This window comes from uncultured Ellagibacter sp. (genome assembly GCF_934636505.1).
Taxonomy (GTDB): Bacteria; Actinomycetota; Coriobacteriia; order Coriobacteriales; family Eggerthellaceae; genus Ellagibacter.
This window is the reverse complement of record NZ_CAKUAL010000004.1, coordinates 1-57,671: the sequence shown is the minus strand read 5'-3', so window position 1 is coordinate 57,671 and position 57,671 is coordinate 1. Positions and strand designations below refer to the sequence as shown.

General features: G+C 61.2%; 48 protein-coding genes (1 of these 48 running past the window's edge). 9 read left to right on the top strand and 39 right to left on the bottom strand.

What is annotated here, in order from left to right; all coding sequences use genetic code 11:
- On the bottom strand, window positions 1-1,499 hold the 5' portion of the coding sequence (glmS, locus tag Q0G18_RS01065) for a glutamine--fructose-6-phosphate transaminase (isomerizing) (RefSeq protein ID WP_297148696.1). 328 nt of this gene lie to the left of the window's left edge; only the first 1,499 of its 1,827 coding nucleotides appear in the window; the start codon lies at window positions 1,497-1,499; its stop codon lies off the left edge, out of view.
- Between the two features lie 80 nt (window positions 1,500-1,579).
- On the opposite strand from glmS, the gene Q0G18_RS01060 reads away from it, so the two are divergent.
- The 3 genes from Q0G18_RS01060 (at window position 1,580) to Q0G18_RS01050 (ending at window position 2,924) form a co-directional block, all read left to right on the top strand.
- Window positions 1,580-1,729: a hypothetical protein gene (locus Q0G18_RS01060; protein ID WP_297148693.1), complete on the top strand. Its 150-nt coding sequence runs from the start codon at window positions 1,580-1,582 to the stop codon at window positions 1,727-1,729.
- A gap of 106 nt (window positions 1,730-1,835) precedes the next feature.
- Entirely contained in the window at window positions 1,836-2,267 is a 432-nt protein-coding gene (locus tag Q0G18_RS01055) for a helix-turn-helix transcriptional regulator (protein WP_297148690.1), read from the top strand.
- Window positions 2,268-2,354: 87 nt separating this feature from the next.
- Entirely contained in the window at window positions 2,355-2,924 is a 570-nt protein-coding gene (locus tag Q0G18_RS01050) for a flavin reductase family protein (RefSeq protein ID WP_297148688.1), read from the top strand.
- A 153-nt stretch (window positions 2,925-3,077) separates the two neighbouring features.
- Here the strand turns inward: Q0G18_RS01050 and Q0G18_RS01045 are convergent, their stop codons facing one another.
- From Q0G18_RS01045 to Q0G18_RS01005, 9 genes are all read right to left on the bottom strand, one after another.
- Entirely contained in the window at window positions 3,078-3,515 is a 438-nt protein-coding gene (locus Q0G18_RS01045; protein ID WP_297148687.1) for a GNAT family N-acetyltransferase, read from the bottom strand.
- Between the two features lie 14 nt (window positions 3,516-3,529).
- Window positions 3,530-4,555: a DUF169 domain-containing protein gene (locus Q0G18_RS01040; RefSeq protein WP_297148684.1), complete on the bottom strand. Its 1,026-nt coding sequence runs from the start codon at window positions 4,553-4,555 to the stop codon at window positions 3,530-3,532.
- A 5-nt stretch (window positions 4,556-4,560) separates the two neighbouring features.
- Window positions 4,561-5,877 (bottom strand): radical SAM protein, encoded by a 1,317-nt coding sequence (locus Q0G18_RS01035; RefSeq protein WP_297148682.1) that lies wholly within the window; start codon window positions 5,875-5,877, stop codon window positions 4,561-4,563.
- Between the two features lie 63 nt (window positions 5,878-5,940).
- Window positions 5,941-6,804 (bottom strand): DUF2064 domain-containing protein, encoded by an 864-nt coding sequence (locus Q0G18_RS01030; RefSeq protein WP_297148679.1) that lies wholly within the window; start codon window positions 6,802-6,804, stop codon window positions 5,941-5,943.
- Between the two features lie 82 nt (window positions 6,805-6,886).
- Window positions 6,887-9,166, bottom strand: coding sequence for a molybdopterin-dependent oxidoreductase (locus Q0G18_RS01025; RefSeq protein ID WP_297148677.1), 2,280 nt, complete (start codon window positions 9,164-9,166; stop codon window positions 6,887-6,889).
- Window positions 9,167-10,174: a heterodisulfide reductase-related iron-sulfur binding cluster gene (locus Q0G18_RS01020; protein ID WP_297148675.1), complete on the bottom strand. Its 1,008-nt coding sequence runs from the start codon at window positions 10,172-10,174 to the stop codon at window positions 9,167-9,169.
- A 190-nt stretch (window positions 10,175-10,364) separates the two neighbouring features.
- Window positions 10,365-11,351, bottom strand: coding sequence for an NrfD/PsrC family molybdoenzyme membrane anchor subunit (gene nrfD, locus Q0G18_RS01015; protein WP_296060432.1), 987 nt, complete (start codon window positions 11,349-11,351; stop codon window positions 10,365-10,367).
- Window positions 11,351-11,929 carry a 4Fe-4S dicluster domain-containing protein gene (locus Q0G18_RS01010; RefSeq protein ID WP_297148673.1) on the bottom strand — a complete coding sequence of 193 codons (579 nt, stop codon included), beginning with the start codon at window positions 11,927-11,929 and terminating at the stop codon, window positions 11,351-11,353. The genes nrfD and Q0G18_RS01010 overlap by 1 nt, the downstream gene beginning before the upstream one ends.
- A 29-nt stretch (window positions 11,930-11,958) precedes the next feature.
- Window positions 11,959-14,829, bottom strand: coding sequence for a molybdopterin-dependent oxidoreductase (locus Q0G18_RS01005; RefSeq protein ID WP_297148671.1), 2,871 nt, complete (start codon window positions 14,827-14,829; stop codon window positions 11,959-11,961).
- A gap of 425 nt (window positions 14,830-15,254) precedes the next feature.
- Between Q0G18_RS01005 and Q0G18_RS01000 the strand changes: the two genes are divergently transcribed.
- Window positions 15,255-16,046 carry an MBL fold metallo-hydrolase gene (locus Q0G18_RS01000; protein ID WP_297148669.1) on the top strand — a complete coding sequence of 264 codons (792 nt, stop codon included), beginning with the start codon at window positions 15,255-15,257 and terminating at the stop codon, window positions 16,044-16,046.
- A gap of 106 nt (window positions 16,047-16,152) precedes the next feature.
- Here Q0G18_RS01000 and pheT read toward each other — a convergent pair whose 3' ends face one another.
- On the bottom strand, window positions 16,153-18,615 hold the full coding sequence (pheT, locus tag Q0G18_RS00995; RefSeq protein WP_297148667.1) for a phenylalanine--tRNA ligase subunit beta: 2,463 nt from the start codon (window positions 18,613-18,615) through the stop codon (window positions 16,153-16,155).
- A 160-nt stretch (window positions 18,616-18,775) separates the two neighbouring features.
- Window positions 18,776-19,858 (bottom strand): phenylalanine--tRNA ligase subunit alpha, encoded by a 1,083-nt coding sequence (gene pheS / locus Q0G18_RS00990; protein WP_276996131.1) that lies wholly within the window; start codon window positions 19,856-19,858, stop codon window positions 18,776-18,778.
- 620 nt (window positions 19,859-20,478) lie between these two features.
- On the opposite strand from pheS, the gene Q0G18_RS00985 reads away from it, so the two are divergent.
- Complete coding sequence (locus Q0G18_RS00985) at window positions 20,479-21,270, top strand: GNAT family N-acetyltransferase (protein WP_297148663.1); 792 nt, start codon at window positions 20,479-20,481, stop codon at window positions 21,268-21,270.
- A gap of 145 nt (window positions 21,271-21,415) precedes the next feature.
- On the opposite strand, the gene Q0G18_RS00980 is transcribed toward Q0G18_RS00985, so the two are convergent.
- From Q0G18_RS00980 to Q0G18_RS00955, 6 genes are all read right to left on the bottom strand, one after another.
- Window positions 21,416-22,825, bottom strand: a complete 1,410-nt coding sequence (locus Q0G18_RS00980; RefSeq protein ID WP_297148661.1) for a cation:dicarboxylase symporter family transporter — start codon at window positions 22,823-22,825, stop codon at window positions 21,416-21,418.
- Between the two features lie 252 nt (window positions 22,826-23,077).
- Window positions 23,078-23,941 carry a histidine phosphatase family protein gene (locus Q0G18_RS00975; RefSeq protein WP_297148659.1) on the bottom strand — a complete coding sequence of 288 codons (864 nt, stop codon included), beginning with the start codon at window positions 23,939-23,941 and terminating at the stop codon, window positions 23,078-23,080.
- 8 nt (window positions 23,942-23,949) lie between these two features.
- Window positions 23,950-25,062 (bottom strand): hypothetical protein, encoded by a 1,113-nt coding sequence (locus tag Q0G18_RS00970; protein ID WP_297148657.1) that lies wholly within the window; start codon window positions 25,060-25,062, stop codon window positions 23,950-23,952.
- 195 nt (window positions 25,063-25,257) lie between these two features.
- Entirely contained in the window at window positions 25,258-27,303 is a 2,046-nt protein-coding gene (gene arsS / locus Q0G18_RS00965; protein WP_297148655.1) for an arsenosugar biosynthesis radical SAM (seleno)protein ArsS, read from the bottom strand.
- 232 nt (window positions 27,304-27,535) lie between these two features.
- Window positions 27,536-28,624, bottom strand: coding sequence for a GTP-binding protein (locus Q0G18_RS00960; RefSeq protein ID WP_297148653.1), 1,089 nt, complete (start codon window positions 28,622-28,624; stop codon window positions 27,536-27,538).
- A 75-nt stretch (window positions 28,625-28,699) separates the two neighbouring features.
- Window positions 28,700-29,803: a methyltransferase domain-containing protein gene (locus Q0G18_RS00955; RefSeq protein WP_297148650.1), complete on the bottom strand. Its 1,104-nt coding sequence runs from the start codon at window positions 29,801-29,803 to the stop codon at window positions 28,700-28,702.
- 189 nt (window positions 29,804-29,992) lie between these two features.
- On the opposite strand from Q0G18_RS00955, the gene Q0G18_RS00950 reads away from it, so the two are divergent.
- Window positions 29,993-30,796: a protein-ADP-ribose hydrolase gene (locus tag Q0G18_RS00950; protein ID WP_297148646.1), complete on the top strand. Its 804-nt coding sequence runs from the start codon at window positions 29,993-29,995 to the stop codon at window positions 30,794-30,796.
- Between the two features lie 342 nt (window positions 30,797-31,138).
- Here Q0G18_RS00950 and Q0G18_RS00945 read toward each other — a convergent pair whose 3' ends face one another.
- The 4 genes from Q0G18_RS00945 to Q0G18_RS00930 form a co-directional block, all read right to left on the bottom strand.
- Window positions 31,139-31,906 (bottom strand): energy-coupling factor transporter transmembrane protein EcfT, encoded by a 768-nt coding sequence (locus Q0G18_RS00945; RefSeq protein WP_297148643.1) that lies wholly within the window; start codon window positions 31,904-31,906, stop codon window positions 31,139-31,141.
- Complete coding sequence (locus Q0G18_RS00940) at window positions 31,903-32,751, bottom strand: ABC transporter ATP-binding protein (protein ID WP_297148640.1); 849 nt, start codon at window positions 32,749-32,751, stop codon at window positions 31,903-31,905. The genes Q0G18_RS00945 and Q0G18_RS00940 overlap by 4 nt, the downstream gene beginning before the upstream one ends.
- On the bottom strand, window positions 32,748-33,605 hold the full coding sequence (locus Q0G18_RS00935) for an ATP-binding cassette domain-containing protein (protein WP_297148637.1): 858 nt from the start codon (window positions 33,603-33,605) through the stop codon (window positions 32,748-32,750). The genes Q0G18_RS00940 and Q0G18_RS00935 overlap by 4 nt, the downstream gene beginning before the upstream one ends.
- An 85-nt stretch (window positions 33,606-33,690) precedes the next feature.
- Window positions 33,691-34,278: a tryptophan transporter gene (locus Q0G18_RS00930; protein ID WP_297148634.1), complete on the bottom strand. Its 588-nt coding sequence runs from the start codon at window positions 34,276-34,278 to the stop codon at window positions 33,691-33,693.
- A gap of 915 nt (window positions 34,279-35,193) precedes the next feature.
- On the opposite strand from Q0G18_RS00930, the gene Q0G18_RS00925 reads away from it, so the two are divergent.
- Window positions 35,194-36,462 carry a polysaccharide deacetylase family protein gene (locus tag Q0G18_RS00925; protein WP_297148631.1) on the top strand — a complete coding sequence of 423 codons (1,269 nt, stop codon included), beginning with the start codon at window positions 35,194-35,196 and terminating at the stop codon, window positions 36,460-36,462.
- 232 nt (window positions 36,463-36,694) lie between these two features.
- Here the strand turns inward: Q0G18_RS00925 and recN are convergent, their stop codons facing one another.
- Complete coding sequence (gene recN / locus Q0G18_RS00920) at window positions 36,695-38,356, bottom strand: DNA repair protein RecN (RefSeq protein ID WP_297148627.1); 1,662 nt, start codon at window positions 38,354-38,356, stop codon at window positions 36,695-36,697.
- Window positions 38,357-38,638: 282 nt separating this feature from the next.
- Here recN and dtd point away from each other — a divergent pair, with 282 nt between their 5' ends.
- Window positions 38,639-39,085 (top strand): D-aminoacyl-tRNA deacylase, encoded by a 447-nt coding sequence (dtd, locus tag Q0G18_RS00915; RefSeq protein WP_297148625.1) that lies wholly within the window; start codon window positions 38,639-38,641, stop codon window positions 39,083-39,085.
- Between the two features lie 32 nt (window positions 39,086-39,117).
- Here dtd and uvrB read toward each other — a convergent pair whose 3' ends face one another.
- The 7 genes from uvrB to Q0G18_RS00880 form a co-directional block, all read right to left on the bottom strand.
- Entirely contained in the window at window positions 39,118-41,268 is a 2,151-nt protein-coding gene (gene uvrB, locus Q0G18_RS00910) for an excinuclease ABC subunit UvrB (protein ID WP_297148623.1), read from the bottom strand.
- A 135-nt stretch (window positions 41,269-41,403) separates the two neighbouring features.
- The gene (coaE, locus tag Q0G18_RS00905) at window positions 41,404-42,003 is read right to left on the bottom strand and encodes a dephospho-CoA kinase (RefSeq protein ID WP_297148620.1); all 600 of its coding nucleotides are present in this window, start codon (window positions 42,001-42,003) and stop codon (window positions 41,404-41,406) included.
- Between the two features lie 183 nt (window positions 42,004-42,186).
- Window positions 42,187-43,392, bottom strand: coding sequence for a 30S ribosomal protein S1 (gene rpsA / locus Q0G18_RS00900; protein WP_296060491.1), 1,206 nt, complete (start codon window positions 43,390-43,392; stop codon window positions 42,187-42,189).
- A gap of 365 nt (window positions 43,393-43,757) precedes the next feature.
- Entirely contained in the window at window positions 43,758-45,065 is a 1,308-nt protein-coding gene (locus Q0G18_RS00895; RefSeq protein ID WP_297148618.1) for an MFS transporter, read from the bottom strand.
- 65 nt (window positions 45,066-45,130) lie between these two features.
- Window positions 45,131-45,598: a hypothetical protein gene (locus Q0G18_RS00890; RefSeq protein WP_297148616.1), complete on the bottom strand. Its 468-nt coding sequence runs from the start codon at window positions 45,596-45,598 to the stop codon at window positions 45,131-45,133.
- 130 nt (window positions 45,599-45,728) lie between these two features.
- Window positions 45,729-46,061, bottom strand: a complete 333-nt coding sequence (locus Q0G18_RS00885) for an oxidoreductase (RefSeq protein WP_297148702.1) — start codon at window positions 46,059-46,061, stop codon at window positions 45,729-45,731.
- 12 nt (window positions 46,062-46,073) lie between these two features.
- Window positions 46,074-48,374, bottom strand: a complete 2,301-nt coding sequence (locus Q0G18_RS00880) for a molybdopterin-dependent oxidoreductase (protein WP_297148614.1) — start codon at window positions 48,372-48,374, stop codon at window positions 46,074-46,076.
- 241 nt (window positions 48,375-48,615) lie between these two features.
- Here Q0G18_RS00880 and Q0G18_RS00875 point away from each other — a divergent pair, with 241 nt between their 5' ends.
- Window positions 48,616-48,789 carry a hypothetical protein gene (locus Q0G18_RS00875; protein WP_297148611.1) on the top strand — a complete coding sequence of 58 codons (174 nt, stop codon included), beginning with the start codon at window positions 48,616-48,618 and terminating at the stop codon, window positions 48,787-48,789.
- On the opposite strand, the gene Q0G18_RS00870 is transcribed toward Q0G18_RS00875, so the two are convergent.
- The 9 genes from Q0G18_RS00870 to Q0G18_RS00830 all read right to left on the bottom strand — a co-directional run.
- The gene (locus tag Q0G18_RS00870) at window positions 48,779-50,326 is read right to left on the bottom strand and encodes a response regulator transcription factor (RefSeq protein WP_297148609.1); all 1,548 of its coding nucleotides are present in this window, start codon (window positions 50,324-50,326) and stop codon (window positions 48,779-48,781) included. The two genes, Q0G18_RS00875 and Q0G18_RS00870, sit on opposite strands and share 11 nt — an antisense overlap.
- Window positions 50,327-50,497: 171 nt before the next feature.
- Window positions 50,498-51,424: an ATP-binding protein gene (locus Q0G18_RS00865; protein ID WP_297148607.1), complete on the bottom strand. Its 927-nt coding sequence runs from the start codon at window positions 51,422-51,424 to the stop codon at window positions 50,498-50,500.
- A 344-nt stretch (window positions 51,425-51,768) separates the two neighbouring features.
- Entirely contained in the window at window positions 51,769-52,215 is a 447-nt protein-coding gene (locus Q0G18_RS00860) for a type IIL restriction-modification enzyme MmeI (protein WP_366768844.1), read from the bottom strand.
- Window positions 52,216-52,379: 164 nt separating this feature from the next.
- Window positions 52,380-52,811 carry a transcriptional repressor gene (locus Q0G18_RS00855; RefSeq protein ID WP_297148603.1) on the bottom strand — a complete coding sequence of 144 codons (432 nt, stop codon included), beginning with the start codon at window positions 52,809-52,811 and terminating at the stop codon, window positions 52,380-52,382.
- Window positions 52,812-52,964: 153 nt separating this feature from the next.
- Window positions 52,965-53,303 carry a P-II family nitrogen regulator gene (locus Q0G18_RS00850; RefSeq protein WP_297148601.1) on the bottom strand — a complete coding sequence of 113 codons (339 nt, stop codon included), beginning with the start codon at window positions 53,301-53,303 and terminating at the stop codon, window positions 52,965-52,967.
- A 28-nt stretch (window positions 53,304-53,331) separates the two neighbouring features.
- Complete coding sequence (locus tag Q0G18_RS00845; RefSeq protein WP_297148599.1) at window positions 53,332-54,606, bottom strand: ammonium transporter; 1,275 nt, start codon at window positions 54,604-54,606, stop codon at window positions 53,332-53,334.
- 275 nt (window positions 54,607-54,881) lie between these two features.
- The gene (locus Q0G18_RS00840) at window positions 54,882-56,162 is read right to left on the bottom strand and encodes a HipA domain-containing protein (protein ID WP_297148596.1); all 1,281 of its coding nucleotides are present in this window, start codon (window positions 56,160-56,162) and stop codon (window positions 54,882-54,884) included.
- Window positions 56,159-56,395 (bottom strand): helix-turn-helix transcriptional regulator, encoded by a 237-nt coding sequence (locus tag Q0G18_RS00835; protein ID WP_296060512.1) that lies wholly within the window; start codon window positions 56,393-56,395, stop codon window positions 56,159-56,161. The genes Q0G18_RS00840 and Q0G18_RS00835 overlap by 4 nt, the downstream gene beginning before the upstream one ends.
- Before the next feature lie 228 nt (window positions 56,396-56,623).
- Window positions 56,624-57,671: transketolase C-terminal domain-containing protein (locus Q0G18_RS00830; protein ID WP_297148594.1), on the bottom strand; the 1,048-nt coding region annotated here is incomplete at its 5' end.

Genomic DNA, 57,671 nt, shown 5'->3' with positions numbered 1-57,671 from the left:
CCAGCGGGGTACGCCTCGGCGTGCAGGTAGCTGATTTCCTTCAGCTTGAGCGCGCCCTCGTAGCTGATGGCGGCGCCCATGCCGCGCCCGATGAAGAGCGCGTTGCGGGCATCCTTGCACGCGCGCGCCGCCTCCTCGATGGAGGGCTTGCACTCGGCGAGGATGCGCTCGACCTGCTCGGCCGTGTCGGCCAGCTCGCGGAACAACAGACGAATCTGGTTCATGCGAAGCTTGCCCTTCGCCTGGGCGAGCAGCATCGCGAGCAGCGTCAAGCTTACCACCTGGCCCAAGAACGACTTCGTCGACGCAACGGCGATTTCCTTGTTCGCCTTCGTGTAGATGACGCCGTCGGACTCGCGCGCCACGGGGCTGCCCACCACGTTGGTGATGCCGAACACGCGAGCGCCCTTCACGCGGGCGTCGCGGATAGCGGCGAGCGTGTCGGCCGTCTCGCCCGACTGGGACACCGCCACGACGAGGGTCGTCGGGGTGATGATGGGGTTGCGATAGCGAAACTCGCTTGCGACTTCGCATTCCGTGGGGATGCGCGCCCAGCCCTCGATCAGGTTCTTCGCGATGAGGCCCGCATGGTAGCTCGTGCCGCACGCGATGACGTACACGCGGTCGATGAGGTTGAGCTCCTCAGGCGTCAGGTCAAGCTCGTCAATGGAAAGCGCGCCGTTCACAAGCCGCCCAGCAAGCGTGTCGCGGATGACGCGCGGTTGCTCGTGGATCTCCTTCAGCATGAAATCGGGATAGCCGCCCTTTTCGGCCAGGTCAAGGTCCCAATCGACATGCGTGATGCGCGGCTCGATCGCACGTCCCGCCTCATCGGTGTACTCGATGCCCGACGCGGTCATGCGCGCGTACTCGCCGTCCCCCAAGATGACGACGTCGCGCGTGGCGTCGATCATGGCAATCATGTCGGAAGCGACGTATGCGCCATCTTCCCCTTGCCCAATGACAATCGGGGAATCCTTGCGCGTGACCGCGATGACGCCCGGCTCCATGTCGCAAACAGCGGCAAGACCGTACGCGCCCACGATACGAGAGCACGCCTCGCGCAGCGCTGCAACGAGATCGCCCTGATAGGCCTCTTCAAGAAGATGGGCGACGACCTCGGTATCGGTCTCGCTCGTGAAGACGTGCCCGCGGCCTTCAAGCTCTTCGCGCAGCTCAGCGAAGTTCTCGATGATACCGTTGTGCACGACGGCGATATGCCCGCCGCAAGAAGTGTGCGGATGCGCGTTCGCTTCGCTCGGTTTGCCATGCGTAGCCCAACGCGTGTGCCCGATGCCGCACGTGCCCTGGAAATCAAAATGCGACAGCGTGTGCTCCAGGCTCGCCACCTTGCCTTTGCGATGGATGACAGCAAGGGAGTCGCCCTCTTGCACCGCGATGCCAGCCGAATCGTAACCGCGGTACTCAAGCCGTGTTAAACCCTGAATGAGAATGCCCTGAGCTGGGCGTTTACCAGTATATCCCACGATTCCGCACATATGAGAGCTCCTTGTCGTCAGGCGCGGGCGGCGCTTTTTCCGCACCTATTTTAGGCGATTCGCGAAGGTTGGAAGTTCCCATGACCGTCAAAGCAGAAAATCAATCGGCAATGGCGCATCCTCGCGCGATGGCACCGGCCAAGCCCCGCGAAACCACATCGCCACGGGTCCTGTCGCACACCCTGCTCGCGCGATTCGCCTTTCGAAATCCGCCGCGCTCGCGCGACTAACCGAAAGCCACTGCATTCTTTCGGAAAATATTGGCAGGCTGATTAGCTTTGAGCGATAATAAGGAGTTGTTTCAGACGTATACGTGTACGAAAGAGGTCCTGCATTATGTGGAGCAGCTGCCATCCAAAGTCGGATGACGACTTGAAGGAATGCGCCGAGCTGGGCAAATCGCTCAATCGTCTTTCCCAACCCACCATTCTCACCCTGCTTGCCCAATCGGAAACCCCGCTTCATGGCTACATCATCGTCCAGCAAGCGGCCAGCTCCCCGATGTTTGGCGGAAAGAAACCCGACGCGACAGGCGTCTACCGCGCGCTCAAGCGCATGGAGGAATCGGGGCTTGTCACCTCTGAGTGGGAAACTCCCGCCGAAGGATCGGCGAAACGCCTGTTCAAGCTTACGGAAAAGGGCCGTCGCTGCCTGCGTCGCTGGATCGACGCGCTCGCCTGCTACGAGCTCACGCTCGAAGAGCTTCGCAAGGACGCCGCCGACGCGCTCAACATCGAGCTTCCCGACGCACCGACCTGCTCGCACTAGCTTTCGCACTCGATTCGCTCATGGCGGTGAGCCCCTCGACTGCGAGAGATCCGCTATCACCCTCTCTCACCTGGGAAAAGGAGCCCCATGAGCGAATCATCCGCGCGTCGTGCGCAAGATTTCCCCGAAGTGTTCGGCCGCGACATCGCCGCGCTGCAAGACCCGCGCCCCATGACCATCATCGGCGCATGCGGCCTCAGTGGCGAAACTTGCTTCGCCACCGTCATCTGGGTCACGCCGCTTTCCCACAATCCCCCGCTCATCGGCTTCGCCCTCCGCGCGAAATCGCGCACTATGCAGCTTATCCAGCAATCGAGAGCCTGTAGCATCACCACGCTTCCCGCGACCGAAAAGGCCGTCAAACTTGCGGAATACTGCGGCACTACCTCGGGGAACATCGTCAACAAGGCCTCGCAAGTCCCCCACTTCACCGCAACCGCAGAAAACGGCTCGCCCGTTCCTGTGCCCGAGCTCGCCTATGCATGGGAAGTTTGCGGAGTGAACGATATCCAGCAAGCTGGCGATCACCTGCTTGTCATCTGCAATGTGGAGAAAGCGCATATCGACTGCGAACGCGACGGAAAAGGCCAGCTCATTCCCCACGATATGCTCCTCTGCGTGCAACACGGCACCTACGCCGCTGACCGCGTGCTCTAGCAGGCCCGCAAGCTCCCAGCGACCAAAGCGACCCACCGCTGTGAGCACCTTGGGCTCGCGCATCACCGCTCACCCCAAAGAAAAACACGGGCTCTGCCACTTCGACGATGGCAGAACCCGTGTTTGTTTCTCAATTCGCTTTTCCCGGAGCCCTTACGCGCCCTCGCGCTTCCATCCCATGGGAAGCGGGCCGCACTCCTCGATGAGCGGGCATCCGTCGCATTCCTCCGTCACACCGGGGGCGATGTCGTCCCAGGGAATCTCGGTGAACCCCAAAACACGGTAGAACTCGATCGATTTCCCGCGTGCTACCAGGCGAATCTCGTCGTGATGCGCTCTGGCGTCGTCGATAAGCGCCCGCCCGACGCCATACCCGCGCCACTGCTCGTTGATTACCACGGGATTCACGTGCGCGATTCCCGCCTCACTGAACGCCAGACGGCAAAAGCCCACGCAATCGTCGTCACCGTTCGCCGCGACGGTGACGTTCTCAAGCGAGGGGATGGCATCCATCCCCTCGTTGTACGCATAGTAATTGATAAGCGCCCAGTCGCTCTCGCGTGCCGGGCGCAGCGTAAATAAATCGCTCATGACCTGGCCTTATACTACATAATAGGCGGCACATAGATCTTCATGCGCGAGTGCGGGATAGCCTTCAGCGAAAGCTCGATCAGCCCCTGCGCGACCGTCTCCAAGCGATCGGTCGGGATTCCCATGAACATCATGTCCTCGCCGATGTCGGTCGCCGCTCGGCAGCCGTAGCATCCAAACGTAATGTTCGGCTCCTCTTTCATCAGAGGATACAGCACTGCTTCCACGCACATCGAGTTGAAACCCGATGCATGGAAATCGAAGCGATGGCCGCTGTAGTAGCTCATCGACATGCACAGCCACATCATCTGCTCGGGTGTGCCAGTGAACACGACCACTTCGGGCTTGCGCACCGTCTTCGAAAGCGGTGCGACGTAAGTGGCGCGGCGGCTGTGCGGCGGAAGCGTCGGGCGCTCGCGCACCATGCGCGCAGCGGCTTCCGCGTTCACCACCTTGTGGAAGAGCACGTAAATCTCGCCCGTCGCCAGCTTCTCGGGAACGCCCGTCATACCGAAAATCGACGTGCCATCAGGGCATGAGTGGCGAAACGGCGGCATGAGGATGCTCGCACCGCGGCGCGCGGCCATCATCGCCTGGCAAAAACGCAGGTTCTCAGAGGGCATGGGGACGTCGGGAAGAAGCTCGTCCTTGTCGATGAGGCTCACCGCGACGGGGCGCCAGCGAAGGTCGAGCTTGTCCATGATGGTGCGCTCCAGCTCGGCATAGTGCCGGTGAAGCTCGGAGTCGATCGGCTCGGCGCGCGGCTCGTCCGCGAAGGGGTCATACGTTGCGTCCCCCTCGCATTCAACGGTGAGCGCACGCTGGGGACAGTTGCCCGCGCACGTAGTGCACCCCACGCAGTTGTCGATGTGCGCCGCGAAGGGATAGCCCTCCTCGTTCGCCTCGAGCACATTGCAGGGGCAAAACGCGATGCACAGGCCGCACTTCACGCAGCGCGACGCATCGTTTGCCACCGAATAAACGGTCTCGCTCGCGTCGTTGGAGGCGTCCCACAACGCGATCTGATCTTGAGTGTCCATGTTCGCTACCGCAATTCTTCCTTGCACCAGGGCGGATACACGCGTCGTCCCGAAGAGTCCGTCAGATGGTACGAGCAGAACGGAATGGCCCGCCCATCAGGCACGGTGACCATCATGGAGCACTCGCGCAGACGCTGCGTGTCCATGGAGATGGCATCCATGTAGTTCATGATGATGACCGACAGGCCGCTTTTCACCTCGACGCCCTTCTTGGAGAGGATGTCCAAGAACACCGAGCCCTGCGGGCTGTCGGGGCTGTAGCCTTCGCGATATTCCTCGGTCGTCATCGCGCGCGTCGCGGGATAGAATCCGGACGGATGCGCGGGCACGCCCTCGGGCGGGGTGCCGTGCACCAGGAACACGCCGGTATCGCACAGCGGGTTGGAGCACCCGAGCGGCCAGATGTCCTCCACACGCAGAAGGCCGTCGGACTGCTCGGCCAGATCGAAGATGACGTCGCCTGCGCTCATGGGCATGGCGCGCTCGGCGTCGAAACGACCAGAGGTGAAAGCAGGCTGCAGCGCCAAGCCAGCCACGACGTCGGCGTTCTCAAGCGAGAAGCGCAGAAGGTCGCCCAGCTGGTCGTCGTTGAGGCCGGAAACGACCGCGACGGAAAGCACCACCTGGATGCCGACCTCGCGGCAGCGCTCGATCACCTTGAGCTTGGTCGCCAGGATATCGCGCCCGCACGTGCCCTTGTACACGTCGCCCGTCAAGCCATCGAAAGAGAGGTACACGCCAGTGAGGCCCGCGGCGACAAGATCTTCGAGATAGCCTTCCTTGTTCGCGATGACAAGGCCGTTCGTGTTGACCTCGATCCCCCAGAAGCCCTTTTCGCGACCCATGTAAATGATGTCGACCAGATCCTTGCGGCAGGTGGGCTCGCCGCCGGTGATCTGCACCGCGCCGTCGGTTCCCACCGCGTTCGCGATCACGTCGTACATCGCCGAGATCTCATCGAGTGTCGGGTCGCCCTCGCCGGTCTCGGCGCTCATGAAGCACACGGGGCAATGCAGGTTGCAATTGCGCGTGACCTCGATCTCGAGCAGCGTGCCGCGGCGCTCGTGGCGCGCGCAGGTGCCGCACCCGAACGGGCACTTGTCCGTCACGGGAATGGTGTTTTGCGGCTTGGTCTTCTCGAACGCCTCGGAGAGCAGCCACTCGTAGTGCTCAGCGGAGGGCCACATGCGCGTGTCGAGCTTGCCGTGCTCGGGGCACGTGCGCGTCATCCACACGACCCCCTCGTCGTCGGCGTACACCTCCGCCGGCAACTCCTTCAGGCACGTTGGGCACAGTGCCCCCGTAGTATGCAAAGTACGCAAAATCTCGTCCTATCTGGTCTGAAACAACGGCCCGTTGTGACGGCTGATAAGCCGCCGCAACCCCTATTCGTCGATGTACTGACGAGGGTCGTGGTTGTCGTTCGGCGGCGTGGAGACGCGGATGTTCATGAAGTCGCACCAATCGAGCACGCGCTGCGGCACGTAGATCTCGGTCTGGTACTTCGCGGCCTCCTTGATCGCGCGGATGCAGGACACGGCGTGAGCGAGGTCGACCTTCTCGTCGATGTCGGCGACGGGCGTGAAGTACGCCGAGGGGATGTCCATCTCCTGGAGCTTCTCCACGTAGGCGTCGAGCGCGGGCTTGCCGGTGAGGTTGTAGTACACGCCCTGATGGTTGATCGGCGTGTTGTAGCTAAAGCCGACAAGCGACGTGCCGCATTCCTGGCAGGGAGCCTGCACGAAGCCCGGGGTCCCCAGGTCTTGGAAGTAGTCCAGCCACTGGAAAGCCTGCGAGATGTGGGTGATCGGCATGGTCGGAACGTCGCCTCCGACGGAGACGATGTGCTCATAGCCCATGTCGAAGATCTGCTTGAAGGCATCGTCGAAGTGGTCGTCGAACGTGGCTCCCTTGTCGGTGATGTAGTGGATCTCCATGGGCCACTTGCCAAGCGAGTCGTAGGTCTCGCGCATGAGCTCGACGTTGTCTGCCGGCGTGGTCGACACGAAGAAGTCGTAGGTGATCTTATCGACCGACGGATCCTCGGCAACGAGGGCGTCGTTGTCCGCCTGCATCGACAGAAGCGCCTGCATGCACATCTCGCTCACGTCGTACAGGCAACGGCGGAACAGCTCTGCCGCCTGCTCGGGGCTCAAAAAGCCACCGCGCTCAATCGTCAGGCGCGTCTTCACCAGACCCGGGACGGGCGGCTTGCAGAACAGGAGCAACGCTTGTTTTTTCTCTGCCACAATACTCTCCTTCGTATATCACTCGCTCGATTTCGAGCGCATTCACCATTAGTGCACCTTGCATATTATAGGACGCGAGCCGCTATCTGGCATCATCCTTGTCCGCATCGGTACGTTCTTTCATGTAGGGATCATCCTGCCACGAAAGGGTTGCATCGACCTTCCTGATCACGCAATCGATGGCGTTGTACCACCAGGTGCCGATCATGGGCTCGCCCGTCGCAACCGAGCAGGTCGTCAGACAGTTCACGTTCGACTCCCACATGCCGCCGAAGTCGGGCGCGCCCGGCGTCCACTCGGGGTGCCACCAGCCATAATCGACGCTCACCATATCGTCGCGCATCGTGCGCACCTCCAGCACGAAGCGCGCGCTCCCCTTGTCGGTGGCAACCTCGACGGTGTCTCCCGCGCGAAGTCCCAGCCGCTGAGCCGTCGCGGGCGAGATTTCCACCGCAGGATGCGGCAAGGATTTGCGGAACTTCGGGTTGTTGAAGTACATCGACGCGTTGTAGGGCTGCTTGCGCGCACCCGTGACCATCGCCAGATGAGCTCCCCCGCACGCCTCGGCGCGAGCGATGAGCTCGTCTGAGCAAAGCGAGAGGCAGGGCGCAGGCTCGGGCAGGCGCTGGCCGCCGAAATCGGGAAGGATCTCGCTTGCAAGCTCTATCTTCCCCGTGGTGGTGGCAAAGCCCCGCGGGTTGCCCGTCTCATCGGGATACAGGTACTTGAAGGGGACGGGCGGGCGGAAGTACATGCCACGCTCGCAGTACTCTTCCCAGGTCATGCCCGCGCGAGCGAGCACGTCCTCAAGCGCGTCCTTGAACGTCTCGTGCGGCCACGCCTCTGCTTGTCCCAGGCGAAGCCCCAAAGCGCGGAAGATATCGTAGTCGCTTCTGCGCTCGTAGTACGGCTCGACCGCCGCCGGGCCACCGTAGGCGATGTTCGCGACGCCGCCATGCTGCTGGAAGAGCGGACGCTCGATCGCCCCTGCGCAGGGCAGAACGAAATCGGCGATCGAGGCGGTCGGCGTCAGGTAGTAGTCGATCACCACGATCAGATCGAGCCCCATGAGCGCGTTGAACACGCGATGCGTATCGGCGTAAGTGAGCAGCGGGTTCGTCGCGTTCACGATGAGCGCGCGCACCGGATAGGGCTCGCCTGTCTCCATCGCGCGGAGTACGAGATCGGGATGAGCCGAGGTCATGTAGCGTGTCGGAAGCCTGCAACCCAAGCGCTCGGTCACCTTCTGCACTTTCGCGTATCCCTCGTAGCATTGAAGCGGGGTGTAGGGGGTGTTCAGGCAGCGCGCCTTGTGTTCGGGCGCCATCTCGTCGGTCATCTCGAGCTCGACTTCCGTAGTGAAGTCGCTCATCTCGGTAATGATGCAGGCGCCGGGCTTGTCAACGTTGCCCGTGATCGCACGCAAACAGCAGATCGCGCGGTGCGTGGGCGCCACGTTGCGGCCCGACTGGTCGATACCGCGCCCCGAAACGAGTGCCGCCGCCTGGGCACGCCCGAACCAGCGCGCCGCAGTGCGGACGTCATCGGCCGACACGCCGCAGAACTCGGCGACGTACTCGGGCGTGAATCGCGCCACATGGGCGGCGAACTCGTCGAAGCCATGGCACCATTCCGCAACGAAATCGCGGTCGTAGAGGCCCTCGGCGATGATGACGTTCGCGAAGCCGAGCGCAAGGGCGCAATCCGTACCCGTCTTCGGCGCGATCCACAAATCGGCGCAGGAGGCGGTCTTGGTGTAGCGCGGATCGATCACCACAAGTGGCGTATCCGACTTTCCGATGCGGCGAATCGACTGCCACCAGAGCGAATTGTCTGATTCGGCGGGGTTCGTTCCCCAGATGAAGACGCATTCCGTGTCGTCGTTGATGTCGGCCTCGATCGTCCAACCGAACGTGAGCGCATCCATCCAGATGCGCGGGTTCCAGCAGATCTGCCCGATGCCCATGTTGTTCGGCGAGCCAAACATGTTCATGAAGCGGTGCAGCGGCCAAAACGACGCATGAGGCCCGCCAATCATGGATGCAAGCGTTTCGGACCTATACCGGTCGCGCAGCTGCGACAGACGCTGCGCGATGTCGTCAAGCGCCTCGTCCCAGCTCACGCGCTCCCATTCGTTCGCCCCACGCGCACCGACGCGGCGCAGGGGGTAGTTCACGCGGTCGTCCCCGTCGAGCACGTCGAGGTTCATCTTCCAGCGGCGGCACCCCGCGAGCACCTTCGGGTCGTAAGGGTATCGCGAAGGGTCGGGCTCCAGATCCACGACGCGCCCGTCTTCCACCGTCGCATGAAACGCGCAGAGATACCCGCAGAAATGACAGTTCGTTTTGCGCACCTCGCGCATTTACGCATCCTCCTTCGCGGCTCCCTCGCCGCCGAGTCCAACGAAATTCCTTGCGCCTTGCCCCTGCTTCTCGACGCCAAGCGAGTCGTCGAACAGGAAGCGCAGCTTCATGTAGGCATCGGCATGATACCAGTCGATGCGCCAGTTGAAGAGCAGCTCGAGGTAATGGAACACCGGAACCTCGCGCTGCGCCATCATCAGCTGAAACGTGCAGCTAACGCATGCCGTGACAATCGCGCTCGCACCCAGATCGGACGCGTCTTGCCCATGCTCTTGCGCCTGGGCGTCGGCAAGCTCGGTCTTTCCAGCGGCGCGGGCAAGCGACCCGCAGCATACCGAGCGTTTGCGCACCTTCTCGCCCTCGACGAGCAGCTCCTCAGGCATGAGCGCACGCAGCCCGTCGGCGAACTCACCCGTCTTCTTGTCGGGGCACGAATCGTGCGGCATGAAGAGAAGCGATTCGGGCGCCTCGCATGCCTCGGTGGGGATGCCCCCCTCGTCGTACCAATCGGGATGGCGCCAGGCAAGCTCGCGGTTGAGCATCTCGCGCGCGATGCCGGCGTCGATACGGTAGCCCATCTTCGCGAGCAGCGACGGAAGCGCGACGATTTCCACATCCTGCGTGCGCTCGTCGCGGGCAAGGGCGCCCCGAAGCGCGAGCACGCAGTTCGGGCATGCGGCGACGATGCGGCGCGTGCCGCAGGCGACCACCTGCTCGATGAGCTCGGCCTCGAACGTGCGGCGCTGAGCCGGCCCGTCGGGCTCGTATTGCAAGATCTTGCCGCAGCAGAGAAGCGAGATTCCCTCGACCTCGCCTGCTGATTTCAGCAGGTCATACACCGACTGCACAAGCGGCAAGCCGTAATTGATAAGCGAACACCCGGGAAAGAACAGCGATGCGCACGCACCACCCTCGCCCGACTGCTCGACCATAAGCGCCTGCAACCCCGGGTAATCGCACGTAATCGAGCTTCCCGTCAAAGCGTCATCGAACACATAAGGTCCCATGGCGTCTCCTCTCCATCCTCTGCCTTGCTCGCAGAGTTTTCCGTCATCAATGCGAACGCGCCCCAACCGCTTCGCCCTCATGCAGGAAAACTGCTCTTGATACAAGGCGAACCCGACCTCGTGCAAGGTCGGGTTCGCAACATGCTCGATCAAGCGCCCAGGCTATTCAACCTGGGAGACAAGCGAGAACTTAGTACATGTTCTCGCCGTAGGTCCAATGCTCGACGAACTCCGCATGGGGGTCGGCCGTGCGGCTGCAGTAGCGGTTCTCACCCGGAATCTCGGCGCGCTCGTCAGAGTACACGCAGAGGTAACGGAGCAGCAGGCCACCGCAGAGCACGAGGACGGGAGCCACCACGGTGGAAGCCGCGGAGTCAGCGCCGAAGACGTACAGGAGGAACGGGATGACCAGACCGCAAGCGATCATGCCAAGCCAGAACAGCGGGGCGGTCTTGCCGACGACCCAGCGACGGGCAACTGCCTTCTGGGTGACGTTGCCGGCGCCCAGGAAGGAGAGGATCATGATGAGCAGAACGGTGATCTCCGCGCAGACCAGGATGATGTCGACGACATGGATGATCTCGTGAATCTCCTCGGTGGCTGCAAGCAGGGCCACGGTCGGCTCAGCGAAGATGCCCAGCGACAGCGCGATAGCGGCGCAAGCGGTGGACAGGGCCGAGATGGTGAACAGCACGGGCAGTGCCGGAGTCGCCCAGAAGGAGTGAGCCTTCAGGGTCGAGAGCATGACGCCCGTGTACACCATGATGCCGAAGCCGGCGATGCCGGCGATCGTGGCGAACACCGGGGTACCGCCGCCGAACACGGAGGCGATGGCGCCCAGGAAGCCCCAATCAAGCGGCAGCACGTCCAGATAGCCGAGCAGCCAGAAGATATCGCCGAACATGGCAATGACAAGGAGCGTTGCGCCCCATTTGATGATTGCCGTCGCCGTTGTCCACACTCGCCAGAACACAAGCGGCTGACCGAGCTCGAACACGAGGAAGAAGCAGCCGATAGCGAGCGCAGCGAGCGCGAAGAACATCGGCACGAAGAAGAGCGAGCCCGTGCCAGGGTTGACGATGAGGCTCATGATAGCCGTGAGGCACATGATGCCGCCGCCGAGGCCACCCAAGAACAGGTAGATGACAATCGGCGCTTCCCAATAATGATGCTTCATTATCGCTGACCTCCCAAATCCGGAATGTAGTAGACCTGAGGCTCCGTGCCGTGCTCGGTGAACAGGCGCTCAGTATGGAGCGAGTTGACGAGCTTCGACACTTCGCTGTTGGGATCGTCCAGGTCGCCGAAGATACGGGCCTTCTGGTGGCACGTCTGCACGCAGTACGGCATCGAGCCGGGCTCTTCCGCACGACGGTCCTTGCAGAAGGTGCACTTGCGCACGAAGCGATGCAGGCGCGGGCCAAGCACCGAGGCGTCGCGCATGCCGTAGGGGCAGGCATTGACGCACACCTTGCAGGCCATGCACTTCTTGGAGTCGACCCACACGACGCCGTCGTCGTCCTGCTGGGACGCGCCGGTCGGGCAGCAGGGGACGCACTCGGGGTTGGCGCAGTGCATGCACAGCGTCGGGGTGTAGGTGCGATGGACGTGGGGCCATTTGCCCTGAGCGCCCTCGGTCACCACGGGGTTGTAGATGATATCGAGCGGCAGGTCGTTCCACGTACGGCAGGCAACCGTGCAGGAGTGACAGCCGATGCAACGACGCTGGTCGATGACCATAGCATAACGAGTCATTATCTATCCTTTCCTACTCGATAGCCTGATTATTCCTCGATGGCTTCGTAGCTCATCGTGTAACGCTTGCCCGTTTCCTCGTCGATGAGGCCGTTGGTGGTGGGGTCGTAAGCCCAGCCATAATAGGCGTCATGGTAGACGTTGGTCGCGGGGTCGATCAGCCAACCGCTTTCGGGGTTGTAGATGTAGGGCTTGTCGCCGAGGCGAGCGTAACCCTTCTCGCTATCCCAGGTGAGCTGCTCGGGCACGGCGTAAGGAGCATCCTGGCCCGGGTACAGACGAACACCTGCGAGCTCGGCGATCTCCTGGCGCTCCATCGTGTACTTCTTGCCGGTGGCCTTGTCCATGAGGCAGTTCTCAGCGGCAACGTAGTACCAGCCGGTGTGAGCGTCGACGTACTCGTTGGTCTTCGGGTCGATGAGCCAGCCGGAATCGTCCAGACGGAACTGGGTGGAATCCTGGTAGAGCGCATCGTTTTGCCACTGCCAGCTGAAGCCTTCGGGAACTTCCTTCGTGCAAGCCGGAGCCTCGAAGGGAATCTTCTCCCAGCGAAGCACGCGGTGCTTGAGATCCTCGGGATCGGTGGAGATGCCCGGCGTCTTCGCGCAACCAGGAATAGACCAGGTCTTGTCCTTGGCGTTCCACTCGTGGTCGGCCTCGGTGCACTTGTAAACCTTGCACATCAGGCCGCGGTTCGCCCAGGAGCCGCCCATCGGGTCGCAGTCCCACTCGTCGACAGAGGTGAGGACGTTGGTGTTGGACTCGAGGCAGCCGAACGGGTTGTCCAAATCGATGTTGGTATCGCGCTCGGGGAACCACCAGCCGCGCGGCACGAACACAACGCGGGGATCGACCTCGGGCTCGACGTTCGCGCGCATCTTGATGCGGCCGCGCTGGGTCTCGATCCAGCACCAGTCACCGTACTCGATGCCGAGCTTCTCAGCGAGCTCGGGGTTGATCGAGAAGTACGGATCCGGGTAGATATAGCGCATGCCCGCCATCTGGAAGTGCTCGGAGTGGTGATACGGCATGAAGCCGCCGCCCGTGGTGAGCACGATCGGGTACTCTTCGGCAAGTTCCGGATTGTCGATGTCGTTCTCAGCGCAGGGCAGGTAGGTCGGCATGCCAGGATAGCCCAGCTCGCGCAGGATCGTGGAGTTGCACTCGATCTTGCCGGTCGGCGTCCAGAAGCCACCGCGCGTAACGTACTTGTTCTGGTGCAGCGGCGGATAGTACATGCGGATGTTGTTGACGAAGTCGTTCCAGTCGGTGCAGGGAAGACCCAGCGGAGCGATGATGTAGGAGTAGACTTCCTCTTCCGTCTCCCACGGCCAGTTCGCGGGATCTTGACCGCAGGCCAGGCCGAGCATGCGCCAGAAGGACATGTCGGTGTGACGGTCGAACTTCGGCTGGATGGCGCGGCGGCCGCCCATGACGGAGTCGGTTGCGCCGTAGTGCGTGACGATCGTCGGACGCTCGAGAGCGCCGGCGGCCGGGAACACGTAGTCGGAGAAGAGCGCTGCCGGGGTCATCCAGTAATCGACGGTGACCAGGAATTCGACCTTCTTCAGGGCGGCGAGCGTCATCTTGGAGTCGCCGTAGGAGTTCACCGGGTTGGTCGCGTTGCAGATGAGAGCGCGGATCTGGTAGGGCTCACCGGTGAGGATCGCCTTGAACACGCTCGGGCCGTGAGCCTCGCAGAACCACTCTGCGGGAAGCGTCTTGCCCCAGGTGCGCTTGGCGTTGTTGGAGATGAGCGTGTAGCCGGGCCAAGAGGTCAGCTTGAACTTGTCAGAGCCGATCTGCTTCGCCTTCTGCTCCTCGGGAAGCAGCTCGTTGAGCTCGAGCTCTTCGTCGGTGATGAAGTTGAGAGCAGGGCCGGGCATACCGTCGCCGCCGGGAACCTCGAGGTTGCCGGTGATGGCGCGCATAAGCTGGCGAGCCTGAGAGCCGGTCGCGGACGCAGGTCCGAACTGGTCCCAAGAGCAGCCCCACTGGATGCAGCCGGGCTTGGTGGTCGCGTACATGCGAGCAGCCTTGCGGATGTCCTCCGGGTCGAGCCAGGTGATGGGGGCAGCCCATTCCGGCGTGTACGGAGCCATGTGCTCACGCAGCTCCTCGAAGCCGTCGCACCACTGGTCGACGAACTCGAAGTCGTAGAGGAACTCGTTGATGATGACGTTGAGCATCGCGAGCGAGAGCGCGGTGTCCGAGCCCGGCCGCAGCGGCAGCCACAGGTCTGCCTTGCAGGCGGTTTCGGAGAAACGCGGGTCGACGTAGATAATCTTCATGCCCGCGAGCTGAAGGTCGGTGTAGCCGTGCATGGAGGGCAGCGAAGATGCGCCCGGGTTCATGCCCCAAAGAATGAGGCAGCGAGCAGCGCCCAGGTCGGTCTCAAACGGAGACCAGCCGGCGACGACCGTCTCGGCCATGAACGTCGGGATCCAGCACAGAAGTGCATTGTGGAAACCGTTCGGCGTGCCGAACTGGTTCAGGAAGCGGCGACGCGCCCAGTCATCGGTACGGGTCGTGCCGCCGGCGGAAGCAACCGCCTCAGCGCCCGACTCGGCCTTGATCTGGTTGAGTCGCTCGGCGACCTCTTTGATCGCCTGATCGTACGGGATCTGCTCCCACTTGTTCTCGCCCTTCTCGCCAGCGCGCTTGAGCGCGTGGTTGATGCGGGCGGGATGGTTGACGTGCAAAAGCGCGCTCGTTCCGCGGCAGCACAGACCACCCTGGTTGTTGTAATCGGGATCGCCTTCGATCTTGATTACGTCGCCGTCCTTGACATAGGCAAGGACACCGCAGTTGGCATGGCAGAAATAGCACTGCGTTCTGATGCGCTCGACGCCTTCGGCGAGTTCGCCGTTCTCGTCGTAAATGCTGACCTTATCAGCCATCTACCTTCCCCTCTTCTTCTCGTCCTACAGACACCTACTATTCGGTTCGTCGGGTTTTTGCGACCTGCGCATTGTCCGAAAGCGCACGGCACGCCCCGACGCGTTGACAGCGGTAGTGTACGGAAGAGTCCCTCTGCAAGCATCGCCCCGCCAGTCTGAATTCCCCCGACGGATAAACCCCGCAGTATGAGCCAAGGATGAGCCTCCCTGTATGCCACCACTCGCCGATTTCGCGACACCGAACGCGAAAAAACACAGGTTTAGCCCCATGGCTTGACGCGAACGACTATTCGACCGAATCTTCGTTAGGGATTATAGCTATTGCCTATGGATTGCTGCGATACTTCGCCCCCCGAAAGGGGCAGCTTTGCATGGCGAGCGGGGTATAATCGGCGGCGTATGGCGTAGGGAGAAAAGAGACTTCTATGAAAAAACACGCGTTCACCTTCATGGGCACAGGCGCAGGCTGCGGCGTGCCTTCGTTTTTCTGCGACTGCCCCGCGTGCGAAGAGGCCAGGGCGAATCCGCGCGCGAGGCGCGGAGATTGCGGGACTATGATCAAAGGCGAGAAGACGCTTCTCATCGACACGCCGCCTGACCTGCGTCATCAGTGCATTCGCGAGAACGTGCGGCGCATTGACGAGGTCCTGTACACCCACTGCCACTCCGACCACGTGGGAGGGCTTTTGGAGCTTGAGTACCTCGTGCAGCTCAAGCAGAAAGAGGCGCTTCCTGTCTACGGCAGCGCCGAGACGCTCGCGGGCATCGCGCAGGAGTTCCACTACATGACCTACGCGCTCGACATGCGCGAAATCGCACCGATGGACACCGTCGAGTTCGACGGCGTGAAGTACACGGCGCTCCCCTGCACCCACGCGGCGGGCACTTATGGATATCTCATCGAGACGGGCGACACGCGCATGTTCTACGCCTCCGACACCGGGAAGCTGCCGCCCGAGACCTATGAGCGGCTGCAGGGTATCGACATTCTCGCGATGGACGCGACGTTCTGGAAGAACAATTGGTCCCCCGCCGCGCACCACAGCGTGCAGGAATGCATCGAAGAAGGGCTGTCGCTCGACGCGGGCAAAATCTATCTCACGCACCTGTGCATGCACTACGACGAGCCGATCACGCTCGTAGAATTGGAAGAGTTTCTCGCGCAGTACGAAGGCCGCGTCGAGGCCGCCCACGACGGGCTCACGTTTGAGATTTAGTGGTTGACCATTACTAGATGACGTCCTATACTGCAGGAGGTCTGAAACACGAAGAGCCGAGGATGCCGCCACATCCTCGGCTCTTCCTTTTTTGGTGAGAGAGCTTCTACCCGCGAACCTCGGCGCCCGTCGCCGAGCTCACCTTCTTCACCATGCGCTCGTGCGCCTTCTCCGCCTCGTCGCTCGTGAGCGTGCGGTCGGCAGCGCGGTAGGTGAGCGCGTACGCCATCGACTTCTTGCCAGCGCCGAGACGCTTCTCGTCGCGATAGACGTCGAACAGGCGCACGTCTTCGAGCAGCTTTCCGCCGGCGGACGTCATGCACTGGACGAGGCGCTCGTGAGTGACGTCCTCATCGACAACGAACGCGATATCCATCGACACCGCGGGGAACGTGGGCACGTCAACGTAGTCGCGCGCCGGACGAGCCGCACGCTCAAGCGCCTCGAGGTCGAGCTCGAAGGCGACGACGGGGGCCGCCGCGTCGTAGGCCGCCACGGCGAGCGGATGGAGCTCGCCCACCCAGCCAAGCGACGTGCCGCCCGAGAGCATCTCGGCAGCGCGGCCGGGCTGCAGCTGCGGCGCCTCGTCGGCGGCGAGCGCCTTGAAGCGCACCTTGGGAAGCGCAAGCTCGCGCGCGAGGTTCTCGAGCACGCCCTTGCCGTCGAAGAAGTCGTAGGGAGCAGGCGCCTCGTTCCAACCGGCGTCGCGCACGGCACCGGCCAAAACGCCGGCAAGCTTCTCGCGCTCCTTGGGCTTTTTCTTGCCCTCATGGGCGAAGAACACGCGGCCCATCTCGTAGAGCTGAATGTTCTTCACGCCGCGGTTCTGGTTGTGGGCGACAGAGCGCAGAAGGCCGGGGATGATGCTTTGGCGCATGACCGATTGCTCGGCGTTCATCGGGTTCAGAAGCTCGACTGCCTGACCTAAGCCCTCGAGCGGCAGGCGCAGGCGCTCGATTTCACTCGGCTCGGCGAACGAGTAGGTCATCGTCTCGTTCATGCCGCAAGCGCGCAGCGTGTCGTTGACCTTGTTCTTCACGTGCTGCTCGTGGCTCACCGTGCCGAAGCGGCCGCGACCGCCGGGGAGCGTGGCCTCGATCTGGTCCATGCCGTAGAGGCGCAGCACTTCCTCGTAGAGGTCGATTTCGCGCGGCAGGTCGGGGCGGAACGTCGGCGACGTGACCGCGAGCGTATCGGCGTCTGCGCCGTCTTCCACCTTGCAGCCCAGACGGCCGAGGATCTCCACGATGAAGTCGCGGGAGATATCGGCGCCCATCATCGCGTTGAAGCGCGGGATGCGGAAGGTGAGGTGAGCCTCTTCGGAGACGTTCGGCCACTCGTCCACGATGCCCGTACCGCCGCCGATGGAGCCAGACACTTGGCCGCCGGCAACTTCCACGATGAGCGCCGCCGCAGCAGCAGAGCGCTCTTCGATGCCGTGGTCGTCCACGCCGCGCTCGTAGCGCATGGAGCTCTCGGAGATGAGGCCCAGGTTGCGCGAGGTGCGCGAGGTGCGGCCTGGCTCGAAGGTCGCCGTCTCGAGCAGGATGTCGGTGGTCTCCTCGGTGACCTCGGTGTCGAGGCCACCCATAACGCCCGCGAGCGCCACAGGGCCGAGCTCGGGCGTGGCGATGACGGTCATGTCAGAAGTCAGCGTGCGCTCCACCTCGTCGAGCGTGGTGAACTTCGCGCCGTCGGCGGCCTCGCGGATCACCACATGGGCGCGCCCGTCTGCGCCTTTCAGCTTGTTCAAGTCGAAGGCGTGCAGCGGCTGGCCGAACAGGAACAGGATGTAGTTCGTCACGTCGACGATGTTGTTGATGGAGCGCTGGCCGATGGCGGCGAGGCGCTCGACCATCCAGTCAGGCGACGGGCCCACCTTCACGCCGCGGATGACGCGGGCGGAATAGCGCGAGCAGCGCACGGCGTCCTCGATGGTCACGTCGACGTCGTCGATGCCGTCGTCAACGAGCTCGAGCTTCGCGGCCATCTCGTCGAGCGGGTTTTTCCAATCGCGGCGATACATCGCGCCCATCTCGCGCGCAAGCCCCACGATCGAGAGGCTGTCGGGGCGGTTCGGCGTAATCTCCAAATCGAGCACCGTGTCGGTCAGCTTCAGGTAGTCGGCAATGGGGGTGCCCACCGGGGCGTCGTCGGGAAGGATCCAGATGCCCTCATGGTCGGATCCAAGCCCCAGCTCACGCCGCGAGCAGCACATGCCGGCGCTCGCAACGCCGCGCAGCTTCGACTTCTTGATTTTGAAGTCGCCGGGGAGCACGGCCCCCACAGTCGCGACGGGAAGCTTGATTCCCGCCTTGATGTTCGGCGCGCCGCACACGATTTGCACGGGCTCACCCGCGCCCGTGTTCACCATGACCACGTGCATATGGTCAGAATCGGGATGCGGCTCGCAGGTCTCGACGTAGCCCACGACCACGCCGTCGAACGTGGCACCGAGCACCTCGACGCCTTCGACGCCCGTGCCCGTGAGATCGAGCTTGTCGCAGAGCGCCTTGGTGTCGGTCGGCACCTCCACGTATTCGTTAAGCCATTTCAGCGATACTTTCATGACTCTCTCTTTCTTGCAATTTGCCTTGTAGCGTTTGAGCTCGGCAGGCGTGCGCCACGCGCAGTTCCGCACGAGCCGAACAGCCCAGTGGGCTGTTCGTGCGAGTCAGGACTGTTTGAGCATGGTGTACGTCGGCCGAGCTCAAACGCGGTCCTGCATTTTAGAACTGGCGCAGGAAGCGCATGTCGCCTTCGAGGAGCATGCGCAGGTCGGGCACGTTGTACTTCAGGCACGCCACGCGCTCGACGCCGACGCCGAACGCAAAGCCGGAGTATTCCTCCGGATCGATGCCCGACATGGTGAGCACGTTCGGGTCGACCATGCCGCAACCGAGGATTTCCAGCCAGCCCGTACCCTTGCACATGCGGCAGCGCTCGCCGTCGTGCAGATGCCCCGTGCCGCCGCACACGCCGCAGGAGACGTCGGCCTCGGCGGAGGGCTCGGTGAACGGGAAGTAGTGCGCGCGGAAACGAGTCTTGCGATCGGGTCCGAACATCTGCTTGCAGAAGTAGTCGAGCGTGCCCTTAAGGTCGCCGAACGAGATGCCCTTGTCGATGACCAGGCCCTCGATCTGGGTGAACTGCGGAAGATGCGAGGGGTCGGCCACGTCGCGGCGGTACACCTTGCCCGGAGCGATGATGTAGATCGGCGGCTTCTGGTCCTCCATCACGTGCACCTGCACACCGGAGGTCTGCGTGCGCAGAAGCACGTCGGACTCGCCGCGCACAGACGACGCCTCACCCGAAAGGTCGCGCACGTAGAACGTGTCCTGCATCGAGCGGGACGGGTGGTCCTTCGGGGCGTTCAGCGCCTCGAAATTGTAGTAATCGGTCTCGACCTCGGGGCCATGGACGACGGTGTAGCCCAGGCCGAGGAAGATCTCCGACACTTCGTCGGTGATCGCGTTGATCAGATGGCGCGTGCCCATCTGCTGCGCGCGGCCGGGGAGCGTGACGTCGACAGCGCTTGCGTCGATCGCGGCTTCCATCTCAGCTGCCGCGAGCTTCTTCTTGCGCGCTTCGAGCGCCTCTTCCACCACGTTGCGCACCTCGTTGACCGTCTTGCCGACGACAGCGCGCTCTTCCTTCGCGACCTTGCCCATGCCGCGCAGGTAGCCCGTAAGCGTGCCCGCCTTGCCGAGCACCGCCACGCGCACGCTCTCGAGCGCCGCCGACGTGTCGGCTTCCGCGATGCGCGCAAGGGTTTGCTCACGCAGTTGCGCGAGCTCGTCCGTGATCGCCATAATCACCTTCACCTCTCGTATCGAGCGCCCCACCTGGCCCAAAGGGCGCTCCACCAATAAAAAAGGGCTTGCCATCTCGCCCCGGAAGGCGCGTGCTTTCGCGTTCGCCTTCACTTCCAAGGACGAGAGACAAGCCCTCGCGGTACCACCCTGGTTGACGCCTTCCCCCGACAACGCGACATGCTGCGCTGCCCGAGAGGCATCCACTCGTTTCGCCTGATGACGGAGGCAAACCGTCGCACCCTACTTCGTTCGTCTCGCGGGATGACCCCGCGTCCGCGTTCAGGAGCGCTGCTCGGAAGGGAATCGCACGCCGTATCGCTTGGGGCCTTTCAGCCGATGAACCCCATCTCTGGAAGCTTCGCTGTACGTGCGCTGTCTTCGTCATCGCATGTGGAAGAGAGTATAGCGCAAGGACCGCCCGCCATGGGGAAAATCCACAACGCGAAACGCGAGGAGCGGCCCAAAAGGGGCGGGCGCGATAACCGCTGGAAGCAACAGACCCCCACGTAGGACAACCGAAGCCAACATAGAGGGGAATTCGTCGACTCGAAAAGCCGCCGAAACAGGCACGTGCTACCATGGGCTCCTGTCCGATTGCTCGGGAAGGAGCCCTTTTCATGCGCGATGCGTCCTTGTGCGATTCTGCCGCCGCGAACGAGAGTACGCCTGCGGAGGCTGCGGGCGATAATGCCTCCGCAGGCGCGATGGCGCCTCCGCCGGGATGCGCGCCGGCGAACTCGCAGATGCGCGTATTTCGCAACGCGCCCGCAAACTTCCAGGCTTCCACAGCCGACCGCACGCCGGCGAGCCCGCAGATGCACATCCGCCTGGCCTCGGCCGACGACGCGGACGGCATCCGCGCGGTGTACGCCCCCTTCGTCGACACGCCCGTGACTTTCGAGGAAGAAGCCCCCTCTTGCGAGGCATACCGCGAGCGCATCGCCGAAATCTGCGAGAAGTACCCCTGTCTCGTCGCCGAGGAGGACGGACGCGTCGTCGGGTTCGCCTACGCCCATGAGCTGCGCGAGCGCATCGCCTTCCAATGGAACGCCGAGCTTTCCGTCTACCTTGCGCCCACCACGCAGGGCCAAGGCGTGGGAAGCCGCCTGTACGCCGCGCTCATCGAGCTTCTGCGCCTTACGGGCATAAAGGCGGTCTACGGTGTGGTGACCTCCCCCAACCCCGCAAGCGAGCACTTGCACCGCGCGTTCGGGTTCGCGCTCATGGGAACACAGCCGCACGCGGGTTTCACCTGCGGCGCCTGGCACGACGTCGCCTGGTACGTGCGCGAAATCGCCCCTTTCGAAGACGAGCCCGCGCCGCCCGCGCCCTTCCCCTCATACGCAAGCGCGCACCCCGACCAGGTGAGCGAGGTCATCGCGCAAGCAAACGAGAGGCTGCGACTGTAGCGAACTCGGGAAGAGCCGCACAGACCTGCAGTTGAAACCCGCGCCGCGACCTTTCCCCGCACGCAGCTCGCATGAAAAAGCGCGGATGCAAGCCTTGCAGGCCCGCATCCGCGCTTGATAGCACGCGCACGTTTTCCGGAAAGCTCTATTCCTCAGCAGCAGCCCCGCTGATGCGCGCCTCGGAGTTCGCAAACATCTCGCGATCAAGCGTCTTGTTCACGTTCGCCGACGTGACGCCCGCGACCATGGAGTCGCTCACGTTGAGCGCAGTGCGGCCCATGTCGATGAGCGGCTCAACCGACGCCATGAGGCCAACGATCTCGATCGGCAGTCCCATGGTGCCGAGCACGATGAGGCTTGCGAACGTGGCACCGCCGCCAACGCCCGCCACGCCGAACGAGCTGATCACGATGATGGCGATCAGCATGACCACCCACGTCGGGTCGAACACGTTGATGCCGACGGTCGGCGCGATGAGCGTTGCCATCATGGCCGGGTAAATGCCCGCGCAGCCGTTCTGCCCGATGGACATGCCGAAGCTCGCCGCGAAGTTCGCCGTCGCCTCGTCAACGCCGAGCGCCTTCGACTGCGTCTCAATGTTCATAGGCAGAGCGCCCGCGCTCGTGCGCGATACGAACGCGAAGGAGAGCACGGGGAACGCCTTCTTCAGGTACGTGACGGGGTTCACGCGGTTCGCCGCGAGGATGATCAGGTGCACGACGAACATCGCGATAATGGCCACATACGAGAAGATGATGAACTTGCCAAGATCGACGATTGCCGCGAAATCGCTCGTTGCCATAACGTTCGCGATGAGCGCCATGACGCCGTAGGGGGTGAGTCCGATGACCATCTTCACGATGCACATCACGATGCCGTAGAGGCTGTCGATGATGCGGCGGAAGAGATCGGCCTGCTCAGAGTCGCGATTGCGAAGCTTCAAGTAAGCCATACCCACGATAGCCGAGAAGATGACCACGGCGATGGTCGACGTCGAACGGGTACCGGCCAAGTCGGAGAAGACGTTCGTCGGGATGAACGACAGGATGGTCTGCGGGATCGTGGTGTCGGCCACCTTGTCGGAGCGCGTCTGCAGCGCGTTCATCTTCGAGGCATCGACCGTGCCCTGCGTGAAGTCGGCGCCCGCCAGACCCGAGAAGGAGATGGTGGCCCAACCGAACACGGCGGCGATGGCGACCGTGCCCAAAAGCACCGCGAGCACCGAGACGCCGATCTTGCCCAGGTTCTCCGTCGCCTCCGTTCGCGTGAATGCACCGACGATCGCCACGAAGATGAGCGGCATCACGAGCATCTTGAGCAGACTGATGTAGCCCGTGCCCACAAGCGACATCCAGTCGAGCGCACACTTCGCGGCATCGGACCCGCGGCCCAAGGCCAGCTGAATGGCAACGCCCAGCACGATGCCCATACCGAGCGCCGAGAACACGCGGACCGTGAACGACAGCCCCTTGTTCTTCATGAATTTCAACACCGCAAGTAATGCGACGAAGACGATTAAAGCGACAGCAACCGCCGCCCCCACCTCGAATGACATTGCATACTCCTTCAACGCCTTATTCCTACTGAACAGGTGGCTATTATCGTACATTAAACCTATAAGTTCAATAGGATATCTAGGAAATCGGGGCAGAGCATCAGTAAAATGAGATGAAATGCGTGATGCCAGCTAGAGCGCGCTGAGCAGTCAGAGCGAACACGGCAATTACGCGAACGTGGGCAGGGTCGCGCCAGAGCGGGCGGAACAACCGAGATGAGCCTGTCGGATAGCCCGTTCCGGCCGATGCCCTTAGAGATGTGAATCCAAAAAACTTGTCGAGCCCGTCTCGCCGAGAGTGAAAAGGGCACCAGGGAACGCACCTGCATCGCAGGCAAGACCATCGTCGCAGGTCACCTTTGTGACGCTTGCATTCTCGATCTTCACGGGGTCGTTCACGCGCGCGGGATCGAGCAGGTACATAGTCGAGCGGATGACGAACGAGTGCGTCACCACGAGCACGTTGCCGCCGCCCGAGAGCGCCACCTTGCGCGCCACATCGCAATAGAAATCGCCGAGCCGCGCCTTGATTTGTTCCCAACCCTCCGCTTTACCGGAAGCGTCCCAGCGCTTGATGGCGCCCGCCGTTTCCGGGAGGCGGACATTGAGCTCCTCGAAGGGCATATCGCACCCGAACCCCTCGTTGAGCACATCGCGCATGAGCGTGCCGGGGCGAGCCTCCAGGTCGCCGTAGCACCATTCGCGGATGCGAGAATCCGACATGCGAGAAGGAAGGGCCAGCTCGGGCGCCACCTCGCTGCGCGCCGAGAGTAACTCGCCCATCGTCTGCACAGCACGCCCCAAATCGCTCGAGTAGGCCACCGCGAATTCGACGCCCGCACGGGCGAGACCGCGGCCGCAAGCACGCGCATCGCGAACGCCCGCCTCGGTCAAAGGAGCATCGCACCAGCCCTGGACCAGGTGTTTCAAGTTGTATTCCGTTTGCCCATGGCGAACGATGAAGAAGGTGACGGGCGCGCCCCCGCTTGGGAAGGGCGCAGCGGCAGGCGTCGCTTCGCCCAGCGGAACCGCGAAACGCCCATCGGCCGCGGACGCAGTCGAGTTGCCGAGAACCCGCGCGCCGTTTTCCCCGCGCACCATGTTGGAATCAATCATCTCGGTCCCTACAGAATACGGTAGCTCACCGTGCGAAGGCCCCAGTCATCGCAGGAGGAATACCCGAAGGCCTTCCATACGCCGGGCTGCAAATCGAGTGAACGGCTGCCGCCGCCCATGCCGCCGCAGTCGTTGATGACGGCGTACACCGTCATGCCGTCGTAGGAGATTTGCACCGTGCGGCCAAAATAGCTGCTGAAATTCGGCCATGCCATCGGGATTGCCACGCCCATCGAGTAGTCGTCGCACACATCGCCCGTCGCCGTCGTGCCAGGATTGGGAGTATAGGGGTCGGTCGAGCCGCCGTATGCCGAGGCGATGCCCGTCTTCCAGCCAGCACCGGAATCGGGGGCCGGCTCGGGGTTGGGCTCAACCGGCGTCGAATCGGGCACGACCTCCTGACGATCCGTGGTGTTCGCCTTGTCGGAAACCTGCGTGGAAGACCCGCCCGCACCCTGGTCGGACGAGCCGGAATTCGACATGTTCGCCGCCTGCGCCTGGAGCGCAGCAAGGCGATCGGCCTCCGCGTCTTTGGCATTTTGCAGTTGCGACTGCGCCTGCGAGACGACGGCCGCTGCTTCCTGCTTCGTCTTTTCAAGCTCACTCAAAGCGCGCGTCTGCGAATCCTTCTGGGTGTTCAGCTCGGCAGTGATGCCCTCGAGCTTGGCGACGCGGTCCTTCTGCGCCTCAACCTCGTCAGCCTGCGCCTGCAGAATCGAGCCCGCGTACACCACGTTGCGCGTCAGCTCGTCGAAGGAGGCCGATCCCAAAATCAGCATGAGCATCGACCCCGCCGAGGGCGAGCGATACTCGCTGCGGGCGGCGTTGCTCAGCGTTTCACGACCCGAAATCACCGCCTGCTGGGCATCAAGCGCGTCGGCGGCAGTCGCGTCGATCTGCCCCTGAATCGAGGTGAGCTCGACATTGATCTTGTCGTATTCTTCGGAGATGGTCTTCATCTGGGCCTCAGCGGCATCGAGCGCCGTCTGGGCATCGGAAACATCGTCGGCAAACGCGGGAGCGGGGATAAGGGACATGGCGAGAAGAGCGCTCAAAGCCAACGCGCACATCGCGAAGACCAAGCGTTTCACCTGTTCACATGCACTGAAGTGCGTTCCCACCAATTTCCTTCCAACGGCCAATAGAATGCGTGCGGCGTTGCTTCGCCACATGAAAAACGTCCCTTCCGGGACGCCTTGCGGAATTAAGTATGACCAAACAGCCCTCTCCTGGCAAGTGAAACAGCGCAAACAACATGAGCGCCCCGCAAGCCACCAAGCCTGCAGGGCGCCCAAAGTGCGCAGTCCCCTTCCCCGCTAGATCAGCGAACCGCCGCAGCTCGAGCCGGCGCCGGCAGCGCAGCTGTAGCACACCGGGTTCGTGCGAACCTCGCGCGGGGGAAGTGGCGCATCCACGATGTCGGCGATCGTCGCATCGCGCCCGTCGATCTGGATGGGCATCTCGAGCACATGGTTGCACTCGCAGTCGTACAGGCGCCCGTCGATATCGACGTTCACCTGGTCGCGGCACATGATCTTGCCCACGGCGAACGCGTTGAAGTTGTCGTGGAGCAGCTTCAGGTACTCATCGGTGAGCCCCGCGTCGGCCAAATCCATCGCGAAACGGCCGAGTGGGAAGTTGTTGAAGGCATACAGCTCGTTGAAGTCGATGCCCTGCTGCTCGGTCAGCTTCACGCGATAGGCGTCCGCCAGAAGCTCTTGCGGCGGCGGCAGGAACGGGCCCGCCACGTTGTAGACGATTTCCAGCTCGGGGCCGCCCTCGCGCCCATACCCACGCTCGTTGAGCTTGCGGATGTTCGCGACCGCGCGCTTGAAGACGCCGCGTCCGCGCTGGTTGTCGGCGTTTTCGGCGTCGAAATACGGAAGAGACACGCACACATCGGCCCCCACCTCGGCAAACACGTCCAGGAAGTGCTCGTATTCCGGCTTCTCCTCAAGCGTCAGGTTCGTGCGGACAATCACCTTCTCGGCGAGCTTGGCGCCTTCGCGCAAGAACCACTCGCAGTCGGGGTGCAGCTCAGGCGAGCCGCCCGTCACGTCGAGCGTCTTGTAGCCGCCCGTCTTGAAGGCAGCAAGAATCTGCTCCATCGTCTCGCGCGACATAACCTCGGTGTTCTTCGGCCCGCACTCCAGGAAGCAATGACGGCACGCAAGGTTGCACGCGTAGGTAATGTTCACCTGCATCGTCGCAGGTCGTTCGTTCGCCTGCAGGATATCGGGCAGGTTCACGCGATCGTAGAACGAGGGGATGCCGCAGCGCTCACACGCCTCGCTCAAATAGTCGAGGTCGGCCTTGCGCTTGCCGCGGCGCATCTCAAGCGCCTGCTGAGCGCGGGCGAGGTCGAACCCGCCGCGATGCGCGCCGCGAGGCGTCACCTCGAAGTACTTCCCGTAGCGCGACTGCTCGAGCATGGCCGCAAGGTTTCCACTCACGGCGTACTCGCGCCCCTTGATGAGGCGCAACTCCTCGGTCAGGTCGAAGTAGCGCGGCATCTCGGGCATCCCGCCCAGGTAGCGCGCGACCTGGCCGTAGTTCTCCTCGGCGTCTTCCAGGCCCTCCGCCTTGATGGCGCGCACCGTGCGCGAGGTAAACGACGTGAACCCGAGCTTCGTCTCAAGCGCCAGGTCGGAGACGTGGATATCCTCCACCGCGGTGCACACGTAGCTTTTCCAGCCGTGCTTTGCCAGCATGCGGCGGAAGTCGTCGATGTACATCGCGCCGCCCAAGCACTCGCCGCGAAGCACCGGGTCGGCACGCAGCTCGTCGGACATGCGGCGGTCGCAGAACACGTCGGAGAAGTACAGCTCGCCGCCGGGCTTCAGCACGCGGTAGATTTCGGAGAACACCTGGTCTTTAAACGGCGTCAGGTTGATTACGCAGTTGGAAACCACCAGGTCAACCGTGCCATCCTCGATGCCGAGTTCTTCCAAGTCCTCGATGAAGCCCGCCTTGAACTCCACGTTTGAATGTTCGAACCCGAACTTTTCCGCCTGCTCGTCTTGGTATTTCTGCGCAACGGCAAGCTGCTCGGGGGTCATGTCGACGCCGATGACGCGCCCGGTCGGCCCCACGAGCTTCGAGAGCACGTACGCGTCGCGCCCCGTGCCACAGCCCAAATCGACCACCGTCGCGCCGGTAAGTGCCGGCGGAATCGGAGAGCCGCATCCGTAGAAGCGCTCGACGATCTCGTCGGCGATGTCGGGCATCACGTCGAGCACGTACTTCGGCGGACGTTCGGTCGCGCAGCAGCATGCGTTGGTCTTCAAGTCGTCGGAGCCGCCCAACGTCTTGCCGTAATACTCGCGCACCTGAGCGCGAATGTCGTTCTTCTCGTCTGTCATTGTTCCCCTCAAAAACCCGCAGGTCAAGTCATCTTTTAGGCAATGTCGCCTGAGTACCGGGCGATGCCTGCCGCTCGGCATCCTGCGCGAGCAACCAATAAGTCTCCTCTTTAAGGTGGTAACCATTCCCAAGCGAAGGCCGCGGCGGCGTTCGCAAAGCGAGTTCCGCAGCGAAGCGAGGACTGTTTGAGCGACTGAACGTTGCCGCGGCCTTCGCGCAACCTGGAATGGGCTACCGACCTTCGTCCGCCATGCCGAAGCACTCGGTAAAGAACACCTGGCAGTCAAGGTCGTACTTGTCGCACACCTCGTCGAGTGCGTCGTCCATGAGGCGAGCGAGCGGACGCGACTCGCAGACGGCGCGGGCGTTGATGATCATGCGCATGTTCTTGTGGTCGCGCAGGAACTCCTGGGCATATTCGGTGTCGTAGTCCACGCCGATGAGCGACGCCTTGTTAAAGTCACCGTTTCCCGAAGTCGCGAACGTCTTCAGGTGCGGCACGTTCCGCTTGCGCTCGATAAGCCCCATGCGGATGCCCTCGATCAAGTCGTCGACCACCGCGTTGCAGTCGATCTTGGAACCGTCCTTCGTCTTCAGGTACAGACGGCGGTTATACCAGGTGAGCTTCGCTTCCGCGTCGGCAAATTCCTGATTATTGCGCACCGAGAAGTTCTTGAGCGACGTCTCGTGCGTCGTGAGGTACTCGGCCAGCTCGGGAATGCCAGTCTTGTCCTTGGCCGAGATCTTCATCGCGGGGATGTCGGGGCACGCCTCGTGCAAAAAGCCCATGTAGCGCTCGATTGTGGACTCGTCAAGCAGGTCGATCTTGTTGAGCACGATGAGATCGGCCTCTTCAAGCTGCAGTTTCAGCAGGTAAACCAGCTCTTCGGGCAGGTTGATGTCGGCATGCTCGGGCATGATCATGCGCAGGCGCTCGGGGTCGACCATCACCATGAACGGCGAGAGGGTGAACTCGTCGGCGTTGTTGTCATGCAGCGTGTGGTACACGTGGTCGAGCGCGCCGACACCGCAGCCGGGGATGTCGCTCATGACGAACGTGGCGCCTTCCTTGTCGCGCAGGCGGCGAATCTGGTCGACCGTGTTGTCCATCTGATAGCAGATGCAGTCGTTGCCGATCTCCGCAACCGTGCAGCCCGACGTTTGAGTGAGGCTCGTGTCCACGAGGTTCGCGCCCAGGTCGTTCGCGATGATCGCCGTCTTCCCAATGTTGCGATCCATGTATTCCGCAAGCGCGATCATGGTCGTGGTCTTGCCAGCTCCCAAAAAGCCGCTCACCACCATAAAGCGAATCTTGTCCACGTGAATGCTCCTTCTATCGTGATTGGGGCCGCGTCTTCCCGCGCGGCCCCTGCAAGTCTTTCTATTCTACCAGTATTAGCAGCAGGACACGCGCACCGGCTGGTCGTCTTCGTCGACAACGCCGTCAAAGTCGGGCGCGACCTTGATGATGTGGTCGCCGTGGGTGTCGCCCGCATGGCGCTCGCGGCTGCCCTCGTAGTCGAACACCGCTGCATAGCGCCCGCCGAATTCGGGGATGACCAGGCTCGTCACGTTGTTGCACACGTGGCACCTCTTCCCCACCGGGAACTTGATGTCCTTGTCGAACAGGAAGTAGTCGGGGAAATCGGGCAGGCCGCCCTTGTAGGTGACGAACTCGCCGTAATCTTCGCACACGTCGGAGGTATAGGGGGTGTTCACCAAACGGCAGGTGATCGTCGCAAACGACGTGCCGTCGAACAGCGCAGCCTCCTTCTCGGTCACCGGCGTCTTGTTGGCGATCAGGTAGCGCGGGTCGTTGAAGCCGAGCTGCTGCGCGATGCGGCGGAAATCGTTGATATACATGGCGCCGCCGAGGCGAAGCGCGACATTGTCGATGTTGTCGGAGATTTCCCTCTGCATGCGGCGATCGGCGAACACATCGGTGAAATACCACTCGCCGCCTTCCCGCAGAATGCGTCGCACCTCTGCAATATAGCGCGCTTTATCAGGGGATTCGTTGAACGTGCAGTTCGAGATGACCACATCGACGCTGCCGTCGGGGATAAAAGAGAGATCCTCCGGGCAACCAGCGTGGAATTCCACGTTAGGGGTATCGTAGCCGAACTGCTTCATCTCCTTTTCCAGGTACTTCTCGCCGATGCGCATGCGGACGGCGTTCGGCTCGACGCCGATGACCTTGCCCGCAGGCCCCACGAGCTGCGCCGCGAGGTAGGTGTCGCGGCCCGAGCCGCAGCACAGATCGACCACCGTGCAGCCTTCCAGAAGCGGCGGCAAGGGCACGCCGAACTCCCGTGACGTGTTCTGGATCTCCCCCGCAATGTTGAACATGCGCTCGCGAGCCTGCCCCGGAATGGTTCCGTCCGCGTCGCGAGTGCGGGCGGTCGCCTGCGGATCGCGCGGCTCGGCAACGGCGATTGCGTCGTAGTATGCCTGATAGTTGCCGTCTTCGACTTTGCGATAGTATGCCTGGTAGTCCATGCGACCTCCTCGGTCTCGATCCTTCGAACCAGCAAAGATACCTGCTTCGATTTAATACTAGATGCAGTCTATCACTTTACACGGAAGCTATGCCCGCTCAAACGCTTTTGAGCGGCGAGGGCGAGGCGAATCGGCCCCCTTCGCGCAGCTTATGATAGGATTTCCGCAAACGACGATAAGGAGCCCGCCATGTCCACCATCGAAGAAGATCTTCGTTTCCTCATCACCGAGCTGCAAGAAGAGCGCACGAACACCGGCGACGAGCTCGCGACCTGCCCCATTCCCGGAACCTTCGGCGAGGCGTGGGACCTTTTCCGCGCGCTGTGCAACACACGCCTGCCCGAGCACGTGAGCGGCGAGTTCCTCGCCAAGCAGGACAAACTGCTGCACGCGATTATCGACGAGGAAGGCATCACCTACGCAGGGCTCATCCCCCCGTGTGCGAGCAATCCGCGCTTCGCCGTATGGCGCGGAGACATCACCACGCTGGCGGCCGACGCCATCGTGAACGCCGCGAATTCGCAGCTCCTGGGATGCTGGGTGCCTGGCCATTACTGCATCGACAACGCGATCCACACGTTTGCGGGCGTGCAGCTGCGCATCGAGTGCGCGGCGATCATGAGGGCGCAGGGTCATGAGGAGCCTACCGGTCAGGCGAAAGTCACTTCAGCGTACAACCTGCCATCGAGCCTGGTCATTCACACCGTTGGGCCTATCGTGGAAAACGGGAAGCCCACCGAGCAGCACAAGCGGCTCCTCGCCGCAAGCTATCGTAACTGCCTTGACGCAGCAGCGGAGCGGCACTGCAAGTCCATCGCCTTCTGCTGCATCTCCACCGGCGTATTCGGGTTCCCGCAAGAAGAAGCCGCCCACATCGCCGTCGACACGGTACGGGCCTGGCTTGACGCCAACCCCAAGGCCGACATGCACGTCATTTTCGACGTGTACACCGAGAAAGACGAGCAAACCTATCGTGAGATCCTCGGCGAATAGAGGCAAACCCGTAGTTGGTGGTCAACTGGAAGAGTTGTGCGCTCTTTGATTCGAGCTAGAAGGAAGCGCGATTTTTCCGACCTGGGAAAACGCCGATCCAGGCCGCGTAAGGTTGGGTTGACAGCGCTAAAACGGCCCGATTTCGACAATCCAACAGCGCACAACTCGTCCAGTTGACCACGAAGTAGGCCGCTTGCTCCCGCGGGGCCCAAGCGGCCGCCGGTTGCGGAGGCTTTCCTCGCTTCGGCGACCCGCGCAAGCAGGTCGCAACACTATTCAATGGCGCTGCGGGCCTCCTGGCTTAGAGGCCGAACACTGCACCGACCAGCGACAGCCGTCCGCCTACAGCAGCACGCCGAGCGCGATGGCGGCGATGAGCAGGGCCGCGGCTATGGCCATTACGGCGAAGTCGATGCCCGAGAAGGGGTACTCCTTAAATCCGCTTTCGCGTGTGCGCAGGTTGAAGCCGCGCACCTCGGCGGCGATGGCGGCGCTGTTCGTCTTGCGCACCGACGACACCAGAAGCGGCACGCACAAGGGAACCATGAGCCGCACCTTTTTCACGAGGCCGCCATCGAACTCCACGCCGCGCGCCGTCTGCGCCTCCATGATGCCTGCCATGTCGTTCATGAACACGGGGATGAAATGCACCGTCGACATGAAGGTAAAAGCATACTTGTACGGCACATGCAACACTTTGACCAGCGCATTTGCCATATCAGTAAGCTTCGTCACGTAGAACACGAGGAAAAGCGGCACCGCGCAGGCCACCAAGCGCACCACGATGAGCACAGCGTTCAGCACGCTCGCCGTGCCGATATAGCCCCAGGGCAAAGACACGAGCGCGTCGCCTTGTGGCGTGAACAAAAGCGCGATGAGCGCAAGGATGACGGAGAACGCGGCGACCGCTTTTGCCAGGCCGATTGTCTGCGGGACCATCTTGCACTGCACGGCCATGACGGCATCAATCACAATCACCACGGCCAAAAGGATGAAGTTGCTTGTTGCAAAGCAAGCAATGACCAGCAGAAACGCTGCCGCAAGCTTCGCCACCGGGTTCATGGTGTGCAGAAAGCTCTCGCCCGGCACGTATTCGAGGAATCCCTTCATTTGGCACTTCCTTCCCCGCGCGCGCCGACTTCACCCGCGAGCGCGCGCTCCATGTCGTCGAGCGTGTTCGCGCCTGCAACAGGCGACGCGGGCGAGACCGCGCCTTCCTGCGCAAGGCGCATCGACACCTCGATGATTTGCGGCGGCAGAAGATGCGCGCGGGAAAGAACACCCTCATCGCGCAGCACATCGAACGTCGCACCATCGGCAACTACCTGACCTGCGGTCATGGCGATCACGCGCGTCGCGTAGTCGCCGACGACCTCCATGTCGTGGCACACCATGACAACGGTGGTGCCGCGGGCGTTCAAATCGGAGACCACCTCCATCACCTTGGCGCATTCGCGGAAATCGAGGCCCGTCGTGGGCTCGTCGAGCACGACGATAGGCGGCTCGAGCACAATGATCGACGCGAGCGCCAAAAGCTGGCGCGTCCCGCGGTTCAAGAGGAAAGGCTCGGCATCGCCGTCGAACCCGAAGCGCTCGATCATCGCATCGATCTTCGCCTCGGCTTCGGCGCCCGCGCGGCCTTGAGCGGAAAAGCCAAGCAGCAGTTCCTCGCGCACCGTCTTGCAGCAAATCTGCCGATCAGGGTTTTGGAACAGGAAGCCCACCTTCGAGGCAAGCTCGCTCGTCCTCAGCTGCGAGGTCGACACTCCGTCGATCAAAACCTCGCCCGACGTCGGCTTCAAAAGGCCGTTGATCAGGCGCATCGTGGTGGATTTCCCCGCGCCGTTCGTTCCAACGAAGGCGACGAAATCCCCGTCGCCCACCGTGAATCTCACATCCCGCAAGATGGCAAGCTCACCATCATATGAGGCGCTCACCTGGCGAAACTCAATCATGCGCAAGCCTCCTTCCCAGATAGCAGCCCCTCGCACGCGCAAACGGCGCCCTCGACGGTGCACACCGCTGGCCCGCGCACCAGCCCGTGCGCACGCAGCCTGTTGACAAGGCTTGTCGAGCGCGGGCAGTTCATCCCAATCTCGAGAAGCTCGTCGGAATGTTCGAGCACCTCGTGGGGAGTGCTGCAGAAGCGAATCTCTCCCTCATCGACGATAACGAGCGTGTCGGCGTACTCGGAGAGCAGGGCAATTTTCTGCTCGACCACGATTACGGTTGTCCCATGTTCGACCGAGTAGCGCTTGAGCAGGTCGAACACGGCAACCGAGGATGCAGGGTCGAGCTCTGCCGTCGGCTCGTCGAGCACGAGCACGCGCGGCTTCAGGGCGAGCACCGACGCGACCGCGACCTTCTGTTTCTGACCGCCCGACAGCTCGGCGATGCTCCGGTCGCGCAGCTCGGCGATGTCCATTGCCGCAAGCGCCTCGTCGACCCGCGCAGGAATCTCGGCCTTAGGCACGCCGAAGTTCTCCAGGCCGTAGAGCACCTCGTCTTCGACCACTGACGACACCATCTGCGAGTCGATGTCCTGGCACACGCTTCCGACCAGGCGGCTTATGTCCGTGAGCGACGCCTCGCACGTGTCAAGCCCGTCAACGCGGACGCTGCCGTAGAAATCGCCCGGGTAGCAGTGCGGGATGATGCCGTTGATCGCGTAGGTGAGCGTCGACTTCCCGCTGCCCGCGGCGCCCGTGACGCCGACGAACGCGCCGTCGGGGATGGAAAGGTCGATCCCCTTGAGGATGGGGCCTGCCCCCTCCCGGTAGCGAAACGATAACTGCGAGATTTCAATCATGGGATGTCCTTTGTGGTAAGAGACCTTCGGGCAATTGGGGGTTGCACGTCGAGCGGGCAGGCTTCCGTCAGACAGACGGGGTGGTTTAGCGCTTCAGAACCGCGCGCAGAACCGGGGTGAGGATCGCAGCGAGCACCGCGTTCATCGTGGCGGTTCCGAGCACCATGACGGCGTACACCCCGAACACGGCAAGCGGGTCAAGGTGCGCAACGGCAACGCCGACGATCATCGCGAAGGTATAACCCGAGAAAACGGTGGAGATGAAGGTGATGATAATCGGGAAGACGACGTTTTGGCAGGTCTTGCTGTCGCGCGCCGCCTTAGCAAGCACGGTGACGAGAATGCCGCACACAAGCGCGCCGACCATCTCAGATGCGATATTCACCAGCGGCGTCGCGTTCAACATGGGGATTTGGCTCACCACGCCGACGAGCAGGCCAATGACAACCGATTGGTAGATTTTCGGCCGCGTGAGGATGATAGCTAGGCAGTACATGGCGATCATGAAGTTCGGCTTCATACCGGCGAAATTGAGAAAGCTCGAAACGGTGAGCTTCAGCACAGCACCTGCAGCGATAAGCACGGCGACCAAGATAAGGTCCCGAACGGACAGGCCGTCTTTCTTCTGGTCGGTGGCGATGGTGCGCTTCGCTGCTGCAATGTTCTCGGTCATGATTCCTCATTCCTTTCTTGGCGGTTTTCCGCCTGTCTTCGTCCGTCCCCGGACTTTTCGGTTTGCCGGCTTGGACGCGAATGAGGAATCGCCCGGGAATCATCTCGGGTGGCAATCTGGCCGTAAAATAAAAAATCTGTCCTTTGAGATAAAGGACAGATTCGAAATCTGCGGTGCCACCTTTATTGATTTCCCATAGGAAACCCTCTCACGAACATGCCAACACATGTTCTGCCCTTAACGCAGGCTCACGGTCCAGATACTCAGCTGCTTCCCTTGCGGGCTTACAACCTTTCCCCTTTCCCTCGGCGATCCATTTACCGCTCAGCATCTCTGCGGGACTTCCAGCAACGCCCGCTCTCTGTAAGCGCTTTAACGGCTTGATCTTCGCCTCATCGGTTTCAACGTATTAAGTTGTGAGTCGCACTTTAGCAGAGCGTAGCGACATGTCAAGAATTATTTTTGAATATTTCGGAAATGGAGTGCCGCGCGGCATAACCCAGCGCGAATGCGTATAATCGTTTCCAGGTGCGGAAATTTGCGTGTCCGTCCGCACTTCAGTTACATAAGGAGCACTTTTACGCCATGACGGATCAATTTAGCCGAGACCATTATCGGGACAGTCGGCAGCCTGGGGAAAATTCATCGAGAAGGCGAATAGACGCAAGCCCGAATCGTCGTACCGTTGGAAACGATGCCCAGCACGCCTCTTCGAGCAGACGCCCTGCTGACACCCGACAGCAAACAGGCGCCCATCAGCAGGGTGCCCCCAGACCGCGGAGCGCATCGCAAGCTGGGCGCGAGCCCGCGCCGCATCGCGCCCCCTCGCAGAACTCTCGCCAGCACATGCGCCAGGGTGCGCCTTTGCGCAATCATGCCAGCTCATCGGCGAATCGACCCACTGCTCAGGGGAACGTGCGACCCGCGTCGTACAATCGCTCTCGCGCGCAGGCGAACCGGAACAACCCGGCCAACGCCGCCGTCTACAACGATTACTCCCGCTACACCGAGCGCCGCTCGAAACGCCCCGGTCCTGTTGCCATCGGCGTTATGGCGGTGCTCATCATCGCTATCGGCATCGGTGTGTTCTTCGTTTTGAACCCGCCCACTTTCGACATCACCGTAAACGGAGCGAAACACACCGTCTCCAACGGAACGACGATTGACAAGCTTATCGACGACGGACTTGCCTCCCCGACGGCGGGCAACCTGCTCGCCGTTGACTCGAGCGTCATCACCGAGGGCGGCGGCGACCGCTTCGCCGCGACCATCAACGGGAACGCCACCAACGACGGTTCGAAGAAGGTCAGGAAGGGAGACGCCGTCGATATCCAAAACGGCGCCGACGTCACGGAGGATTACGATTCGTCCACCGAGGAAATTCCTTACGAGCGCGTCGAGGACAACAATTACTGGAACGGCTCGCTGCATGTGTACATCGACGGACAGAACGGCGTGCGCACGACGAAAACTGGCAAGATTTCCGGTAAAACCGTGACCGAGGACACGACTCCCGCGGTGAACGAGGAGTACAAGATCTACACCGCGAACACCGGCGACGACAAGGTGATCGCACTCACCTTCGACGACGGCCCTTGGAAGGACACGACGGCTGAGATCCTCGACGTCCTGAAAGAGAATGACGCGCACGCGACGTTCTTCACCATCGGCAACCAGATTGCCGACCACTCTGACGTGGTGAAACGTGCGCACGACGAAGGCAACGAGATCTGCACGCACACGTGGGACCACGCTGCTGGCAGCGGCCAGGGCGTGAATCTCACGTATATGACCGCGGACGAGCAGGTTCAAGAGGTTCAAAAGGGCTTTCAAGCAATCAAGGACGTCATCGGCGAAGACCCCACCCGCATCATGCGCGCGCCCGGTGGCAACTTCAAGGGCGATATCGTTTGGACGCTGCAACCCTACATCGATGCCGAGATCGGATGGAACGTTGACACCGAAGACTGGCGGCGCCCGGGAGCGGACACCATCGCGAGCCGCATCATGAAAGCGAAGCCAGGAAGCGTCATCCTCATGCACGACGGCGGCGGCGACCGTTCGCAAACCGTGGAAGCGCTGAAGAAAGCCCTTCCCCAACTGAAGCAAGAGGGCTATCGCTTCATCACGATAAGCGAGCTTCTGCAATACGACCCGCCCGCGGATTCGAGCGTGAGCAAGTAGCGAGCTGCGGGATAGCAAGCGGCATGGTCTCTGGCTCCCTGAGCAACACGCAACGCGCAGAAGACAATTAGAACGACGCGAAACCAAGGTGGCCATCTGGGAAAACTTCCAGATGGCCACCTTTTTCATTTAAGTCAGAGCCCACGGGCGAAAGCGCGCGAGAATGCTCGGGTGAATACGCAGGCCGATGCGGGAAGCGCGCCTGGCAGGCCTGCTTCCGACAGCGTTACCGCTACTCGCCAGTAGCGTTGTGCAGCATCTCTCGCGCGTGGGCAAGCGAGGTTTCCGTCACATCGCCCGAGAGCATGCGTGCAATTTCGGACGCCCTCTCTTCCCCCGACACGACCGAGAGCGAGGTCTCGGGTATATCCCCTTGGGTCTTGCGCACGACATAGTGGACATCGGCGGCAACAGCAACCTGCGCCAGATGCGTGACCACGATCACCTGGTGAGTCTTTGCCAAATCGGCGAGAACGGAGGCAAGCGCCACCGCCGTCGCACCGCCAACGCCAGCATCGACCTCGTCGAAGAGGAGTGTGTCGACGCTGTCCGCCTCGCCAAGCGCCACCTTGATGGAGAGCATCACGCGGCTGACCTCGCCACCCGACGCGATGCGCGCAAGCGGGCGGGCCTGCATGCCGCTCCCGGGACGAAACATGAATTCAACCTGATGGGGGCCTTCCTTCGTCCACTTCTCACGCGGAAGCTCGCCCACTTCGCATTCCAGGGACGCGCTGCCCATTTCAAGACGCGCCATCACCTTCGAAACAGCCTGGGCAAAGCGCGGCGCCATCTTGCGACGGGCTGCATCGAGCGCCGACGCCGTTTCGGCAAGTTCCCGTTCTGCCGCCTCGAGGGCCTGGACCGCCGCCCGCTCCCGCTCCTCCGCATCGTCGACGAGGGAGACCAGCTCCGCCGCCTCCTCGCGCGCAGCGATAACGTCGGAGAGCCGAGGGCCGAACGCGCGAAGGAGCCCTTGAAGCGCCGCCATGCGTTCCTGAGCCTCCTCAAGCGCGTCGCAGTCGAACTCGACCGAATCGCGATATGACAGCGCCTCGCGGGACACGTCCTCGAGCACATAGCTCGACTCGCGCAACGAGCTCGCCAGTTCCGCAAGCGTCTTGTCGTACGCCGACGCACCTTCGAGCGCGTTTGCCGCCGCATCGAGCGCATCGATGGCGCCCCCCTCGCCCGAAAGCGATTCGTAGGCGCAGTTCGTTGCAGAAACGAGCGATTCCGCGTTTTCCGCCTTCTCGAGACGCGCAGCGAGCTCCTCGTATTCCCCTTCGTCAGAAACGCCGACCGAGTCGATGCGCTGGAGCGTGAAGCGGGCCTCGTCGAGCCTCGCCGTCGACGCCTCGCCAGCAGCTTTTACGCGCGAAAGCTCGTCAGCGGCGCGCTTCGCCGCTTCGAATGCCAAAAGGTAGTTGGCGTGAGCCTCGCTAATGGAATCCTTCGCCCAAGCGTCGAGCAAGGAAAGATGCGTTGCGGAGCGCATAAGGGCCTGATGCTCATGTTGACTGCACAGATCGAGCGTCGGCGCGACGAGGCGAGCGATTTCCTTCGCACTTGCCATGTGGCCGTTGATCGACGCACGGGAGCGGCCGTCAATGCTGACACGACGGCAAACAACCGCCTCGCCATCTTCGAGCTCTACCCCCTCGGGGATGTCGGCAATGCTGTCGAAGAAGAGACGGCCTTCGACCGATAGGCCGTCAGAACCTTCACGAACTGCGGTTTTGTCTGCACGCTCACCAACAAGGAGCTTGCACGCCGAAAGGAGCGCCGTTTTTCCCGCCCCCGTTTCGCCGGTGATCGCCGTGAGCCCGCGAGAAGGGGAAAAGGACGCGTCCCGAATGAGCGCCACGTTACTGACATGGATTTCGTCGATCATCACATCTCCCTTTCCCGAACTTGCCCTGTACCGCGCATCACGGTGTCGAGATAGCTTCCCGCACGCCGCGACGCCTCGCACCTCGACGCTTGAGGCGGCTTCCCCCAAATCCCAACGCAGGGCACTGCGGCCTAACGGCCAAGCCTCTTGTTTCTTGCCGCACAGTATACCCTATGATTCATCATATCTTTCGAACAAATGTTTCTGTTTTTTCCGAAGATGCTAAAGGGAACACATCGTAGTACACTTTCACTCATTGCCCGCGAACCCAAAGGAGCATTCATGCGCGCCCTTATCCAACGAGTCACCCATGCCCAGGTCGATATCGACGGGAAAACCGTCGGGTCCATCGGCACCGGGTTGCTCATCCTGCTCGGCGTCGGCACGAACGACACCGAAGCGCAGGTCGACAAGCTGTGGGGCAAAATCTCGAAGATGCGCATCTTTGAAGACGAGGCAGGCAAGACGAACCTTTCACTCGCCGATGTGTCGGGCGATGTGCTCGTCGTTTCCCAGTTCACCCTTTATGCCAGCTGCAAGAAGGGGAATCGCCCCTCCTTCACCGATGCAGGCGCGCCCGCCGAAGCGAAACGCCTCTACGAGCTGTTCGTCTCTCAGGCGCGCAAGGACGTGCCTCGCGTCGAGACGGGCGAGTTCGCCGCGATGATGGAGGTATCGCTAGTTAACGACGGGCCCTTCACCATCTGGCTCGACACCGACGAGCTGTAAGCACGAGGGCCCTCTATCGCCAAGCCGCGCGCCTAGCTTCTGCGGCTCGAACCATAGGCTGCGTTCTTGCGATTGCCGAACGCGCTCCCCTTTCGAGCGCTTCGCTTCAGCTCCTTCAGCACGTCGTCTTCGCTTGAGCCTTCGAACTGGGCCTTCAGCTGCACCACCTGATCGCGCAAGGTCGCCGCCCGCTCGAAATCCATCTCGCGCGACGCCGCCGCCATGTCGTCTTCCATGCTCGAGATGACGCGGAGAACCTCTTCCCGCGACAGCGAGGCAAGCTCCTTGTTCACCTGCTCGGCCGTCGTGTTCGAGATTTCCGCGACCGAACCCATGATGTCGCTGACCTTCTTGCGGATAGTCTGCGGCGTGATACCGTGCTCCTCGTTGTAGGCCATCTGAATAGCACGGCGACGCCTCGTTTCGGCGATAGCCTTGTCCATGGAGTCCGTCGTTTTGTCGGCATACATGATGACCTGGCCATTCGCGTTTCGAGCCGCACGGCCGATCGTCTGGATGAGCGAGCGGTAGTTGCGCAGGAAGCCTTCCTTGTCGGCGTCGAGAATGGCCACGAGCGACACCTCGGGCAAGTCGAGGCCCTCGCGCAAGAGGTTGATGCCCACAAGCGTGTCGAACTCGCCGCGCCTGAGCGCACTGAGAATCTCGACGCGCTCGAGCGTTGCAATGTCGGAATGCATGTAGCGCGCCTTCAGGCCGCGATCGAGGAGGTGGTCGGTCAGATCTTCCGCCATCTTCTTGGTGAGCGTGGTGATAAGCGTACGTTCGTCGCGTTCGGCCCGTTCCCTCGCCTCGTCGATGATGTCGTCGATCTGACTTGCACTTGAGCGCACGATAATCTCGGGGTCGAGCAAGCCGGTCGGGCGAATGATCTGCTCGACCGTCTGCTGGCTCACCTTCTCCTCGTAGTCGCCAGGCGTCGCGGACACATAGACGAACTGCGGGACGCGATCCTCGAACTCGTCAAAGCGCAGCGGTCGGTTGTCCAGGCAGCTCGGAAGGCGAAAGCCGTGTTCGGCGAGCGTGATCTTCCTCGAGCGGTCGCCTTCGTGCATTCCGCGAATCTGCGGCACCGTAACGTGGCTCTCGTCGATGATGCACAGGAAGTCTTTCGGGAAGTAATCGATGAGCGTATACGGGGGCTCGCCCGGAGCGCGCCCGTCAAGATGGCGCGAGTAATTCTCGATTCCCGAGCAAAAGCCCATCGTCTCGATCATTTCCAGGTCGTAATTCGTGCGCATCTCCAAGCGCTGCGCTTCGAGAAGCTTGCCTTCCTCCTTGAACTGCTGCAATCGCTCGCGCAGTTCGTCTTGGATAGTGCCGATTGCCCGATCAAGCTTCGGACGTGCGGTAACGTAGTGAGAAGCGGGCCAAATAGGAAGGGCCTCGTATTCGTTGAGCACCTCGCCCGTGACGTTGTCGATCTCGGCGATCGTCTCAACCTCGTCACCCCAGAACTCCACGCGGATGGGGTTGTCGGCATATGGCGGAAACACGTCGAGTGAGTCGCCGCGAACGCGGAAGGTGCCGCGTTTGAGCTCGTAATCGTTTCGATCGTATTGGATGTCGATCAGCTCGTGGATGACGTCATCGCGCTCGGCAGGCTTCTCCTTGTCGAGGAAGACGGCCAGCCCCGCGTAGTCCATGGGACTGCCGATGCCGTAGATGCAGCTCACCGAGGCAACAACGATGCAGTCGCGGCGCGAGAGCAAAGCGGACGTGGCCGCATGGCGCAGCTTTTCGACCTCCTCGTTGATTGAGGCGTCCTTCTCGATGAAGGTGTCGGAAGAGGGAACGTAGGCCTCGGGCTGGTAGTAATCGTAGTAGGAAACGAAATAAACCACCGAGTTGTTCGGGAAAAACTCCTTGAGCTCGCTTGCGAGCTGCGCGGCAAGCGTCTTGTTGGGGGCGAGGACAAGCGTGGGCTTTTGGACCGCTTCAATGGTTTTCGCCATGGTGAACGTCTTGCCCGAGCCCGTGACGCCTAGAAGCGTTTGGTAGCGCATGCCCTCTTCGATGCCGCGGGCAAGCTCTTCAATCGCCTTGGGCTGGTCGCCCGCTGGCTCGTATGGCGAGACGACCTGAAACGGCGTGTTGGACAAGCGAACCTCCGGCAGCTTGCCTTCCATTTCCAGGCCTTCGATATTTTGAAGATGCGTTGACATCAGAGCACCACGTCCTTCACCAAGAGGAGGCAGCTAACAAGCCCCCCGCGCCCGGCGCCAAATAAAAACTAGCCTTCCCCTGTTTCGGGAAGGCTAGTCTATCACAGAATCATTACTAGAACAAGTGTTCGAACTCTAAATCGTCTTCTCGTACTCTTTCCACCACTTCAGCATCTTGTCGTGCAGCACCTCCGGCGTGCTATCGTTGCTGAAGACGACGTCTGCGGCCTCGATGCGGTCGGCATCCGTGATCTGGCGGGCGATGCGGCGACGCACGTCAATCTCGGAGAATCCCGAAGCCACCGCACGTTCAACGCGCAGCTCGAGCGGCGCGATGATGGCGATCACCACGTCGGCGCAATAGGCAAGCGAGCCTTGGCGGTTCTTGAACACCGACTGCTCGACCACGACGGCCTTGTTCCCCTGGCGTTCGAACTCGTCGATACGGTCGGAGAACAACTCCTCGATGCGAGGAAGCGTGATGCGGTTCAGCTTGCGCGTTTCCGCCGGCGACGCGAACGCCTTCGCCGCAAGCTTCTTGCGATCGATCGCCCCGTCTTCACCGAAGACATCGTCCCCAAAGGTTTCGCGAATCTCGTCCTTCACCGTGTCCCAGGCGAGCACCTCATGCCCGACATGATCTAAATCGACATAAGGAAGCCCCTGCTCAACGAGGGCTTTTCTGGCTGTAGACTTACCAGCGCCCATCCCACCGATGATGAACAGCTTTTTCATGACCTGCCTCCTCGTACGTTTGGCACCTTCTGCATACCATAATACACGTATTGGCGCCTCATGGGGCGAAGGCGAAACGACGCAATAGGCAAGATAGCCATCGAAATTACCCGCCCCTTTACAAAAAAAGGAACCCGCCAAATTTGACGGGTTCCTTTTACGTTTGCGCTATGCGAGTTGGAGCTATTCGGCGTCCTGCTCCTCGGCGGGCTTTTCAGCCTTCTTCTCACGCTTCTTGGCCGGCTTCTCCTCGACCTGGACGGACTCGTCCACTTCGATCTCGTAGCCGAGTTCCTCAGCGGCAGCCTTCATGGACAGGGAGATGCGACGACGCTCGGGGCTGATCTCCATGACCTTCACCTTGACGTCCTGGCCAGGCTTGACGACCTGAGCCGGGGTGTCGATGTGGCGCATAGCCATCTCGGAGATGTGCACCAGGCCCTCGATGCCGTTGCCGAGCTCGATGAACGCGCCGAACGGAACAATCTTGGTGACCTTGCCGTCGACGATGGAGCCAACCGGGTACTCCTCGACGAGCTTGACCCAGGGATCCTCCGTGGTCTGCTTGAGGCCGAGGGAGATGCGCTCGCGCTGCAGATCGACGTCGAGAACCTCGACCTCGACCTCGTCGCCAACCTTGACGACCTCGGACGGATGGTTGACATGGTTCCAAGAGAGCTCGGAGATGTGAACCAGACCGTCGATACCGCCGAGATCGACGAAGGCGCCGAAGTCGACGATGGAGGAAACGGTGCCCTTGAGACGCATGCCCTTGGAAAGCTTGGACAGGATCTCGGCGCGCTCGTTCTTGCGGCCTTCCTCAAGCAGCACGCGGCGGGAAAGCACGACGTTGTTGCGGTTGCGATCCATCTCGATGACGCGGGCTTCGATCTCGGTGCCCAGGTACATGTCGAGGTCCTTCACGCGGCGAAGGTCCACGAGGGATGCGGGCAGAAAGCCGCGAAGGCCGATGTCGAGGATGAGGCCGCCCTTGACGACTTCGATGACCTCGCCGGTGACCGTCTCGCCGGCCTTGAACTTCTCTTCGACGCTGATCCAGGCGCGCTCGTACTCGGCACGCTTCTTGGAGAGGATCAGGCGACCGTCCTTGTCTTCCTTCTGGAGAACGAGAGCCTCGATCTTGTCGCCAAGGTTGACGATCTCGGACGGATCGGCATCCTTGCGGATGGAGAGCTCGCGAACGGGGATAACGCCCTCGCTCTTGAATCCGATGTCGACGAGCACCTCGTCGTGCTCAATCTTCACCACGGTGCCGTCGACAAGATCGCCCTCGTCGAAGTCGGTCAGCGTGCCATCGATCATCTTGTTCATTTCCTCGTCGGAAATGTCGGTGAAGTCGATGACGGAAGTGTTCTTAATTTCGGTCAAAACGGACCCCTTTCGAACCTTCAAATTCCGGGGACCCTTCGCCATGATTGATTGCTTACGTGTAAACCATGTTCGTACGTAGTAGAAACCGACCTGCCCGAAGGCTGCCGGCCGCGCAAAAAACATGTCTCGGGGGCCAACATTATTTACCGCCTATGGGTTTTCCCATAAGCTTGGCTAGTATACCACGGGCCGGCACGCCTCGGCGAAACGAAATTGCAAGGCTCGCGAATGCACAAAAAGAGCCGACAACCGCACACTCGGTGCTGCTGCCGGCTCTTAAAGCCTTGGCATCGAAACCGACCCGCCCTCAAGCTCGAGCGCTGCGGCGGGCAGCGCGGAAGCCCGATTCCGAGGTCGTTTTCTTACGCCTCCTTCTTGCGAAGGCGCGGGAAGGTGAACGCGATGACCGCCGCGATGAGCATCGTCACGCCGACGATGCCGAAGGAGTTGCCCACAACGCCCGTTGCGTCGATGAGCATACCGGCAAGCCACGGGCCGAGGTAGCGGCCGACGACGTTGACCGTGCCGATGAAGCCCGTGCCCGTCGCGCGGATATCGTCGGTGTAGTACTCGCCTGCCGTGGTCATGATGACCGTGATGACACTCGTCGTCGCAGAGATGATCGCGACGAAGATCCAGCAGACCATAAGCGAGGGCGAAGGCGTGTTCGTCAGGTAGAAGAAGTAGGCCAGACCGAAGATGCCGGAGAGCGCGACCACCGCAGCGATAACGTTCTTGCGCTCGACATGGTCGGAGAGCGTGCCCAGAATAAGCTCGCAGATGATGGTCAGGATGCCACCCCAGGTAATGGCGAGCGACGCGGAGGCCAAATCGAAGCCAGCGGACTGGATGGAAGCCACGTAGTACTGGGTCGCCGCCATGTAGCCGATCTGATAGACGATGTAGAAGATACCGAAGTGCCAGGAAATCGGCATCTTGAGAACGCGCTTGAGCGCCTCGCCTGCGCCGACCTTGCCCGACTTCTGCTCCTCAAGCTTCGGCGCGGGAGCAGCCTGCGTGCCTGCAGGAGCGCCATAGGGTGCAAGACCCTTCTCCTCGGGTCCTTCGCGGAAGAACATCGCCACGAAGACCGTGATCACGGCGAACACGATGCCGAAAATCACATAGGTCCACTGCCAGCCCATCGCACCGATGATAAGCGGCGCGATGATGCCTAGGATGATCGCCGAGAAGTTCGCGCCCGGCGTGATGAGGCTCATGCCGAAGCCGCGGCGATGCGGGGCGAACCAGCGGGAGACGATCTTCGGCAGGATGGCCATGAGCAGGCCGGCCGTGCCGACGCCCGCGATAGCCCAGGTGCCAATCGCAACTGGCAGTCCGTACTGGGCGAAAAAGCCGAACAGCAGCGCGCCGACAGAGGCAAGGCCGCAGGCGATGGTCATCGCCCAACGGGTGCCGATCTTGTCACCGAGCATGCCCCATACAATGGACAAGCCCGCGTAGAAAATCATGAACACCGAGGTGATGAGGCCGACGTCGGCGTAGCTCACGCCGAGCGTCTGTCGAATCGGCTCGAGCGCGACCGCGGGAAGTCGCTGACAGCTCAAGACGATGGCCTGCGTTAAGAAGCCACCAAGGCAGATGACGAATGCGTAATGGAGGCCGTTCCCCTTTTTTGATGGGGCGGTATCTTCAATGGTTTGAAGCATTGCCGCTTCCTTTCTGAGATAGCAATTGAATCGGATCGTTGCGATCGACCGGCGAAAGCGTCCCCTTATGACGCGCTACCGCCGAGCGAGCGCAGTTTCATGAAAATCGCTCCCCTTTTCGCCCTCCTCCTTTCCTTTTTCATCTCGAGATACGACGCCTTCTTCTCCGTCGCCTCTTCATTGAATCTCGCATGCGCCTCGCCTCCGACCTCGGCTTCGAGCTCGGCCGCCCGGGCAAGCTTCTCCTCGTCCTCAATGAGGGAAGCCGCTTTCTTCTTGCGGTCGGCGGGCACGTATATGTCAACCCCGTAGTTCTTGTCCTTGCTCATGGGGATTGCCATCGCTGCAATTGGGTGGTTCATCTTCGTCGTTCCGCGGTCGATGCCGTAAAGCGGGATTCCCGCTTCGCGAAACAGGTACGCCATCCCGTCGTATTGCCAGGTCATCTTGATGTTCGTGAGAAATGACCAGGTGGTTTTCTCGAACTCGGCAAGGTCGACCATGGTGGTGAACCCTTGTCTTTTCTGAGGCATAGAACCTCCTTCACGTCGCAAGGCGCGTCATATGAGAGTGATGGGTTTTGCTGTTTGGGGAATGCGCGGTCCGTCTAAGCGAGGGAAACGAACCGCGCATGTGAGGGATGGATAGTTTCCTTACGATGCCCTACGGCATGAAGCAGCACACCTTGTGCTCGCCGAGATCGGCCAAACGCTTCGAGACGTCCTCGACGGGCACGACCTCGATGCATTTCGCCAGGCAGTGCAACTCGCACAGCGGCACCTTGCCCGCCTCGCGGCGCTCGGCGCACAGATCACACGCCCGGGACGGCACGGGAACGTAGTCCCATTCCCACTTGCCGCCGATCTTGTTCGGGCCGATCTGCTCGACCTTCATGCCCCACTCTTCAGCGCCAAGGCCTTTTTCCTTCGCGCAGGAGACGACGCAGGATTCGCATCCGGTGCAGTACTTGTAATCGATGATCATCGCATGTTGCATGTCGCACACCCCCTAGTCTTTCATGCTGTCGACGCGCGTGATGGAGCAAATGCCGTTCTTGTACGGCGCGCCATATCCGGTGACGCCGACGCTCTCATGCGGAATGAGGTTGTTGGCATTCGCGTCGAACACACCGAAGAGATTGGGAGCTTCGCCGTCCTGCTCGGGGAACCACCAGGCGTGTTCCACGTGAACGGTCTTCTCGTTGACCTCGTAGGTGAGGTGCGCCTTCTGCGTGCACTTGCCGAACATGGTCTCGACGCGCACCCAGTCGCCTTCGCGGATGCCGTACTTCTCGGCCGTTGCCGGGTTGATGGTCACAAGCGGATCGGGATGCAGCGCGCGCAGCGAGGGAACCTGTCGGTGCTCGGAATGGAAAGCGCTGATGTGGCGACCACCCGTGGTATAGACGAGCGGATACTTCTCCACGACCTCAGGCGGTTGGGACACGGGGCTGTAGTCAGGTTCCTCGAAATAGGGAACCGGCTTTTCGTCATAGGCCTCGAGCACGTAGGAGTACAGCTCCACGCGGCCGGTGACCGTCTGGAAACCGGGCTGCCCGTCGTCGCGCAAATCGCCTGTCTCGTACTTGCGGTACTTGTAGTCGGCTTGGATGACGGACTTCTCGCGCAGTTCCTCGATGCCGTAGCCGTAGTTCTCCTTCAGCTTGGTGTCGAAGAAGTCATCAATCGTGGTGAAGTTCCCCCAGATCTCGGGGCGCATGCGCTTGCCCATGTCGACCAAGATCTCGAGGTCGCTTTTCGTGTTGGGGTTCTCCACCGCGGTGTTCATAGCGCCCACGAAGTGCTGGTTGCGCCCGTAGTTCGGCGTGACCAGGCCATCGTGCTCGGCGAAGGTCGAAAGCGGCAAAACCAAATCGCACAGGCCCATGATGGTCGGGGTCATGAAGATGTCCTGCGCCACGATGAAATCAAGGTCCTTCATCGCCGCATACCAACGCTGCGGCTGGTCAGCCATGCAGGCGAGCGGGTTCGAGCCGATAAGCCAGCACATGCGCAGCGGGTAATACTCGGGATAATCCTTGTACATGCCCTCGAGCCAGTTCAGAAGCGTGTCGCCCTGAACGCCGCCCATGGCAGCGCCCGTGTTGAACATGCGGTACTTGCCCGTGGGGTCAACGATATGCTTCTCCGCCATGCCCTCGGTGAGCGTGTCGGACATGTCATAGCGCCACTGACCGATGAAGCTCGTAGGCTTCGTGATGGTGATTCCGCCGGGCACGTCGATGTAGCCGCAAATGGCGCAAATCGCCATGAAGCACTGTGCCGCCTGCGTGGACTGCTTGGACTGGTCAAGCGCAACGCCCCAGGTCGCGGTAGAAGGCGCATTCGTCGCGAAGGCGCGTGCGGCTCCCACGAGCTGCTCAGGATCGACCCAGGAAACCTCCTCGACCTTCTCGGGCGTCCAAGGCTTCACCGCCTCGGAGAGCTCCTCGAAGCCGTAGCACCACTTTTCGACAAAATCATGATCGTAGAGGTCCTCGGAGATGATGACGTTCAAAAAGCCCATGCCGACAGCAGCGTCGGTGCCGGGGCGCAGCTGCAGGTGGTATTCCGAGTGCGCGCCGAGCCAGGTCAGACGCGGGTCGACGGTGATGATCTTCGCACCGCGCTTCATGATATCGATGATGCTGTGGCCGAAGAATCCGTCGGGGCTCGAGTAGAGCGGGTCCTTGCCCCACACCATGATGTACTTCGGGCAAACCCAGCGCGGATCGTCGTAGCGATCGGGGAAGAACTGCGCGGAGTCGATTTCGGGCACGCCTGCACCCAGCAGGTAGTTCACGATGGTAGCGCGCGGGCCGTAGCACGCCTCGCCCGAGAACGGATAGGTCGATGCACCGTTCGGCGTGTTCATGATAGCCGGGCCGTACACCGGAGCATAAAGCGTCGACTCGCGACCCGTGCCCGTCAGCGTGAAGATGCACTCGGCACCGTAGTTCTCCTGGAAGCCGCGAATCTTCTCCTCGAGCAAATCGTAGGCCTCGTCCCAAGAAATTTTCTCCCACGTATCCTTACCGCGATCTTCGCGGGCACGCTTCATGGGGCTCAGCAGACGGTCCTTGTGGTAGACGACCTCGTCGAGCGCGATGCATCTCGGGCACAGACGGCCTTGCGTGATCGGATGGCTCGGGTCGCCTTCCACCTTCACAATCTTGCCGTCCTTCACATGGATGAACATGCCGCATCCAACCGGATGGTCTCCCGGAGGCGACCATGCGCAGGTGCGGACTTTCAATACCCCGTCTTCTTCGGTGATGAATGGCTTGCACGAAGCGCAAGTTTCTCCCATTACACTCCCCCTCCTTCGTCGGTTTTCGCGAAGGCCTCGCCAGACCCTCGCGTCATTTCGAGCAACCCGAACTCTACGCTTCTGAAGCTGGGGGGGAGAAAGACCCGTCGCGGGGTGTTTCAGGCATTCCCACGCTTCGGGACGCAAACCCCCCATAGCGGGGGGGTCGGACTCCCCCCTACGGGTCTCACCTGGGGAAAGAAAGTAGGGTATGCTGTATAGCGGGAAAAGGAGGGAGACTATGTCGTGTTACACCTGCACGCACTGCAACAAGTGCGGCATGTTCTCGATCAAGGTCGTCGTGGTGTGCAAAAGCTGCGGGACGGAGGTACCCGTGGGGGCAGGTGCGTGCCCTGCATGCGGGGGCACCTCCCTTGCGCAGAAGGTCATCAAGCCCGCCGCGCCTACATCTTGAGATAAAGCTCCTCGACCGCGTCGATGAGCTCCTGGCGCGAGTGCACGCCGAGCTTCGCGTACACGTTTTTCACGTAGCCTTTCGCCGTGTTCTGCGCGATGACCAACTCGTCGGCAACGTATCCGATCGTTCTGCCGCGCGCGAGCAAGGCGAGCACTTCCGTCTCGCGCGCCGTCAGCTTCGCCTCCGAAGCGAGCGTCGTGCATGCGCGATCGAAAAGCGCACCGGGCGCCTCCTCGGGGGTATTTGCCCGTTCGACATTTGTCGTCGATTCGTTAGGGACTTGTCCTTCGGCGGCGCGCTGGCTTAAGCGCTCGACCGCCTGCTGCTCCTGCTTCGCGAGCATCACGTCGAGCGCCCGCTCGATAGTGCCCGTGGAAAGCGCCAAGGTGAACGCAAGCACGAGAAGGACGCTCATGACGGCAAGATAGGCCACGTAGTAAACGGAATCGCCCGAGAAAAGCCCCTGGTTCAGCATCACCACCACGACGCCGACCGTCGTGCCGAGAGCCGACGCGCCGCGCCCGAAGCCGAACACGCGCGTGGGAGTGAGCGTCGTTCGACCCGCAAGGTCGACGAGCAAGCACCACACCACGATCACGAAGATGTTGTACAGCACGCCCGTGATCGCGCTCTGCACGATGTCGGGGGAGCCCAGCACCGGCGTGACGAGCATCGCGAACGCCATGAGCAGGCCGATCGGCAGATAAAGCGAGCTCACGTTGAAGTTGCGCGTGCGAAGGAGCAGGCACAACCCCAAGATGAAGCCCGCGATGCACACAATCGAGATGATGCATTCGATCGGCGTCGACGCGCCACTGACGACGATCATGCCGATGCCCTTCGACACGCCTGCAGCCAGCGCAAACGCGCACACGGCAAGAACGAGGCGCACGAAGAACCCACGCGGCAGCTTATCGATGCTAATCGCCTCTTCAAGCGGGTCGGACTTGCTCACCTCATCGGGCACGCAGAACGAGCAGAACACCGACGCGAACGGCAAAAGCGACACGAGAACAATCGAGATGTCGCCCGGAGCGCCCTTCACCGCAAAGTAAATGAGGAAGGAAAGAAGCGCTGCGCTGCTGATGGTGATGCACGCCTCCGTGCCGCTCAGACGGCTGGTCACCAGACCGACGCGCAAGCACACAAACGCCGTGCCGAGACCCGTTCCCGCCATGGCAACGTCATAAGCGAGGCTTCCAGTGCCATAACCCGTCGCGACGATAAACGTGGATACCGAGGCGATGACGGCCATGACGATCGCCAGCGGACCGTGTGCAATGCGCCTGTTGAAAAACGAGTCGAACGCACCTGCCAAAAACAGGCACGCGGTCAGCGGGATGCCGGAGAGCATATAGTTGCGCAAGAAACGCGATACAGCGTCGTCCGCCCCCGAAAGGGAAACCAAATCGACCCCCGTCACGGAAAGCAGGATCCATGCTCCGTAAAAGCTATAGCTTAGATATCGAAGCTGCGGAAGCCTATTGCCGATGCTCGACAAGGCCCAGCTGATTCCCGCTGTTTTATTCTCCACGTACGTCCCCTATTGTCCGCTCTGAACGCGCGAACCCCTTTCGCGCGTTGTCCATTATGCTGCCTGGGACGCCGTTTCGCTAGGGAGGAAACGCGCACCACCCCCAGGTTCCGAGAAAAGCCAATGGCGAAACCCCTTGGGAGGACTGCAGCCTAATCAATCAGCGCTTCCCTAGTTTTCCATCAAATATTCCCTCAACAGCGGCATCTCGAACTCGACAAAGCCCCTGCGAGACGCCGAAATGAGCCCCTGTTCGACTAACCGCGTCCGATACACCCGTGCATAATTGGACGTTTTGCCCATGCGCTCGGCAACATCGTTCATCAAGCTTGGATGCCCATCGTCGGGAAGCATCGCCTCGAGAAATGCGATATCGCCATCGGAGAGGTCCTGCAACGTCTTTTTTATGATGCCGTTTATGAAATCGCGACGCGCGAGCTCCGCTCCGCGCTCCACATGAGTGACCTCGATAACCAACGAATCCTCCGCTTCAATCCACGTACGGAATCCGACAAGTTGCATCATATAGGCAAACCCACCCGTCGCTTCCGCAGCAAGCGAAAGGGCGTCATCGCCAATCGATTTCCCCGCCTCCTCGATTGTTTCGCGGAATGCATCGATGATATCCGCATCTTCAATGCGACCAAGCTGATGCTGCGCCGCACGCCTCAGAAAAGAAACGGACTTGTCCGACAGAAGCGCCGAAACATTGACGGGCAGACCCGCCATGAAAAGCGCCACTTTGCGATCTTCGCGTACGAAATGCTGGAATGTCGCCGAAAAGTCGATGAGCTCCTCGAGATTGGGGTCGATCTCATCGATAGTGATGAGAAGGCCGATGGAGTACTCTGCAAGCACATCGAGAATGCGGCTCATGCGCGTACGCCAATTGCCCGAATCGGAGTTACGGTATTCCCACGATGCACTGAATAGCGATGAGATAGACACCGAGGTCAGTCGCTTAAACGAAGGTCTTTCAATGAACTCGTTTGCCGCATCCATCGTTCTTTCGAGAATATCTTCGAGCATGCCGGGGCGCGCCGTGACATTAGCCGAAATCCACCCACTCGCCTCCGCCTTGCGCGCAAGGTGCGACATAAGAACCGTCTTTCCTACACCGCGGGGACCTGAGAACAAGCTACACAGATTGGGATCGTTGGGATTAAGGGAAAATGCCTGCTCGAATTCGCCAATCAGGATTTTGCGCCCCGCAAGAATGGGCGGCACTTTTCCGAAACTCGGGGTAAATGGATTTATTGAAGACTCCATACGATTCCTGTCTCGTTTTTTCTTTTTGCTAATTTTTTTTCTTTTTGCTAATCAGCATTTTAGCAGATGGGCGGTTCATAACTCGCCTAAGTTGAAACCTAGGCGAAAGCCATTACCTGTACAATACCGAATGAAATGCCTGCATTTTACCGAACGAAAAGCCTGCAAACCGACTATAGCTCGCCTGCTTTTTCGGCATAGAGCTTGAAAAGGTGGGCAACAATCTTCTCCTCGTCGCCGTTGAAGTCTACATCGTAGGCGGCTTCAACTGCAGCGTCGAGCTCCTTGTGCGCAGCGAGCAAGTCAGTTGGCATTTTGTCGGGGTCGTACAGGTCGGCGAGCGTAGCACCTGGGTGCGCTTCGCGGGCATTCAGGACGCCTTGGGCGCAAGACTCGATGACTGCGTGCTGTTCAGGCGTTGGATCTGGCCAGATGAAGTTGTTGTAGACGATACCGCCCGAATAGCGGTAGTCACTCTTGAGCCGCCCGGCCACCGTTCTCATCCATGCGTTATGGAATTGCGAGTGGAGGACGCCGAGGTGATTTCGCGCGCCCAGAAACGGCGGCTTGCCGATTATATAGCTGCACCTTTCCGCAGGCAGCACTTCGCCCCAATCCATGCGCACGGCATGGCCTTCCAGCGCTTGACGAATTCCCTCGCCACACGTTTCTGCTCGATAATGTTCATGCGCAACCGCTTCCGATCCAGTTTTTCACTGGCACAATTCTACCCCTCTGTACATTTCGAGAGGCAGAATCGCGCGAGATTGCGCGAATCAGCAACTTACGCCTTATCCGCGCAATCGGGGCAAAGGCCGGTGAAGATGATGTCGAAGCCCTCGATCTGGAAGCCGTGGGTGTCGCGCACGCTTGAGAGCAGGCCCTCGCTGGGCATCTCGACGTCGTAGACAACGCCGCATTCTCGGCAGATCGCGTGGTAGTGGCAATCGCAGCGGAAGTCGTAGCGGTCAGCACCACCCGCCACGGGGATATGGAGCACCTCGCCCTGTTCGGTCAGCACGTTGAGGTTGCGGTACACCGTCGCCCGCGAGATGCTCGGGTGCTTCTCGCGCACCGCGTCGTACACGTCCGCAGAAGTGGGATGGTTGTGAAGCGAGCGAACTGCCTCGAGCACGAGCGCTCGCTGTCGCGTGTTCCTCGTCGCCGTGCAGCTCGCAGCGCTCGTCTTCGCCGCCGCTTTCGATATGTTCGCCATTTCGCCTCTTTTCAAGCTTGCTAATCGTACTATTAATAGGAGTATATATCATTAACAGAACCTTTACGCAAGCATGGCGAAGGCTCCGACGGAAAATCCATCGGAGCCTTCTGAATTGGAGAACTCAAGCTGTCGCGCGAGCGCCTGCCGGACTTAAACCGCCGACTCTCCGCGCTCATCGGTGCGGATGCGGATGACCTCGTCAATCGGAGAGACGAAGATCTTGCCGTCACCCACGTTACCCGTACGCGCCGTCTCGGTGATGACCTTCACCAGCCCGTCGACTTCCTCATCACCTACCACGAGCTCGAACTTCACCTTAGGCACCATGTTCAGCAGAACCTCGGTGCCGCGGTAGTATTCCTTCCAGCCATGCTGACTGCCGCATCCGTTGACCTGGGAAATCGTCATGCCGCCAACCTTTGCCGCAAAAAGTGCCTCCTTGAGCGGTTCGAGCTTCTCGGGGCGGACAATCGCAGTGATCCTCTTCATAGGTTTCAACTCCTTCCTTAGAACTCGCCTAGTCAAGACCGATATAGGCAGGGTACGCGGACTCGCCGTGTGCCGCAACGTCGAGGCCTTGCGCCTCTTCTTCCTCGCTGACGCGCAGGCTGCCCTTGAAGCACGCCTTCACGATGAGGCCGATGACCACGTCGAGCACGCCGACGAACACGATCGTGATCAGGATGCCCAGAATCTGGCTGCCCAAAAGCGAAGCATCACCGGTGTAGATGAGGCCGCCGAAGTCGGTCCAGGAAAGCTCGGGCACGCAGAAGATGCCGGTGCAGATGCCGCCGACGATGCCGCCGACTGCGTGGCAGCCGAATGCGTCAAGCGCGTCGTCGTAGCCGATCTTCGCCTTGCAGAAGGAAATCGCGAAGTAGCAGATGGGGGAAACGATGAGGCCCATGACGAGTGCGGCCCAAGGCTCCACGAAGCCAGCAGCGGGAGTGATAACGACGAGGCCCGCAACAAGACCGGTGGCAGCGCCAACGAGGGTGGGCTTGCCGACCTTCACGCGCTCGACGATCATCCAGGAAACGAGCGCCGCGCCGGATGCGACAACCGTGTTCACCAAGGCAAGCGCCGCAACGCCGTCAGCCGCGAACTCCGAGCCCGCATTGAAGCCGAACCAGCCGAACCACAGAAGCGTAGCGCCCAGGGCAACGAAGGGAACGTTGTGCGGGCGGTAGCTCATCATGCCGAAGCCCTTGCGCTTGCCCAGAAGCAGGCAGAGAACGAGGCCGGTCAAGCCAGAGGAGATGTGGACAACATCGCCGCCTGCGAAGTCGAGCGCGCCGATGGTGTCGCCGATGAGGCTGCCGTCGCCGCCCCAGACCATGTGGGCCAGCGGCGGATACACCACGATGGTCCAAATGGCAACGAACGCGCAAATCGCACCATACTTCATACGGCCCGCAAGCGAACCAGTAATGATCGCCGTGGTAATCATGCAGAATGCCAACTGGAAGACGACATCCGCCATCGCGGGATAGCAGTCGTGACTCAGCGCTTCGGGTGCCTCACCAGTGATGTTGGCGACCAGGCCCGTAAGACCGATCTGGTCGAAGCCTCCGAAGAACGGAATCGAACCGTCTCCGCCGTAAGCGAAAGACCAACCGAAAATCGTCCACGTGATTGCAACGATGCCCAAGACGCCGAACACCATGATCATAGTGTTGACAACGTTCTTGCGGCGTGATAGGCCTCCGTAGAAGAACGCAAGGCCAGGTGTCATAAGCAGGACCAGCATCGCGCAAACGATCATGAATCCTGTATTACCCGAGTCAAACATTGCATTTACCTCCTCTGTTTCTAGACGTGCATCTGTATGACAGAGAAGATAATCGCACCTCGAAACGGGCTCAAACGGCGCGATGCCAAGTGTTAACGTTCATTCAAACGCACCGTAACAAACGGGAAGCGCGAGCGAAACAGAAAAGAAATAACCCCAGGTCACTTGGCCTAGGGTTATTGTTTCAAGCGGATTTCAGAGCACCGCTCGCCGATGAGGTGGGGGTTGGTGCCCCCGTTCTTGGAGTGCCGCCGCTCGCTTATGGCACCGCCGTCTCAAGGGCAAGAATCCCTTTTCAGCCTGCATACCCTTCCCATAGCTTTGGCCTCATGGCGGGCCGCAGCACCCGGGTACGCTATCGATGCGGAGCGAATGCCCTCCTCGAGATTCTGGAGCGTGCAGTCAATGACCGTCTCAGCGCCCGCCACGCCCAATCCCCAAGCAGCGGCCTCGGCGACAATGTCAGCTCGCGTAAGCTTTTCGGGGTTTATCACCCCGTTGACGCGCATGGAAAGGATCTCCGTCCGGGGCTCAACCTCGGCGATGGGCACCACGTCATAGAGCGGCGCGAGCGTGGGAACCATTTGCTCGCGGTAGAGAAATGACGTGTTCTTGGCGTGCGCGTCCCAATTGCCAAGCACCAGATTCGCAACGAGCTGGCGCAACAGCTCCTCCTTCTCGCCCTCGGGGTCGGAGGAATATTTCTGCAGCAAGTCGGCGATTGCAACATACGTGGGATCATCGCCCTTAGGCGCGCTCGCGGCAGCGTACTTGCCGTGCGGATCGATTCCGAGCGCTTGGCAAGCATCCTCTTGATGAAGCCTGACTACGCACTTGAAGACGTCGTCGACAACCCTATCGTAGCGTTCGGCCACAAGCGTGTCCGGCGCATCGTCCAAGTCGAGCAGAGCCACCCTAGACGCACGCGCCGCGTGCCCGGCTGCCGTCACGGCCCAGGCCTCGGACTCCGCCAAGCCAGGGTAATGTTCGCTTTCAGGTTTAAGGATATGCGTGCTGGGACTGTCGTCCATCGGCAGCAGGACGTCATCGGCGGTGACGAAGCGCGCGCCCTCGGGAATCCTCGGCATAACAACGCACATCTTCTCCTGGAATCCGCCAAGAGACATGCGAAACATTCCGCTCTCCGCTTGCGGAAGCCGCTCTGTGGCGCTCGAGAGCTTTTCGGCCAACGCCGATGGGGAAATCTTCTCGAAGCGCAATACGCGAGTTCCCTTACGGCCGCGCTCGAACACCCTTACCGCACCAGCGCACTCCCAGCCTATCTCTGCGAGAAGGCCAATCCAATCGTAGGGCGAGACGCCAAGGCTCCTGCAAATTTCGTCGCGACGGCTTCCCTCGGGAAGCAGACCGTTGAACCATGCAGAGGTCTTTGCCTCGCCAAACGGGCGGCCCTTCGCGGGAAATGCCATCGAGAGCACTGGTCTGCCGGCGAGTTTGTCGACGACCGCTTGCTCATACTCGAAGCGTCCGCCTTTGCGATTTTCGGCAACATGTCCGATCAGATTCTCTCCCAGATATACGTCGAGTTGTCTCATTCGGTCACCTTCACGTCCGCGCCTTTGGGAACGATGACCATGCGAAAGCCCAGTTGCTGCAGGTAGCGGTTGACCTTGACTGCCGACACATTCTTTCCCGTCTCAAGCGCCGAAAGAGTCACCGACGAGAAGCCGAGCTTTTTAGCCATCTCGACCTGCGTGATGCCGCGCTCCCTGCGCGCCTCGCGCAAGAACTCGCCAATGTCCTCGTATGAGTAAGCGTTGGTCCACATGATATGCCGCCGTTCAAAATACTTTATACTCGCTCTATTAATACAAATATACAAAATATTTAATAGTTTCGCAATATCACGAATAATAAGTATTTTGAATCCTCGATGCTGGAGGATGGACTCGAAGGCACGACAAAAGCCCGCGCCTTCGCTACGAGCTCACCTTGGTATGCGTCAGAATAACGGGAGGTCATCGCCTTCCACGCACAAGATCGCCTGTTGAGCTTGCTAGAGCGCTTCGAGCTTCTCTTTAACGGCTACGGCGATCCCTTCGGCGTCGAGGCCGAGTTCATGCATGAGGAAATCGGGGGCGCCTTGCATGATGTAGCGGTCGGGAATGCCCAGCGTGAGCACGGGCACCTTCTCGTTCTGGCGCGCGAGCTCGGCGAGCACCTCTTCCCCGACACCACCTGCGATCACACCGTCTTCGACCGTCACCACGAGACGGGTTTCGGATGCCTTGCGAATCGCCTCAGTATCGAGTGGCTTCACCCAACGCATGTCGACGACGCGAACGGACAGGCCCGCTTCCTCAAGCACAGCCGCAGCCTCGTTCCCAGGCTCAACCATATTCCCGAACGCGAGGATCGCGACATCGGACCCTTCCCTCACCAGGCGAGACACGCCAGGTTCGTAGGTTTCGGGCTTGTCGGGAACGGGCACGCCGCAGGCCTCGCCGCGCGGATAGCGCACCGCGAACGGCCCGCCGAGCACGAGCGCGGTATGAAGGGAGTTCACGAGTTCCGCCTCGTTGGAGGGCGCAAGCACTCGCATATTGGGAACCATGCGCGTATAGACCAGGTCGAACATGCCGTGGTGCGTCGGCCCATCGGCGCCCACCAAGCCCGCGCGGTCGATAGCGAACACGACATCGAGGTTCATGAGGGCGTTATTGACGATGAGCTGATCGATGGCACGCTGCAGGAAGGTAGAGTACACGGCGAACACCGGCTTGCGCCCGCCGATGGCAAGCCCCGCCGCCATACCGGCTGCGTTCTCCTCGCAAATGCCCACGTCGATGAAGCGGTCGGGGAACTCCTTTTCAAACGCGGTGAGCCCCGTGCCGCTTTCCATCGCGGCGGTGATCGCAACGATGCGCTCATCGGCGCGCGCCTCGTTCAAAAGGGCCTCGCCGAACACCGAGGTGTAGCTTGGCGCCTTTGCAGGCTTCTTTATAGCCTTGCCCGTGGCGATATCGTAAGGACCCGTACCATGGAAACGCGTCGGCTCCGCCATCGCGGGACCATACCCGGCACCCTTCTTGGTGACCACGTGC

What these genes read in the sequence shown, in the direction of transcription:
- dtd (WP_297148625.1), top strand. Translation starts at nt 38,639, where the DNA reads ATGCGCGCCCTTATCCAACGAGTCACCCATGCCCAGGTCGATATCGAC.
- Q0G18_RS00985 (WP_297148663.1), top strand. Translation starts at nt 20,479, where the DNA reads ATGCGCGATGCGTCCTTGTGCGATTCTGCCGCCGCGAACGAGAGTACG.
- Q0G18_RS00855 (WP_297148603.1), bottom strand. Translation starts at nt 52,811, where the DNA reads ATGGCGAACATATCGAAAGCGGCGGCGAAGACGAGCGCTGCGAGCTGC.
- Q0G18_RS00975 (WP_297148659.1), bottom strand. Translation starts at nt 23,941, where the DNA reads ATGATTGATTCCAACATGGTGCGCGGGGAAAACGGCGCGCGGGTTCTC.
- Q0G18_RS01005 (WP_297148671.1), bottom strand. Translation starts at nt 14,829, where the DNA reads ATGGCTGATAAGGTCAGCATTTACGACGAGAACGGCGAACTCGCCGAA.
- pheT (WP_297148667.1), bottom strand. Translation starts at nt 18,615, where the DNA reads ATGAAAGTATCGCTGAAATGGCTTAACGAATACGTGGAGGTGCCGACC.
- nrfD (WP_296060432.1), bottom strand. Translation starts at nt 11,351, where the DNA reads ATGAAGCATCATTATTGGGAAGCGCCGATTGTCATCTACCTGTTCTTG.
- Q0G18_RS00945 (WP_297148643.1), bottom strand. Translation starts at nt 31,906, where the DNA reads ATGAAGGGATTCCTCGAATACGTGCCGGGCGAGAGCTTTCTGCACACC.
- Q0G18_RS00840 (WP_297148596.1), bottom strand. Translation starts at nt 56,162, where the DNA reads ATGAGACAACTCGACGTATATCTGGGAGAGAATCTGATCGGACATGTT.
- Q0G18_RS01040 (WP_297148684.1), bottom strand. Translation starts at nt 4,555, where the DNA reads ATGGACACTCAAGATCAGATCGCGTTGTGGGACGCCTCCAACGACGCG.
- Q0G18_RS01060 (WP_297148693.1), top strand. Translation starts at nt 1,580, where the DNA reads ATGACCGTCAAAGCAGAAAATCAATCGGCAATGGCGCATCCTCGCGCG.
- uvrB (WP_297148623.1), bottom strand. Translation starts at nt 41,268, where the DNA reads ATGTCAACGCATCTTCAAAATATCGAAGGCCTGGAAATGGAAGGCAAG.
- Q0G18_RS01045 (WP_297148687.1), bottom strand. Translation starts at nt 3,515, where the DNA reads ATGAGCGATTTATTTACGCTGCGCCCGGCACGCGAGAGCGACTGGGCG.
- Q0G18_RS01020 (WP_297148675.1), bottom strand. Translation starts at nt 10,174, where the DNA reads ATGGGACCTTATGTGTTCGATGACGCTTTGACGGGAAGCTCGATTACG.
- Q0G18_RS00890 (WP_297148616.1), bottom strand. Translation starts at nt 45,598, where the DNA reads ATGCCTCAGAAAAGACAAGGGTTCACCACCATGGTCGACCTTGCCGAG.
- Q0G18_RS01010 (WP_297148673.1), bottom strand. Translation starts at nt 11,929, where the DNA reads ATGACTCGTTATGCTATGGTCATCGACCAGCGTCGTTGCATCGGCTGT.
- Q0G18_RS00980 (WP_297148661.1), bottom strand. Translation starts at nt 22,825, where the DNA reads ATGTCATTCGAGGTGGGGGCGGCGGTTGCTGTCGCTTTAATCGTCTTC.
- Q0G18_RS01050 (WP_297148688.1), top strand. Translation starts at nt 2,355, where the DNA reads ATGAGCGAATCATCCGCGCGTCGTGCGCAAGATTTCCCCGAAGTGTTC.
- Q0G18_RS00935 (WP_297148637.1), bottom strand. Translation starts at nt 33,605, where the DNA reads ATGATTGAAATCTCGCAGTTATCGTTTCGCTACCGGGAGGGGGCAGGC.
- Q0G18_RS01055 (WP_297148690.1), top strand. Translation starts at nt 1,836, where the DNA reads ATGTGGAGCAGCTGCCATCCAAAGTCGGATGACGACTTGAAGGAATGC.
- Q0G18_RS00835 (WP_296060512.1), bottom strand. Translation starts at nt 56,395, where the DNA reads ATGTGGACCAACGCTTACTCATACGAGGACATTGGCGAGTTCTTGCGC.
- Q0G18_RS00895 (WP_297148618.1), bottom strand. Translation starts at nt 45,065, where the DNA reads ATGCTTCAAACCATTGAAGATACCGCCCCATCAAAAAAGGGGAACGGC.
- Q0G18_RS00860 (WP_366768844.1), bottom strand. Translation starts at nt 52,215, where the DNA reads ATGGATTGGGGCGAAGTGCTGCCTGCGGAAAGGTGCAGCTATATAATC.
- Q0G18_RS00880 (WP_297148614.1), bottom strand. Translation starts at nt 48,374, where the DNA reads ATGGGAGAAACTTGCGCTTCGTGCAAGCCATTCATCACCGAAGAAGAC.
- Q0G18_RS00865 (WP_297148607.1), bottom strand. Translation starts at nt 51,424, where the DNA reads ATGTCGCACCTTGCGCGCAAGGCGGAGGCGAGTGGGTGGATTTCGGCT.
- Q0G18_RS00940 (WP_297148640.1), bottom strand. Translation starts at nt 32,751, where the DNA reads ATGATTGAGTTTCGCCAGGTGAGCGCCTCATATGATGGTGAGCTTGCC.
- Q0G18_RS00930 (WP_297148634.1), bottom strand. Translation starts at nt 34,278, where the DNA reads ATGACCGAGAACATTGCAGCAGCGAAGCGCACCATCGCCACCGACCAG.
- arsS (WP_297148655.1), bottom strand. Translation starts at nt 27,303, where the DNA reads ATGACAGACGAGAAGAACGACATTCGCGCTCAGGTGCGCGAGTATTAC.
- Q0G18_RS00950 (WP_297148646.1), top strand. Translation starts at nt 29,993, where the DNA reads ATGTCCACCATCGAAGAAGATCTTCGTTTCCTCATCACCGAGCTGCAA.
- Q0G18_RS00875 (WP_297148611.1), top strand. Translation starts at nt 48,616, where the DNA reads ATGTCGTGTTACACCTGCACGCACTGCAACAAGTGCGGCATGTTCTCG.
- Q0G18_RS00850 (WP_297148601.1), bottom strand. Translation starts at nt 53,303, where the DNA reads ATGAAGAGGATCACTGCGATTGTCCGCCCCGAGAAGCTCGAACCGCTC.
- recN (WP_297148627.1), bottom strand. Translation starts at nt 38,356, where the DNA reads ATGATCGACGAAATCCATGTCAGTAACGTGGCGCTCATTCGGGACGCG.
- coaE (WP_297148620.1), bottom strand. Translation starts at nt 42,003, where the DNA reads ATGAAAAAGCTGTTCATCATCGGTGGGATGGGCGCTGGTAAGTCTACA.
- Q0G18_RS00955 (WP_297148650.1), bottom strand. Translation starts at nt 29,803, where the DNA reads ATGGACTACCAGGCATACTATCGCAAAGTCGAAGACGGCAACTATCAG.
- Q0G18_RS01025 (WP_297148677.1), bottom strand. Translation starts at nt 9,166, where the DNA reads ATGCGCGAGGTGCGCAAAACGAACTGTCATTTCTGCGGGTATCTCTGC.
- pheS (WP_276996131.1), bottom strand. Translation starts at nt 19,858, where the DNA reads ATGGCGATCACGGACGAGCTCGCGCAACTGCGTGAGCAAACCCTTGCG.
- Q0G18_RS00885 (WP_297148702.1), bottom strand. Translation starts at nt 46,061, where the DNA reads ATGCAACATGCGATGATCATCGATTACAAGTACTGCACCGGATGCGAA.
- Q0G18_RS01000 (WP_297148669.1), top strand. Translation starts at nt 15,255, where the DNA reads ATGAAAAAACACGCGTTCACCTTCATGGGCACAGGCGCAGGCTGCGGC.
- Q0G18_RS00845 (WP_297148599.1), bottom strand. Translation starts at nt 54,606, where the DNA reads ATGTTTGACTCGGGTAATACAGGATTCATGATCGTTTGCGCGATGCTG.